The sequence below is a fragment of the Saccharopolyspora sp. NPDC000995 genome, assembly GCF_053599315.1.
On sequence record NZ_JBSFLZ010000045.1, the window covers coordinates 1 to 44,939 of the forward strand.

Below are 44,939 nucleotides of genomic sequence, written 5' to 3' on the forward strand. Positions count from 1 at the left end.
CGAACGTAACGAGAAGGAGCCCTTCCAGGATCACCACCCAGCGAAATCGCTGATCACACACGTCCACCAGCTCACTCCAAAAGAGCCACACCCAAATGATTCCGCAACACCTGCGAGGTCGGCCAGTCTCCGCCGCCGCATTTTCGTGCGTCCAGCGTCGGTTTGTTGCTGCGGTTTACCGGGTTCGCCAGTAACTGTCTCTTGTGGACATGCTGGGGGCGAGGGGTGCAGGTTCGGACCTCGACCTTGGTGGAGACCCGCTGAACGGAATGGAAGATTCAGTGGGCCTCTTCGCGCGGCTTCGGCGTCAGGACTTCCCCCGCGTGTTGCGGAAGTGCGTGTTGGCCTCGTCGACGTCGACGAGCGGCGCGGGGTAGCCGAGCCGGTCGCGTTCGGCCGGATCCATGCGCCGGGGGTCCTGCAGGGCGGCCGTCGAGAGGCTGGCGAGTTCCGGCACGTACCGGCGGATGTACTCGCCGCTCGGGTCGTACCGCTCGGCCTGGCGCATCGGGTTCAGCACCCGGTTGGGTCGGGTGTCGGCTCCGGTGCCAGCGACCCACTGCCAGTTCATGTCGTTGTTGGCGACGTCCCCGTCGACGAGCAGGTCGAAGAAGTGCTGCGCGCCGAGCCGCCAGTCGAGGTGGAGGGTTTTGGTGAGGAAGCTGGCGGTGATCAGCCGCGCCCGGTTGTGCATCCAGCCCTCTCGGCTGAGCTGGCGCATCCCGGCGTCGACGATGGGTATGCCGGTGCGTCCGTCCCGCCAAGCCCGGAACGCCTCCGGGTCGTCGCGCCACCGGTCGCCCCGGGACCGGTAGTCGAGGTGGCTGCACCCCGGCCGCGCGGCCAGCATCTGGTGGTGGAAATCCCGCCAGGCGAGCTGGCGGACGAAGGCGCGTTCGGGTTCGCTGCGGCCGGCGCACGCGAGGATTTCCACCGGCGACAGGCAGCCGAAGTGCAGGTAGGGCGACAGCCGTGACGTCGCGTCCCCCGCGAGGTCGTCGTGCCCCTCGTCGTAATCGGCAACGCCCTGTTCGAACCACTGCAGCATCCGCTGCCGAGCCGTGGTCTCCCCGCCGCGCGGCAGGTCGGGGGACAGCTCGCCCGGGCAGAGGTCCTCGCGGGCCGGCATCGGCCCGGTCCGCACGCCATCGGGCATCCGCAGCGCCCCCGGTGCCGCAGCGGTGCGCCGCGGCGGCGTTTCCGCCCAGTGCCGGAAGTACGGGGTGAACACCGCGAAGTGGTCCTTACCGGCTGGCGTGACGTGGCCCGGCGGGTGTGCGGTGACCACGGCTTCGTGGACGTGCAGCGTGCAGCCGCGGTCGGTCAGGGCGAGCCGCAGCCCGTTCTCCCGGGACCGCGCGTAGGCGCTGACGTCTGCGGCGACGTGCACCTCCGTCGCACCCACCTCGTCGACCAGCCGAGCGACCTCGACGGCCGGGGTGCCGTGCCGGACGACGAGGCCGCCGCCGGCCTCACCCAGCGATCTCCGGAGGTCCCGCAGGCAACCCAGCAGGAACGCGATCCGGTTCGGCCGGGCGAAGGGCAACTGGAGCAACGTTTCGTCGAACACGAAAAGGGGAGCCACGCGATCGGCCCGCGCGGCGTGGTGCAGGACAGGGTTGTCGTGCACCCGCAGGTCGCGGGTGAAAAGGCAGATCGCCGTACGCAATGGCATCGACCTCGTCCGTCTACACCGGAACCTGACCGACGCTACCAGTCGGCCGGACCGCGGATGGGCCGGGCAGGCACGACTTGCGGCAGGACCAGCGGTCCCTAGTGTTGGCGGGATGGCGGCTGGTGCATCGAAGTTGTGCCTGGTGACCGGGGCGACCGGCTACGTCGGCGGTCGGCTCGTACCGCGCCTGCTCGCCGATGGCCACCGCGTGCGCTGCCTGGTCCGCTCGCCGGAGAAGCTCCGTGACGTGCCGTGGCGAGACCAGGTGGAGGTGGCGCGCGGGGACCTGCTCGACGCCGACGCGGTGCGCGCCGCCTGCGACGGCGTCGATGTCCTGTTCTACCTCGTGCATTCCTTGCAGCAGAAGGGATTCAGCGATCTGGACCGGCGTTCGGCGTCCATCGCGGCTCGGGCGGCCGAGCGGGCCGGGATTTCGCGGATCGTGTACCTGGGTGGTGTGCATCCCGCTTCCGGAGAGCTTTCCGAGCACCTCCACTCGCGTGCCGAGGTCGGTGAGATCCTGCTGGGCAGCGGGGTGCCCACCGTGGTGCTGCAGGCGGCGGTGATCATCGGCTCCGGCTCCGCGAGCTTCGAGATGCTGCGCTACCTCACCGAGCGCCTGCCGGTTATGGTCACGCCGCGCTGGGTGCGCAACCGGGTTCAGCCGATCGCCGTGCGGGACGTGCTGCACTACCTGGCCGCCGCCATCGACCTGCCGGCCGACGTCAACCGGAGCTTCGACATCGGTGGCCCGGACGTGCTGACCTATGCGGACATGATGAACACATATGCCGCGGTGGCCGGGTTACCGCGGCGGGTGATGCTGCCGGTCAAGGTCCTCTCGCCCAAGCTCAGCTCCCATTGGATCAACATCGTCACGCCGGTGCCGCGCAGCATTGGCGCGCCGCTCATCCAATCGCTGGTCAACGAGGCGGTCTGCTCCGACCAGGACGTCGGAGACTACCTCCCGCCGCCCGAGGGCGGATTGACCTGCTTCCGGGACGCCGTCGCGATGGCGTTGCGCAAGATTCAGCGCGGCGAGGTCGAGACGCGGTGGGCGGACGCCTCACCGACCGGTGCCCCGTGGGAGGCGCTTCCAACCGACCCATCGTGGTCCGGCGGCACGGTCTACCGGGACGTGCGCGAGGGTGCGTCGAAGTCGTCCCCGGAGGACGTCTGGCGGGTCGTCGAGGGCATCGGCGGTCGCAACGGTTGGTATTCGTTCCCGCTCGCGTGGGCGGTGCGGGGGTGGATGGACCGACTGGCCGGTGGGGTCGGCCTGCGCCGCGGTCGGCGGGATCCGCGACGACTGCGCACCGGAGACGCGCTGGACTGGTGGCGCGTCGAGAAGATAGAAGAGGGCCGTTTTCTCCGGCTGCGCGCCGAGATGAAGGTGCCCGGACGGGCGTGGTTGGAGCTGTCCGTCGAACCCGCGCACGGCGGCGCGAGCTACCGGCAGTGCGCGATCTTCATCCCGAGAGGGCTGCTCGGACACATGTACTGGTGGGGTGTCGCGCCGTTCCACGGCTTGGTCTTCGGTGGCATGGTGCGCAGAATCCTCGGCGCAGTCTCGCGCGGTGAGCACGATCGACGCTGCTGATGATCCGGTTGCCGGACTGGCCGCCGATTCGACGGGCCGAAGTCAGCGACATCCCGCACCCTCCACGCATGTACGACGAAGAAGTGTTTGGACTGCACAACCAGATCGTCCACGAACTCAGCCTGGCGTGCTGGCTGGTCGGCAACTGCCTGGAGCATGAGCAGTGCTGGTCTTCCCCGGAGGCGCGAGGGCACATCTTGCGGTGCTGCGCAGCGGTGGTGGCCTGCGTTGGACACCTCGCGGACCGGATTTGCGACCAAGATCCGACGGTGGCGGCCGAGGTGCGGCGCCTGGCGGCGCTGCTGGAACACCACGGCGAGCAACTCGACCGTCCCGAGTGAGCATAATGGCGCCCGCCGTTCGGGGGCGCGCGTCGGTGCTGGCGTGCGTGGCCGAAAGCGTCGCCGAAATGGTGCTTGACCTGGGGCAGCTCCCACGGCTGCGAGCAGGTGGCCGTAGTCCTGCTGACCCATTGGCTGCCCGATCCGGACAACGCGCCCAGCGCGGATGATCTCGTCACGGGCCTTCGCGCGATCACCGAGCAGGCGGCGAGCACAGCTGACGGACGGGCCGGGTTGACCGGCCGACTTCGACGAACCGCCGATGGCAGTGGGTACGCTCAGCGCGGTGGCGACCGGGACGCGCTTGCGTCCCGTGGCCAACGCTTGCCCCGATCGTCCAGGAGGTGTGCGATGTCCGAGTGGCGGCCGTTGCGACTCGCCAAGCGAGTCCGGGAGGCGACGAACCCGGATGATCGGGCACGGGCTCCGGAGCGGTCGATGGATCCGCTCGTGGCCGAAGAGGTGCCGTTGGCGGATCGGCCGTTGGTGGACACCGCGATCTACCGGGATGGGCGCCGGGTGGCGACGCCCTCCAGCCTCGCAGAGACGTACCGGCACCTGCCCGGCGCGGCCGGCACCATGGCCTGGATCGGGCTCTACCGGCCCGCGGAGGAAGAACTGCTGGCCGCGGCCGAGGAATTCGACCTGCACAAGCTCTCGGTGGAGGACGCGATCGTCGCCCACCAGCGTCCCAAGATCGAGCGCTACGGCGAAACGCTGTTCGTGGTGCTGCGGGCCGCCCGCTACCTGGACGAGTCCGAGGAAGTCAGCTTCAGCGAACTGCACCTGTTCATCGGCCCGAACTTCGTCCTCACGGTCCGCCACGGCCAGGCCCCGGACCTGGCGGCGGTGCGCCACCGGATGGAGGCCGACCCGGACCTGCTGGGCCGGGGGCCGGAAGCGGTGCTCTACGCGGTGCTGGACAACGTCGTCGACGGGTACGCGCCGGTTATCGCCGGGCTGCAGAACGACATCGACGAGATCGAGACCGAGGTCTTCGGCGCCGATCCGCACGTGTCGCGGCGGATCTACGAGCTCTCACGCGAGGTCATCGAGTTCCAGCGGGCCACCGGTCCGCTGCTGGGGATCCTGCGCAGCCTCGAGGCGGGTTTCGAGAAGTACGGCATCGACGAGGAGCTCCAGCGGTACCTGCGGGACGTCACCGACCACGCCACCACCGTCGCCGAACGGGTCGACGGGTTCCGGCAGATGCTGGACAACATCCTCACAGTCAATGCCACGCTGGTCACCCAGGCCCAGAACGAAGAGATGAAGAAGATGACCGAGGCCAGCTACGCGCAGAACGAGGAGATCAAGAAGATCTCCGCCTGGGCCGCGATCCTGTTCGCCCCCACTCTGATCGGCACGGTTTACGGAATGAACTTCGACGCCATGCCCGAACTGCACTGGGGGCTCGGCTATCCTTTCGCCCTCGTCCTCATGGCCGCCGTGTGCCTCGGCCTGTACGCCATCTTCAAACGCCGCGGCTGGCTCTGACCACCGCGGGTGACGGCTCGTCCGTCAGACGATCGGCGCTGCTGCACTTGTTTTGTCCTGCGGCTTCAAGGTTTTCCATAATTTCGTTGTTTCTGACCTGGCGCTAGAGCAACGTCCACAGCAGCAGCGTCAGGGCGAGGCCGACCACGGAGATGATCGTCTCCATCACCGACCAGGACTTGATGGTCTGGCCGATGGTCATGCCGAAGTACTCCTTGACCAGCCAGAAGCCGGCGTCGTTGACGCGGGAGAAGAACAGCGAGCCGGCACCGATGGCCAGCACGACCAGAGCCAGGTGCGTCGGCTGCAGGTCGGCGGCGAACGGGGCCACGATGCCCGACGCCGTAACGGTTGCGACCGTGGCCGATCCGGTCGCAAGCCGCACCATCACAGCCACCAGCCAGCCCAGCGCGAGCGTGGATAGGCTCAACGCCACGGCGGCCTTCCCGATCGCGATGCCTGCGCCGCCGTCCACGAGCACCTGCTTGAAGCCCCGCCGGAGTCCGCGAGCAGCTTGCCGAGCATCGCACCGAGCACGATCAGCACGCCGACGCTGCGGAGCACGTCGCCGACGCCTTTCTCGAACGAGAGGGCGGCCTTGCCCAGTCCGATGCCGGACCCGATCCCGACGAAGAGGGAACCGATGGTCAGCGAGAGGAAGCCGTGCACCTTCGCCGCGACGATCAGCAGTACCACGATGGCGATCCCGATCGCCGCCACCACGAGCGTCTGGGTGTCGTGACCGGTCCACGGCTCGTGGATCACGTCAGCTGCGGCGAAAGTGGCCGAGTCGAACATGCCGCGCTCCTACACGCCACCGCAATGGCAGGTCCAGCACGAACCCCACTCCACTCCACTACGGCGTCGTCTTACCGCGCGGTTCGACCGGGGGCGTTCACGCCCGCACCAGTTGGTCGCGTTTGTGCATGATCTCGTCGAACAACTTCCGGAACGAGGCGGCGAACTTTTCCACTCCTTCGCGTTCCAGCACGGCGGTCACGTCGTCGTAGTCGACACCAGCGGCGGCGAACCGGTCGAAGGTGCGGCGGGCTTCGTCCACATCGCGCTCCAGCGTGTCGGCGACGTGCCCGTGGTCCTGGAAGTCCTGCAGCGTCTCCCTCGTCATGGTGTTCACCGTCTGGGCACCGATGAGCTCTTCGACGTAAAGAACGTCGCTGTACTGCGGGTTCTTGGTCGAAGTGGAGGCCCAGAGACAGCGCTGCGGGCTCGCGCCGGCCGCAGCGAGTTCCGCCCAGTCGGCACCGGTGAACACCTCCTCGTAGGTCTGGTAAGCGAGTTTGGCGTTCGCGATCGCGAGGGTGCCTTTGATCTCGTCGTGCCCACCGATCGCGTCTAGCCGACGGTCGGCTTCGGTATCCACCCGCGAGACGAAGAACGACGCCACGGACGCGACCGACCGCAGGTCGCCGCCGTTGTCGCGGAGTCGCCGCAACCCCCGCAAGTAGGCCTGGGCGGCGCTGCGGTGCCGTTCCAAGGCGAACAGCAGCGTCACGTTGACCGGGATCCCGCTGGCGATCGTTTCCTCGATCGCAGGCAGGCCGGCCTGCGTACCGGGGATCTTCACGAACAGATTCGGGCGATCGATCATCCGGTGCAGGCGAGCGGCTTCGTCGATGGTGGCCTGCGTGTCGTTCGCCAGTTGCGGATCGACTTCCAAGGAGACCCATCCGTCCCGGGTGCCCCCGCTGCGGTCGAAGACCGGGCGGAGCGCGTCGCAGGCGGACCGGATGTCCTCACGCGCGATGGCCAGGAAGACCTCCTTGGGGTCGGTCTCGGTGGCCAGCACCTCGCGGAGCTGATCGTCGTAGTAGTCGCCTTCCGCGATGGCGCCCTGGAAGATCGTGGGATTTGACGTCACCCCAGCCAATCCCCGCTCCACGAGCTCGGCCAAGTCACCGTCGCGGACGAACTGCCGGGACAAGTAGTCGACCCACGGGCTCTGTCCATGCTCTGCCAAGGCGTGCAGTGGTGTCCTCATGGCATCTCCTGTCCGAGTCATATACAGAGACCTACCCGGAAGATCCGCCGAAAACACATGATCCGCCCCCAGCCGGGGAGCGAAGTCGAAATGGCTGGTCAGGGCCTGTTTTCAGCGGTTCGCGTGCGGCACGTCTCGGTCACGGCGTGGTCGACGACATCCCTGATGTCGAAGTGGCGGCCGTACACCGAACGCTGACGGCTCGCGGCGCTGCCGCGCGCCCGCAAGGTGTGCAAGAGCTGGGTGATCAACTCGAGATCGCCGTTGTCTTCGAGCACCGGGCGCAGGTGTTCGACCAGACCGGTCAGATGTTGCCAAGCGGGGATCAGCCGGCCGGTGGTGGCGTCCAGGGCATCTCCCTCGAGCCCGTCCCGAGCGGCGCGCCAGCACGCGGCCCACAGCATTTGGTCATCGACGTGTTCGGGGCCGCGCAGCCGGTCCTCCGGTGCGAGCGCGGCGGTCACCGATGCGCGGGTTAGCCCGGCGAGCAGCACGGCCTCGTCCACGGTCGCGGCGGCGTCGGCGACCCGAACCTCCAGGGTCGGCACGTGTGCGGAAGGTCGCGCATACCAGTAGATCATGCCGGGGTCGATCACCATGCCGGATGCCAGGAGGCAGTCGAGGATGCCGCGGTAATGCGCCACCGAGGTGAAGTGGGGTGCTGGGCGCGCTGTCGGCAACCGGGACCACAAGGCGAAACGCCAGCTCGCGAAGCCGGTGTCGACGCCGCGGTAGAACGGCGAATTCGTGGTGACCAGCAGCAGGGCCGGCAGCCACGGGCGCAGCCAATTGCTCGCACGCAGCGTCGACTCCAGATCGGGAGTGCCCACGTGCACGTGGCACCCGCACACCCCTTGCCCCTCGACGATCGGGCCGTACTCGGCGTATATCCGCCGGTATCGGGGCGTGTCGGTGACCGGCGGTGGTCCCGGTTGCCCGGTCGGTGCCGCCCCGATGGCGACCAGTCGCCAGCCGTGCTCGGCGGCGGCGGTGGCGAGCTCCATCCGCAGCTGGATCAACGTCCGGCGCAGTTCGTGGAGGTCGTGACACACCGAGCTCGCCGCCTCGATCTGGGCGGGAGCCAACTCGGGGTGCACCTCACCCTGGTCGCCGCCGTACCAGACGCGCGAAACAGCCACCCCGCTGCCCGCAGGCTGCAAGGTCTCCGGGTCCACGAGGAGGAACTCCTCCTCGACTCCCAGGGTGGGCGGGGTTGGCCGATCGCCTGGCCTGACCATTTCCGCTTCCCGCTGGCAGGACGTGCTCGACAGGATCGGTCACGTGGGGGGTGAAAAGGCCTTAGCCGATGTTTTACCCGCTCGCGGACCGGTCCAACCGTGGCGCTCGGCCCGGCGCCGAGCAACGGTCGCGGTGCCCCATCGAATCAAGCTCGCACGTCGGCCGCGGTGCGGAATCCGGTGTTGCCACTGGAACTGTCCGGCGTGTTCGCGGTACGTGCGGCGACTCGGTAGCGGTTGCAGTAGGAATCGTGGCACAGGTACGAACCGCCGCGCAGGGACCGGCTCTGCTCGCCTGGGTCGAACCAGTCGGCGCACCATTCCCACACGTTGCCGGAGACATTGTGCAGCCCGAAGCCGTTCGGCTGGTATGCGTCGACGGGGGCGGTGCCGAGGTGCCCGTCATCCCCGCTGTTGTGCACGGGGAACCGGCCTTGCCAGATGTTGCACCGGTGTTCCCCGTTCGGGGTCAGTTCGTCGCCCCAGGGGTAGCGGGCCTGGTCGAGGTCACCACGGGCCGCGTATTCCCATTCGGCTTCCGTCGGCAGCCGCCGTCCGGCCCACGCGCAGTAGGCGGCGGCATCGTGCCAGGACACGTGCACGACGGGGTGGTCCCAGCGGTCCCCGACGTCGCTGTCCGGTCCCTCCGGGCATCGCCAGAACGCACCCTGCACCGCACACCACCACGGTGTCTGGTCCGGGCGCGGCGAAGCCCCGCGGATGCGCCCGGGGAGGAACTTCGCGAACACGTAGCTCCAGCCGAAGCGTTCGGCGTCCGTGCGGTAGCCCGTGGTGTCGACGAACGCGGCGAAGCGAGCGTTGGACACGCAGTGCACGTCGATCGCGAACGGCGCGACGGTGACGGGACGTACTGGGCCTTCCCGGTCCTCCAGGATGCGGTCGGGATCGTCCGTGCCCATGCGGAACGTGCAGCCGGGGAGCTTGACCAGCGGTCCTTCGTCGTGCCCGTGCCCGGGGACGATCCGGTCGGGAAGGGTATCGCCCGCACTCGCGGGCGGACAGCAACCGGACAACCGCGTGGACCTCCACTTCGGTCGCGTGGCGGATCGCGATGTTCCTCGCCAAGTCGTCATGCCAGGGTTTCACATGACGGGTTTCGGCCACGAAGTCACGTGACCGCGTTGTGGTCGCTGCTGTTCAGAACCGCTTCGAGAGCGTCGCGTTGTGCGTTTCGGCGGGCCATCGCGACAAAATCGTGATCGAGCTGTACTGAACTGCCACATCGCCGGTTCGAGATCCCAGCGGCGTTGTGCGTTCAACCGGTGCGCGGCGGTAGGCGGTGGAGCACGACGTTTCCGATCTGCTCGCCGGATATCGCAGCGGTCAGGTACGTGCAGTGCGGCTGACGGCGGCGATCGGTGGGCGAACCGGGGTTGAGCAGTCGGAGACCGCGGGGCGTGGTGGTGTCCCACGGGATGTGGCTGTGCCCGAACACGAGCACGTCGGTGTCCGGAAACCACCGGTCGCACCTGGTCTCCCGTCCCTGCCCGGGGCCGGTCTCGTGGATCACCGCGAGCCGGACCCCGTCCAGCTCGGCGCGGGCGATTTCGGGAAGCCGGTTCCGCAGTTCTGGACCGTCGTTGTTGCCGTACACCCCGATCGTCCGCGCGCTACGCGCCGCCAGCTCGTCCAGCAGCGCGACATCGACCCAGTCACCGGCGTGGATGACGACGTCGGCGGCTGACACTGCGTCCCAGACCTCGCCCGGCAGGGCCTTGGCGCGTTTCGGGAGGTGAGTGTCGGCGATCAGCAGCAGGTGCATGCCCCGAGTGTCGACGAGCCCAGTGCCGCCGCGCCACAGCTCGAACGGTCGCATGGTGGCCGTCGGCGCAGTCGGGGGCCAGCCGCCGACGGACTTCGGCACGAAGATGATGGCCGCGTTCCAGAAGTCGATGTTGTTCGCGACCTTCAGCGCTGACACTTTGACCGAACTCGATCGACGTGCTGTGAGGGCTCAGCAGTTCGCTGCCGCAAGTCGCGGCGAGCCGCATGCGGTGGTGCATGAGCTGTTGCCGTAGAAGGAAGCCGTGCCGGCGCACCAGAAGATGGATGCTGGCGAGGTGTTCGGCAGGATCGTGCTGACACCGTAGCCCTCGCAGTTCATGCAGCCGAAACCCCCGAATCATCGAGGCCTGGCGTGTCGACTTGCCCCGCGACGCACCACTGCGCAGCGCCAACCCGAGGGATCGGCAACGATCGCCGACGTTGCCTCTCACCGTCTCTTGTGGCGGTTGCGGTGCTCGCTGCGCGGTGGATGGTGGCGGTGGTCAGCGGGTGTGGACCGATACCGCGTAGTCGCCGTCGGCGAAGGGGGCTTGTTCCCAAGTGGCGAACCGGTCGGTCAGCGTGAGCCCGGCCGCTGCGGCGTGCGCGTCGTAGTGGGTGATCCGGTAGCCGCGGTCGAGTCTGAAGCCGGCGATGAGCCTTCCGCCGGGGCGCACGTGGCGGGCCACGCCCGCCACGAGTGCCTCCTGGGTGCCGACCGGGGTGAACAGCGGGACGTTGCCGGCCATCACGACCACGTCGAAGGTCCGCCCGAGGTCGAGTTCGGCAAGGTTGGCCTGGGTCCAGGGGATTTCCGGGGCCAACTGCCGGGCGGTGGCCAGCATCGAACTGTCGAGGTCGGCTCCGAAGACCTCGATGTTGTGCCGGGCCAGTTCGATGGCCACGCGGCCCGTTCCGCAGCCGGCGTCGAGGACGTTCGCGGGTGAGTAGGAGCGGACGAAGTCGGCTTCGCCGTGCACGTTCGCCCCGGAAGCCGCCAGTGCGTCGAAGTTTCGCTGGTAGTCGTCGCCGTCCCACGCGGTGGGACCGCTCGGGACGGTGGCGCGTCCGGTTCCTTCAGTCATGGCTCGATCATCGCAAGCCGCGTCCGGGACGGGAGCGGATGCCCGTGGTGGGTCAGCTTCCCCGGCGGTTTTCGTCCGTGCACATACCTCGCCAAAGCAGGTCAATGAGCTTGGCGGTCTGGCCCTGCCAGTCGCCGCTGGGGTCGAGGTAGAACAGGCCGCCCAGTCCGCGCAGGACCGTTTCCGGATCCTGGTCGGCGCGGACGGTTCCGGCCTCGACGTTGGCCTCCAGCAGCATGGCGACCGCGCCGACCATCGCTTCGTGGGCGTTGGCGGGCAGTTCGCCGTGCGACAACCTGGCGACGCCGAGGGCCCTGGCCAGGCCTCGCTTGGTCATCATGTAGTGCGTCAGGTGGTCGGTGACCCAGATCTGGAACGCCTGTTCCGGGGAGTGCTGCTCGAGCAGGGGCGGCACGATGTCGACGAGGTGCCGCAATTCGCGCTGGTAGACCGCCAGGATGAGCGTTTCGGGAGCGGGGAAGTGCCGGTATACGGTGCCGACGCCCACGCCGGCCTGCTTCGCGATGGCGTTGAACGAGATCTCGCCCGAGCCGGCCAGCGACTTCGCCGCCGCGGTGAGGATGCGCTCGTGGTTGCGCCGGGTGTCCGCGCGTCGGGGACTTACCGCGCCCGTCGTCATCGTCCCTCCCGGTTGGCTGTCGCGTCTTCCCCGGAATGTAATGCACCGACCGCGCTCGACCTGGGGCAACTTCGGGCGAGCGCTCTCGTTGCAGAGCGGATAAGAATCCGCTAGCGTTGGATCCGAGAACTGAAGCGGATAATTATCCTGTTCAGTGATGGTATCGGCGCAGTCCCCACCACGACAACCCACGCCGCCATGCTCGTCCGATCCGGGCGATCTGCGGGAAAGAGATCCAGTGGACATCTCACTCGAAATCAATGGCAGGACGGAACAGCTGACCGTCGACCCCGGCGTGACGCTGCTGGACGCCTTGCGGGAACACCTCGGCGTCACCGGCCCAAAGAAGGGCTGCGACCGGGGGCAGTGCGGCGCCTGCACCGTGCACGTCGACGGCAGGCCCGTGCTTTCGTGCCTCACCCTGGCCGCCACCGTGAAGCGGGCGGTGACCACGGTGGAGGGCCTGTCCGACGGGGATCGGCTGCACCCGGTCCAGCAAGCGTTCGTCGACCAGGACGCCCTGCAGTGCGGGTTCTGCACGTCCGGGCAGGTCATGTCGGCCGTAGCCGCGGTGGAGCAGGGCGTCGAGGACGTCCGCGAGTTCATGTCCGGCAACATCTGCCGCTGCGCGGCCTACCCGAACATCGTCGCGGCAGTCGAACAAGCGAGGCAGGCTGATGCGTCCCTTTGAACTCACGGCACCGCCGACCATCGAAGCCGCGCTCGCTTCACCCGGCACGTTCCTGGCCGGCGGGACCACTCTCGTCGACCTGATGAAGCTCAACGTCCTCACGCCGCAACAAGTCTTGGACATCAACGGGTTGCCGCTGCGCGGCATCGACACCAGCGACGGGTTGCGGATCGGCGCGTTGGAGCGGATGAGCGACGTCGCCGAGCACGCCGGTGTGTACCCGGCGATCTCCCGCGCCCTGCTGCAGAGCGCTTCCCAGCAGTTGCGGAACATGGCCAGCATCGGCGGGAACCTGCTGCAGCGCACCCGCTGCACGTACTTCCGCGACGTCGCCACGCCCTGCAACCGCAGGAATCCCGGCAGCGGTTGCCCCGCGATCTCGGGGGCGAACCGGATGCACGCCGTGCTGGGCACCAGCGACTCGTGCGTGGCGACGCACGCCAGCGACCTGGCGGTCGCGCTGGTCGCGCTCGATGCGGAGCTCCGGCTGGTCAGCGCCACCGGGGGCCGCACGGTCAAGCTGGCCGACTGCTACCGCCTGCCGGGGGAAACGCCCGAGGTGGAGACCGATCTGCGCCCCGGCGAACTGATCGGCGAGGTCCTGGTGCCGCGGCTGGACTGGGCGGCGCGTTCCACCTATGTCAAGGTGCGGGACCGGCAGTCCTACGAGTTCGCGCTGTGCTCCGCCGCGGTCGCGCTGGACGTCCAGGACTCCCGCATCGTCGACGCCCGGGTGGCGGCCGGTGGCGTGGCGACCGTGCCTTGGCGGCTGCCCGCGGTCGAGGATGCCCTGCGCGGTGCACCCGCCACCCTGGCGTCCTTCGAGGACGCGGCGTCCGTGGCGGCCGACGGTGCTCGGCCGTTGGCCGGGAACGGTTTCAAGGTGTCCTTGCTGAAGCGGACCGTCGTCCGCGCACTGCTCGAACTGACCGAAGGGAGCCGCCTGTGACCAGTCGGCTGGACGGCCCGCTGAAAGTCACCGGCCAGGCCAAGTACGGAGCGGACAACAACTTCCCCGGCATGGTGTACGGGTACGTCGTGCTCAGCACGATCGCGCACGGCGAGATCGAGGCCGTGGACGTCACCGCTGCGAAGAGCGCTCCAGGCGTGCTCGGCGTGTACACGCCGTTCGACCCGCTGGAACTGCGCAAACCGAGCTCCCCGTTCTTCGGCGAAACCTGGGTTCCGCTGCAGGACCGGGAGGTCACCTACTACGGCCAGCCGATTGGCTTCGTGGTGGCCGAGACCTTCGAGCAGGCCAGGGATGCGGCGCTGCTCATCGAGGTCACCTACCACGCCCGGCCTGCGCTGACCTCGCTGCAGGACGGCCTGGCTTCGGCCGAACCCGCACCCTCCAACGAGGACATCACGGTCCTCGCGGAAGACGTCGAGTCCATTGAGGACGCTCTGGGTGCGAGCCCGGTGGTCGTCGAGGCCACCTACAGCACCGCGACCCAGAACCACGCCGCGATGGAGCCGCACTCCGCGGTCGCGGTGTGGGATTCCGGCGGCCTGACCATCTACAGCGGGAACCAGGCCTCCGACCTGCAGGCGGCAGAACTGGCCATTGCGCTGGGCCTGGAGGGCTCGTCGGTCCGCGCGCTGAACCCCTTCGTGGGCGGGGCTTTCGGCGGCAAGGCCCGCACCTCCGCACCGGCGTTCCTTGCGGCAGCTGCGGCCAAAGCCCTCGGTCGGCCGGTCAAGGCCGCGCTCACCAGGGAGCAGGTCTTCACCGCGACGGCTACCCGCGCCGCGACGGTGCAGAAGATCTCCCTCGGCGCGGCTGCCGACGGCACGCTGATCGCGCTGCGCCACGACTCGTGGTGCAGCACACCGGCGGACCGGTCCTTCGTGGAGCCGACCTCGCACGGCACCTCGCGGGAGTGGTACGCCACCCAGAACCTGTCGATCAGCCAGCACATCGTGCCGCTGAACATCCCGCCGACCACGTTCATGCGGGCGCCGGGGGAGGCACCCGGGTCCTTCGCGTTGGAGAGCGCGATCGACGAACTGGCGGTCGCGCTGGACATGGATCCGATCGAGCTGCGCCTGCGGAACAACTCGCTCGCGCCGCCCGGCAAGGATCTTCAGTGGTCCAGCAAGCACCTCGACGAGTGCTTCCAGATCGGCGCGGAGCGGTTCGGCTGGGCGAACCGCTCGCCGCGCGGCCGCGCCGACGGCGACTGGCTCGTGGGCATGGGGGTGGCCACCGCCATGTTCCCGGCCCTGCGGTTCCCCGCCACCGTCGAGATCACCCTGCGCGACGACGACACGGCCGTGGTGGCGACCAGCGGTTCGGACCCCGGGACCGGCCTGCTGACCGTGCTGGCCCTGGTGGGTGCGGAATCGCTGGCCATCCCGGCGGACCGGATCACGCCGAAGCTCGGCGACTCGGCGTTGCCCTCCGGTGGCATGTCCGGGGGGTCGACGGGTACGGCTAGCGCGGGTTCGGCCGTCATGATCGCCGCCACCGAGGTGATCGACGCGCTGCTCGCGCTGACGTCGTCACCGGGCGCACCGTTGGAGGGCGCGGAGCTCTCCTACGAGGACGGGCGGGTGCTGGCCGAAGACGGCCGGGCGATGACGTTCGGCGAGGTGCTGCGGGCGGTGGGCCGCTCGTCGATCTCCGCAACCGGTTCTTCGGCGCCCGGCGAGGAGCTGACGAAGCACTCGTTCAGCTCCTTCGGCGCACAGTTCTGCGAGGTCCGCGTGCACAAGTGGACGCGCGAGGCCAGGCTGTCGCGGATCCTCGGCGTGTTCGACTGCGGCCGGATCATCAACGAGAAGGCGGCTCGCAGCCAGGCCATTGGCGGGATGATCTGGGGCGTGTCGGCCGCGCTGCACGAGGCCCTGGAGATCGAGGAGAGCGGTCGGCTGGCCAACGCCGACTTCGCCGGCTACCTGGTCCCGGTGAACGCTGACATCCCCGATGTCGACGTCCACTTCGTGAAGTACCCGGACACGCTGCACAACGCCGTCGGCGCGAAGGGACTGGGCGAGATCGGCACGGTCGGCATGGCAGCGGCCGTCGCCAACGCCATCTACAACGCCGCGGGCGTCCGGGTCCGCCACATCCCGATCACGATCGAGGACCTGCTGGACTAGGAGACGCCTGTGAGTACTGCCGAGCCCCGAGACGGCCTCGGCAGTACTCGCGGGCTGAGCCAGCAGGCGGCTCAGCCGACCGGTTCCTCGTGCTGCCCACTGGTGGTCCGCTCGGCGACGCCTGTCGTTCCCGTGCGCAGCTCCGCTTCCAGCCGCTCTGCCTCCTCGCCGCCGATCGCCTCGCCGCGGGCGACGAGCCCGGCGACGTCTGAGAGCGGATCTGCTTCAAGACCAGGGCGAGGACGAAGGCGATGCCGATGAACGGCAATGCGGCGCCGAACCAGTTCCCGTTCCGCTCCGGCCACATAGACGAGCGCTCCGCACGATTCGCTCTTACACAGCATTCGTAATCGAGTTACCAGGCCAGCTCCGCACCACAACGGCGGCGAAGGCGGAGGTGCCGCCGTCCCTGGTGATCATGCGCGGTTCCTGTCTTCGGGGATTCATCGTGTATGGCTGAGAATGGTGGCACGTTTACGTATCGACGGTCGAGCGTTGTTGGCTCACGGCGGCTTGGCTTCTCGCGGGGTTCTTCGCTGACCCTGTCGGGTATCGCTGCTGCGCCTTCCTGCGCTTCGGCTGCGGTGGGGGTGGAAGTGAGCCATTGTGGGCCTATATCAGATTGCGGGGAGTGCTTCTCGTTGAACTCTGCGTTTTCAGCTGTCTAGTAGATCTGGTGATGCTTCGAGGAATCTAGGATGTTCATCCGGGCATGCTCTCTGCCCGGGATTCCCCTGTGGAGCGCGAGTGTCGTCGTGACCGGAAGTCGGGAAATATTGTTGTCCTGTTGGTTCGCCGGTCTTGATCAGCGCGGTGCCTGGTAGCGCGCGTGAATCTGACACGCGGTGAAGCAGATGTGGTTGCGGGTAACCATGCTGCGTTTGATGGGGGATTCGATGCTTCAGGAGTGCATCTGATGGTTAGGAACCACAGGCTGATCATCCGCTTCGCCACGGTCTTCGACCTGGCGACCCCACCAGTGGTGAGCACACCGATCCAACTCGAACTGCGGTACGAAACGCGCGATCCGTACGCGATGGAGATGATCTTCAATCCCGGTCGGACAAGCCAAGCTCACTGGATGATCGCGCGCGACCTCCTCTCCGCCGGGCTGGTAAGCCGCAGCGGGGACGGCAACGTGCGCATCAGCCCTCGACCTGACAACCCTGAGCTCGTGGTGATCGCGCTGACCGCCCCGTCGGGACAGGGCGTCTTCGAAACGAGGGCTGATGTGCTGGCGCGATTCTTGAACGACACCTATGCCATCATTGCATCCGGCGATGAGCACCGGTGGCTGAGCGTCGATGATGCGTTGAGCAGATTGCTCCTCAACGATCAGCGAAAGGACCGAAGTCCCGCCGAGTACGATTGAGCTATATTCCCCGATTATATGGATAAGTGTGCGTTTCTCGAAGTAGTAGCGAAAGTCTTACGACCAGGTGCTGTCTTCTTCTGCGTGCAGGACGTGTTCCTGCGTAAACCAGATCGCAAGCACATCTTCGACGACTACTGTCGCACAGACATTGCCGCCCGGCGCTGGTTCTCCGGCTCGGCGGCGAGATCGACGCCGGTATCGCGGTGCGGATCGACGACGGCCTCATCACAGCCATCCCTGCAGAATGGACTGGTCTGGGGAGGAATGCACCTTCACGGCCACGCCACCAACATCGATCCTTGCCGCCTCGTCGATTGATTGCACTTCCTCAGGCGGCGCGATGTCTCCCCAGGTGGACTCGGCGCCAGCGAACACGGAACTGCGTCGACACTCGAAGTCGTGTTTTTACTGGTCAGCGCGCGTTGTCGCGGTCATCTCGACCGTGTTCGGGCGTTCTCGTCGCCTGGTGCGGCAGAATGCACATGTGGACTCCGTGCGCACCGCAACCGATTACCGGGTCACCGACCTCGTCGCGTACTTCGCCGGACGGTGGGAGCTGGACCGGAAGATCGTCGATTCCGCAGGTTCGGGTTTGGCGGTGTTCACCGGCGTTGCGGGTTTCACCCCTGACGACGACGCGCTCGTCTACCAGGAGCGTGGAACGCTGGTAATGGGGGAGCACCGGGGACCGGCGACACGGGTCCTTCATTTCCGGGTGCGTGGGCCGGGGCAGGCCGACGTGCATTTCGACCACGGCGGCTTCTTCCACGATCTCGATCTGCGCCACGGCCGGTGGTCGGTCCGCCATCCCTGCCGCAATGATCGTTATCTGGGCGAGTTCGTCATCCACGGCCCGGATGTCTGGTGGCTGGTGTGGACAGTCGTTGGCCCGGCCAAGAGCTATACGTCCACCACTGAGTTCCGTCGCATGTCGGTCGAGGACGAAGCCTGAGCTCGGTCGGTCACCGGTCGAGCGGTCAATGCGTGGAGGTCGGCTGAGCCGGCGAGGACGCCGCGGTGCTCGACACCGAGAACCGCGCCGCTGTGTGCTTCACGGCGACCGGTCAGCAGTGGCAGGGGTTAATCGACGCGGTGAACAGCGGCCGGTTCGACCGCCGAAACAGGCGAACGAGAGCGGCGCCCGACCGGAGTGGGGGTCGGTGGCGCGGGTGCGGGAGGCGATGACCGGTCAGCCCTCGTCTAACCATCGACGCACGACCCCGGAGTCTGCTCGTAGGCCCTGCGAATCGGCTTCTGCGGCGACAGGCCCCAAGAGCGCGGGTACTTGCCAGCAGCGAGCAGGCATCAACGATGCCGTGCCGTACCCGTCGGCCACGGTCTTGCTTGTCCACACCAGACCGGTAAGCCCGAACGCGGCCTGAGTCATTCCAGCATGAACCATTGCGACCACCCTGCGCTGCAAATCCTCCTGCGCCCAGCCAGCAACCTCCGCGCGTCCCGCACACCAGCGATCATGTCAGACCACAGAAGATCACACCTTTGAGTTCCCGATCGGGTAGGTGGTCTCCGGCGTGTGCTTCCGGGACGCTTCCACCTCCTAATTTGCCTCGACGCGTTATAGACCATGCCGTAGCCGGGGTCAGTCAGTCGTAGCCACGGACAATGTGGCTCTCATCGAACGTGACGACGGCCGGAGTGACTGTTTGCTTGCGGCAGGCGGGCGAGGCTAGCTCGACCGGCTCGTGGTCGCTGGCCACGCGCTGCCGTGGGTCTGCTGTGAGAAGGGGAGCGGTAGAAAGATCCATTGTGGTGGCTCCTTTCAGCGCCGGGATGTATTCGCCACCCGGGAAGCGCGAATGGGCGCGGTAGCACCTCGAGAAGGCGAATGGTCAGGTTTCCCGCGCCATCCGCCGCATTCGCGGACCTCCCCGACACGAAGGGGAATGTATGTGGCATGGATCACATAGTAGGCGTATGTGGTTGCCTCACGACACGGTTTATGTACGTATGGCCCTCCGTCTAGGGTGAACAAGGGCATCGTGCGTTGGTCAGTCGCGCCACTGATGCCCGGCAGCAGGCGATGGCCGGGAGTTCGCGTGTGGGGGCTTCGTTGTCGCCCCGCCGCTTACGGCCGACCGGGATCGCGCCGCCGACACAATGCCGCCGCTGCCCCCTTGGACGATGCGATGGTCACCGCGCCGACTGGCCGTTCGGGTGAGAACCGCGCGATGAGAGCTACCTCGGTTCGCGTCGATGTGTCGCCGTAGGACTGGGGCGGCTGGTTGCGCTACGGCGAGCAACGCATCATCTTCGACGGCACCGACCGCCCCTTGACGCGCTTGCTCCCCACGGAAAATCCGGGGGTCTGCGCACCACGTCCCTCGACATGACGCAGGACCGCGAGGCACCGCGCGCCTCGCGGTCCAACTGGGGTGCACTCACCGGGATATCCCTGTGATCACCAAACCCGGGTGTCAACCATCTCCGTCAGTCTTATATCGACAGCTTCGCACCCAGCTCTTACCGGGCCATGCGTGTCGGGCGAGGACGAGTCTTGGACACTGGCCCGGACTACGTCTGCGACAGTGCCAAACCTCCGATCGACGCAGTCAGTCACCACGTCCAAGCTCGAGAGGGCACCCCACCTACTCACAACCGAACCACTACCCGGAAATTTTGGTAGATCGAGCCTCAGCGCGACGCGCTTGCCGTCGTTCGGACTTGTCCGTTCCGCGAAGTAGGAATGCTCGGATCCACAGGAGAGCTTCGCTGGTTACTGCAGTAGTAAGCATCGCGCATCAGCTTCTGCATGTCGTCGAGCACAGGAGCACGCGGATTGGTCGGAGCACATTGGTCCTCATAGGCGTTCATCGCTTGCGTCGGCAAAGCGGCAAGGAAGGACGTTTCCTCGACGCCGATTTCGGCGAAGGAGGGCGGGATACCGACGGCGTCTCTGAGCCGCTCGATGGCAACCGCATACGATTCAACCCCTTGCTCCGGCGTTCGCGATGGCAGGCCGAGGACGCGGGCAATGTCCTGGAAACGTTGCGGGGCTTGGTAGTTCTCGTACTTCGGCCAACCGGTGAGCTTCGTCGGGCTTTGCCCGTTGTAGCGAATGACGTGCGGCAGCAGGATCGCGTTGGTGCTGCCGTGGGGCAGGCTGAACGTGGCCCCGATGGTATGCGACATGGCGTGCACGATACCCAGGAAGGCATTGGAAAGAGCCATTCCTGCTAGCGTGCTGGCGTTGTGCACCTTCTCGCGCGCAATGAAGACGTCGCCGCCGCTTCGAACGGAAGTTTCAAGGTTCTCGAAGAGAAGCTTGATCGCCTGGATGCACAGTCCGTCCGTGAAGTCGTTGGCATATGTTGATACGTAGGCCTCGGTGGCGTGGGTGAGCGCGTCCATGCCCGCACTTGCTGCCAAGCCCTTCGGCATTTCGGTCACCAAGGTGGGGTCGATTATCGCGACGCTCGGGGTCAGGGCGTAATCGCCGATCGGGAATTTGCGTCCCGACTCGGGGTCGGTGACCACTGCGAACGGTGTTACCTCTGAGCCGCTGCCCGACGTGGTGGGGATGCAGACCAAGCGAGCGTCGCGGCCGAGTGGCGGAAAACGGTAGGCGCGCTTGCGGATGTCGTTGAAGCGAGTTTTCGCGTGATCGAGGTCGGTGTCGGGGTGTTCGTACAACAGCCACATCAGCTTGGCGGCGTCCATCGACGAGCCGCCCCCAATGGCGATGATCGTGTCTGGTCTGAAGTCCCTCATCATTTCGGCACCGCGGCGAATTGTCGCAACGGTCGGCTCAGGTTCGACGTAGTCGATCAACCTCACGTCCACGGGTTCGCAGCGGCGTCGGAGGACATCGACGACTTTGCCGGGATAGCCGAGACGGGCGATGGTCCGGCCGGAGACGATCACCGCTTTGTGCACGTCGGCCATGTCTGCCAGGTATCGCAGGCTATGCGGCTCGAAGTAGATCTTCGGTGGGACCTTGAACCATTGGATGTTGTTCGTGCGTCGACCGGTGCGCTGGATGTTCAGCAGGTGGACCGCACCGATGTTGTCGGCGATGGAGTTGCCACCCCAGCTACCGCAGCCGAGTGTCAGCGATGGACGGAATGCGTTGTACAAGTCTCCCATCGCGCCTTGTGCTGCCGGAGCGTTCCAGACGATCCGGGCCGCCTTCAGCGTGTTGCGGTAGCGACTGACGAGATCCTGATCAGCGGTGTGGATGACGGCAGTGTGCCCCCTGCCCCACAAATCGAGGGCCCGTTGCGCCTTCCCGATCGCCTGATCAGCGGTATCGGCGGGAAGTACGGCAAGGATTGGACAGGATTTCTCGCGGACCAACGGTTCGGCAGCGTCCACGTCGGACACTTCGACGAGGATCGCCGAGGTGTTCTCGGGAACGGTGAAACCGGCCTGGGAGGCCAGCCATGCCGGTGACTTGCCAACCGCCAGCAGCGAGCGACGGGCCGTGGGCGCGTCGTCGGCACCAGCCTCCGTACCGAACAGGAGCCGTTCAAGCGCCCGTTTTTGGTCTGGGGTAGCAAGGTGCGCGTGTAGCTGCTGCAGCTCGCTCAGCGTCTCGTCGTACCGGGAGGACTCGACGATGAGCACCTGCTCGGCCGAGCAAGCCGTGCCGTTGTCAAACGTGACGGACAGGAGGACGTCGTTGGCGGCACGCTTGAGGTTGGCGTCAGCCGAGATAAAGGCAGGTACGTTCCCGGCGCCGACGCCGATTGCCGGCTTACCAGAGCTATAGGCGGCTGCGACCGTCTCGTTGCTACCGGTTGCGAGGACGACGGATACACCCGGGTGACGCATCAGCGCCTGATTCGCGGCGCGGGTGGGGCTATCGATCCATTGGATGCAGTCGCCCGGCGCGCCGGCCGCCACCGCGGCGTCGCGGACGGTTCGGGCCGCTTCGGCGCCGCAGCGGGGAGCCATGTGGTGGAAGGCGAAGATGATCGGGTTTCGTGTCTTGAGTGCGATGAGGGACTTGAAGATGACCGTGGAGGTGGGGTTGGTAACAGGCGTGATGGCCGCTACGACGCCCACTGGACTGGCCGTCTGGGTCATGCCGGTGAGTTCATCGTGGGCGATGGTCCCCACTGTTTTCAGCCCGGCGAGGTCGTTGGCGATATGTTCGGCCGCGTAGATGTTCTTGGTCGACTTGTCCTCCATCCTGCCACGACCGGTTTCCTGGACCGCCAGTGCAGCGAGCGCGAGATGCTTGTCCAATGCGGCGAGCGCGGCCTGCTGCACGATGTGATCGACTTCTTGCTGGGAGAGTTGCTCGAAGGTCTGGAGTGCATCCAGCCCGCGCGCCACGAGGTGGTCGACTTCGCCTGGTTCCGGAGCAGATTGGGCGTCGACGTTGCCGGCGGCAACCTCGGGGCTAGCTCGGACGTCGGTGACCGGGGCAGTGGCGGTGAGGCGAGGTGCCAGGCTCGCGGCGAGCTCACCCAGTGTGTCGTGCTCGTAAAGCTCCTCAACCTGCAGTTCGGGAACGTACTTGCCGAGTCCGACCACTGCCTCCACCATGGTCATCGAGGACAGGCGGAGCCCTGGTACATGGGTGTCGGCGTTGAGGCTTTGCTGGGGTAGGTTAGCGACTTCAGCGAGAACATGCACGATCGTCCGCAGTGCATCGTTGTCGACCTCGGCCTGAGTTGCCTGCGATGCGGGAGGGGCCGTGGCATTGGTCGACGCGCCTCGGTCAACGAGGTAGTCGGCCGCGTTTTCTGGCTCAAGCAGGGTTTCCGCGATTGTTTTCAGAGCTTTCAATCGCGTTGCGCCAATCGTCTGCGGTATCGACGATGTGGAACTCGCCGCGGGAGTGGCCTGATCCATCGTGGCAGGATCGAAGTGAACCTTGCTGGCTTCGACCGCGCTGAGGGTGACGTCAAATGTACCGTCGTCGGCCAGTGCATCGGGCGCGTTGAGTGAGCCCAGGAAATTTCGGGCCGGGAGGTTCCGGTCAGTACGTTTGCACGGAATTCGCACGGTTTCGCAACCTGATTTGATGGCAAGCTCACCGAGATCGGCCAACATGCGGTGCTCGACCCCGCGGCCGAGTGCCCTGCAGCTAAGCAGGAAGGTGTCGACTACTAGCTCGTCCGCGTCCTGCTGGTAGATCGTGGTACCGACGGTACCGTAATCACCGAAGCGGTCTTTGGCGCGCACCACCAGGCAACCCGCCCATTCGTCTTTGAGGAGCACTTGCAACTGCGACTCCTGGCGACGTTGGACGCTGGCATTGAATTGGTTGGTGCGTTGGGTGAGCTGGGCAACTCGCCGAAGGTCGGCATCAGCTGCCGGGGCTATGTCCACCTGCAACTGCAGGTTGGTCATGAACTCCGCGAAGTTCATCGTGCGCTGGAGCTGAGAGCGCTCTTGCTGACTGACATAAGAGCGGGTGCGCGCGCGGTCCTCGTCGGTGGTCTCCAGGCGGTCGAACGCCCAGACCCGTGCCGGGAAGTCAAGCAGTAAGTCGGGCTCGGCGGGTACGGTCAACGCAAGAACCCCAGGGCAATTGGCTTGTACCTCCGCCACTTCGAGTGGGTTGTCGTCCAGGAACACCACGCTGTCGAGCCCCAACCCGAACCCTTCGGCGAGCTGGATGAGACCGGCCGACTTCGGTTCCCACGAGACGGCTTGCCCGGCCAGCATTTCCGGACGCAGCGGCATATCGGTCCGGGTGGCGAACACTTCCTCGATAAGAGCGGGATCGTTCTTGCTCACCAGGCAAACGAGGACGCCATTGCGCGAGAGGTCCGCTGCCCAATGCTGGAGCCGGTAGTGCCCATCGCGCATCCGCAAACCCTGCGGCCCGTCTTCCCCTGCGACGCCATCCCACAAAGTGTTGTCGCAGTCAAGCGCGAGCACCTTGAACGGCGGTGCAGCAACAGCGTGCAGCGTCCGCACGAGACCAGTAGCAAGGGCGGTGTACCCCTCACTGGTGTAGGGCATGTGCGCAATACGAAGCCGTGCCGGGTCGTGCACATTACCTGGCGCTGGAGACAGTCCACCATGCCAAGTGGCGCAGTCGAGTACGTGCACGCCGCGCAACCCGTCCAGCAGCTCCGCGAGCCGGGCATGACGTTTTTCATCCAGATCCGCGTGCGGTTCTGGGCTCGGGCATACCTGGATGAGCAAGGTGGCCAGGTTGGTGCCGCGTTCGGCCCAAGCCCGGACTGTAGCCGCGAACTCCTCAATCGTTTTGTCGATTCCGGCCTCATCCCAGTCAGCGAAGCGCACCAACAGCGCTGCCGCCGTCGCCCCGCTAAGCGCGCTATCGACCGCGAGGAGCTGCTGGAAAATCTGACCATACGGGGAGAGCTTCACTTCCCACTCGAGTCCGAGGCGCTGCAACCAGGCGTCAAGGGGCGGCTGCAGCGGATCGGTGGTGAAGGTGGCGGCCACCGCAAGCCGCGAAGAATTCTTGCCGGATTTCTGCGACTCTGAAGGGAGATCGGTCGGCTGGACGAAATCGTCCAGCACGGTCGCCGTACCCGCCGTAGCAGGCTTCAAGAGCGCATTGACGATGCCGGCCGTGACCGGTTCGACGCGCATCCCGGGGAGAACCCCGCTCGCGTAAGCTGTGGCCAGCCGCGGCGGGCGCGCGATCACAGCTTTGGTACTGGACTTGTTCGTGATCGCTTTTTGGACCATTGCCTCGGCCGCCTGCTTGGCAACGGCGTAGTGCTCCAACCCGGTGGGGCATGACGTGACATACTCGCTGGAGATCAAAATGATCTGTCCAGCACGCTGTTCGACCAGTTCGCCCAACCTCTCCAGAGGCGTGTGCACTAGCTGAAGAGCGCTTTCCTGCCACGCTTGCGCGGCGTCACCAGCCATGCCCGGTTGCACCGTCGGGAAAGCGTTGAGCACGAGCACGTCCAGGCCCCCGTGCCTGGCCCGGATGCGATCGGCCAGTTCTGCCAGCTGATCGGCATTGGACGCGTCTGCCTGCACCAAGTGGACTCGTTGGGCGTCGGCACCTAGCGCGTCGCGGACTTGCTCGGCTTCGGCTCCACAATCGCGATAGAGGGCGTAGACCTCGGCACCCTGTAACGCCATCCCTTGAACCAGGCTCGCTCCCAGCCCCCGGCTGCCGCCCACCACCATGGCGACCTGGTTGTCCAGAGCCCGCACTTGGGGGATGAGCTCGGTTAGCTGCGCTGGGTCGAGCTCTGCGGGCAGCTGCCGCACCAATACCGAAAGCTGCACCTGCCCGACCCCGCCCAGGGCCCCTGCGAGTTTCACCAGTCCAAACCGTCGGTCCACCGCGGTGACCTCGACACGACCAACGCCTTGCGCCAGATTCGGCGCGCCGTCCGGCAACACCGACAATCCGGTGATCATCGCTTCCCGTCCCGGGAGATGCATGCCTGCTACGTAACTGGCCCAGGACAGCAACGTCACGTACTGGCCGATGCTTTCGCCCGCATCTGCCCCGTAACCGCGCAGCGTTGCGTGAAGTTCTCCGACGTCGCCGCCAAAGGGGATCTCCAAAGTCAATCCCTCGGAGATCTCGTCGATGGTCCACTGTGTTGGCCCGTCACCCAAGCTCTTCACGTCGGAGACGTTCGAGTGCTCTCGATCAACACGCTCGTCACCGACGTTCTCCAGGTCAATCTGGACCGCCAGGTTCTCCGCAGCCCAGACCTCGAACCGAGTCGCAGCCTCAGGCATCGTCACGGTGTACTCGGTGCCGGGCAGGACAGGGCCGTGAAAACGAGCCCGGAGCCAACGGTCGTTGGCCAGCTGAGCCGACTCGATCCACGTACCTAGCGCGTGCATCACCACCAAAGCGCCGTGCGCGATAGGCTGCGGAAAACTCGTGCACCTGCGGACATACTTGACGTCCGTGTGGAGCGGGTTGACGTCTCCACTTGCCTCCGCAAAGGCCCTCACTTGTTCATCGCTTACTCGAAGAACCCGCTGACCGATACCGATTGACACTCCCATAGTTCCCCTCGTTTTGGTGATTGAGGTTCCTCCTAGCTCGGAGGCTTCCTAGCTTGGTCTGATTAGGCTTGACGGGAGTCACCCGTGCCAGCACCGATGAAGTACCCGACGAGCTGCGTTGAGCGCGCGGTGCGTCTGTATCGGGAGTCGAATCCCAAGTCCGGTCGACGTGTGCAAAGATGCCTAGCTGGCCGCCACTGCGTTCCCTGAACCACGAGCGTCTGTGCCTCAGGCGCCGGGCAAACCAAAGATCACTGCCGTCCGATTAGTTCCAGGCTTTGGGTTAGGCTTTGAGCGCCGGTTATCTGTCCGGTATACCTTGGTGAGGGATGGATACCGAGAAAGTCTCCTGCGCAGTATTGTATTGAGAGCTGCCAGGATAACGCTCTGAGAAATGTGCATTATTGGTCGCCGCTTGGCGTGCAATTAATGGGATCGCGAGGAAACCTTGTAGGGAAGCCGGAGGTTTGGCGAAGGTGCTTTCCGTTCTTCACCTCCAGTAACTTCTTCGGTGTGCTGAAATCGGTCTACCCCAGGTGCGTGCTTGAAATATTGATTCTGCCGCCAACCGGGGCAAAATGCGCCTGGTCGCGATCGTGAGGCGAATTCTGTCGCTCTTTCCGTCAGAGATGATACAGTTTGCTCATGATTCTGCCCGAATGGTCACTAATTCATGACCATTGGGACAGTTTGGCCGGACTCGGATCGTCAAAGCCGGTTTGGTATGTTCGCGGCCGCTACAATGGAACCATTTGGTGCGGTCGGCGGTGATGCGTTGCGGAGCGCGGGTGATCTGGGTGATGCCGACCAGGTCTGGCAGGGCGAGTGCGGGGTTGCGCAAAGTGGCCATGGCCTGGGCGCCGGTTCCGGAGTAAGCGTTCTGGCTGTGGGCGGTGTCGTGAACCCAGTGCGTTTTGTTCTCTATTTCCCTTGGATGGGTGCGGCCTTCGGGGCGGGTTTGGTTGCCGGTCAGGTTGGTTGCGCCGTGTGCACTTCCTTGCTGATCCGGCTGCTGAGGCGGTCGAATGTGTCGCGGCGGATGCGGAGTACTTGTCCGGTACCGGGAATACATCAAGCGGAGCGGCGCGACCTCGGCCCTCTTGGTCCCCTACCAGCTGAACTCGGTGGTCGACCACGCCTTGGATTGCCTAGGCGGTCTCGAACTGCTCTGGACCGGCGGTGACGTCGTGGCGGGAGCAACGATCGAGCGGTTGTTGAACCGCTTCCCTGATCTCCGCTTGGCCAACGGATGGGGCCTCACCGAGACTACCGTCATCTCGACGTGGCACCTGATCACAACGCCGTACCAGGCGGAGAGCAGCGTTGCCGTGGGCCGGGCCATGGGCCAGTGCCGGGTTTACGTGCTCGACGACGACCTGCGCCCGGTGCCCCCTGGGACCACCGGCGAGGCCTACGTCGCGGGCCGGCACCTATCCACCGCGCGCTGGCCGATTGCCCGGTGGCACGAGGAACCGCAGCCGCGGTGAACCAGCTGCCATCGCTGGTATCACCGCAGCGCAGCGCCATCAGGTGTGTTGTCCTGTGGCCGTGGTGGGAGAGCTTTCGAGTTCAAAGGCGGGTGTAGGACTCGATGTCCTGCTGGAACTCCGAGATCGCACCGGGTGTCAGGGTCGGCCTGGTATCCGAGATTGCCTGGAGGTAGTCCTCGGTGGTCGCGGTTTCCCCGTCCGAGTCGAGAACGTCCCGCTCGAAAGCGAACTGGGCGCCCTTGCGGGCGGCGAACTCGATGTCGGCGGGCGTGAACAGTTCGCTGCGCTGGACCAGGAGGTCGAGGTCGACCGAGTCGCGTGCGGGACCGAGGTAGCGGGACCAGATGGCGCGGCGGGCCGGTGGGTCCGGTGGGCCGACCGGGATGAGGTAGTCGAAGCGCCCGGGACGCAGGAACGCCGGATCGAGGGAGCCGACCGAGTTCGTGGCGCAGACCAGCAGTCGGTTGTCGTGCTCGCGGAAACTGGGGATCAGCTTGAGCAGTTCGTTGGTGACGCCGTGGGCTGGGCCCGCCGCGGGTGTGGAGCGCGTGCCCGCGATCTCCTCGACCTCGTCGATGAACAGTACAAGGTCGTCGAGTTCCTCCAGCTCGGCGAAGGTCCCGCGCAGGGATACGGCGAGGCCGCCGGGCGACGACGTCGCCAGCCGGGACGGGAACAGTTCCACGAACGGCCATGTGAGCCGGGAAGCGATGGCCTTGGCGAAGCTGGTCTTGCCAGTGCCCGGCGGACCGAACAGCACCACCGCCTTGGGCGGGAGCACGCCGTGGCGCTCGGCGCGCTCAGGGTGCGAGAGCGGCAGGACGATGCGGCGTTCGATGATGTCTTTCTCGCGTTCCATGCCGGCCAGCGCCTCCCACAGTCCGGCGGGCAGCAGACGGCCTCCGAGATCATCGAGCACGCTGAACTCGTCCGGGGCGAGCTGCTGTACCTTCTCGAAGTACGTCAGACCGGTTCGCGGTCGGTAGCCGGAGTTGTGCATCGCTTTGAACCCGGCGTCACATTCGGGGACGAGGCTGCAGATGCGATGCACTCCCGTCGAACGCAGCTTCTTCTCCAGCTCGGCGAGCAGAGCGCTCCCGATGCCGCGGTTGCGCCACCGCGAGTCCAGGGCGAACAGCGCCAGCCACGCGCGTTCGCCCTGCACGTGGGCCACGGCCATGCCGACGACATTGCGGTCGACCGCGGCGACCAGCGCCGGGTGGCCGCCTCTGGCCATGGCGACCACCTCGGCTGCCGAGAAGACCGGCTCCACTTCTTCGCGGCTCTGGTCCCAGATGTGGATGGCCTGGTCCAGGTCGTCGTCGTGGAAGTCGCGAACGCGCCACGCTGGCATCGAAATCCTCCCGGGGTCCAGTGGCCGGGGAGTCCAGCCGGGCGACGATGCTAGGGGCACCGACGTTGCAGCCGCGTTGCAGATGTGCGATCAGCGTAAACTATGGTCTGTTGTGCCCACAGCGCTGATCGCTCGCTCGCGGACTTCCGCGACGGGCCCGCTCGCGTCGATTCGCACCAGCAGACCTAGTTCTCGGAAGAAGCCGAGGAGTGGGCGGGTTTCCTGCGCGTAGAGGTCCAATCGGCGGCGGATCGCCTCCTCGCGGTCGTCGTCGCGCTGGGCCAGCGCGCTGCCGCACGCATCGCATGAGCCTTCCACGCGGGGCGGATCGAACTCGAGGTGCCAACTGCGATCGCATTCCCGGCACGTTCGCCGACCCGCGAGGCGACGCACGATTTCGTCCTCGCCGACGTGCATTTCCAGGACCCCGTCGATGTCGGTTCCCGATCGCCGGAGGAGCTGTTGCAGGAACACGGCCTGCTCGAGGGTGCGGGGGAAGCCGTCGAGTAGGAAGCCACCGGCGGCGTCGTCTTCCGCGAGACGGTCGCGCACCATCTCCAGGGTGATCTCGTCGGGAACCAGCTCGCCCCGGACCATGAAGGTTTGAGCCCACTCGCCGAGCACGGTTCGGTCACCGACGTGGCGGCGGAAGAGGTCTCCGGTGGAGATGTGGGCAACGCCGAGGTGGTTTGCCAGGGTGTGTGCTTGGGTTCCCTTGCCCGCCCCGGGCGGTCCGACGAGGATCACGCGTCGGGGTATGTCCTGCTTCGCCTCCGCGGTCGTGCGGCTGGTTTCGGTCCACGTCATCTTCGTCTCGCCCTTCACAACGCCCGGCAACAGTGGCCGCATCTTGGTGCTGTCGCCGTTGCGGTCGCGTTGCCACAGGAGGCCGGGTATCAAAGCTCTTCGGCTAAAACGCGTTGCATTCGCGCGGTCACCACGTGTCGGCGTGGGTCGTGGCGCGGGAGCCGGTGCGCCAGTTGACCCAGCACTTCGAGGTCGTCCGCGGGCTGATGGCAGAACAGTCCCCACAGCCCTTCGACGTAACCGCGGTCGAGGACCGCGCCGCGGAGAGAGGCGAACAGTTCGTCCCGTTCGTCGCGAATCGCCGGTGCCTCGCTGGCTTCCAGAAGAGGCCCGCGATAGGACTCCGCGGCCGCCTTGATGTCTCCCGCACGCAGCGCTCGGCGAACCGACAGGAAGTCGGCGTCGATCTCCGCGTTGAGGCGGTAGGGCTTGGTGCTGATCACGTGCTCTCCGAGGTGCGCGCGGAGCCGATGGATCTCCGCGCGAGCTGTCACCGGATTGCCGCGGTCTCCGTAGAGCTCGCAGGAAAGCCGGTCTGCCGTGAGCCCGCTGGGGTGCATCGCGAGGAGGGCGAGGATCTCGGCGTGCCGAAGGGTGAGCGGTAGGTCCCGACCGTTGAGGACGGCGCCGGGGCCTGAAGTGTCTAAAAAGGACAGCGACAGCACTGCTCGCGGCTGCGCCCGCGAGCCAGATGTGCCGGGTAGCCGCAGCAGGAAGCCCTCGGCGAGGCGTTCCAGGACGGCTTCCCGCCCGTCGTCGAGCAGGACGCGGCCGTGGCCGTCGCTGACGTCGATCCGCTCAGGCAGGCACAGACCCTGCCCCGGCTCGATCGCCAGCACTCGTCCGGTAGGCGTGAGCAACGCGCCGCACTCGCCGCGCAAACCCCGCAGGTGCGGCATGTTCTTTGCCCGCAGGCGTTCGTCACGGGCGGCCATCTGCGCGCGAAGGTGGCTTTCGGCCAGTTGGGCGGCGGCAGTGACCAGGGCGCCCATCGCCGGGTGGACGGTGCGCAGCGGTCCGCTGATGTCCACCGAGCCGAGGATCTCACCGGTATCCGGGTCGCGGATGGGACTGGCCGCGCACGTCCAGTTGTGATACGTGCGAACCAGGTGCTCGGCGGAGTAGATCTGCACCGGTTTGCCGACGGCGAGCGTGGTGCCCATCGCGTTGGTGCCGATGGCGTCCTCCGACCACCGGGTTCCTTCCGCCAGCCGCACCCGGTCGGCGCGCCGCGCGACGCCGGCGTTGCCCTCGCGCCACAGGATCAAGCCATCCCGGTCGGTCACGATCATGACGTGCATCGCCTCGTCGGCGACGCGGAGCACGGTTTCCCGAAGCACCGGGATCGCGGCGGCCAGTGGGTGGATCGAGCGGATGTCGCGCACCTCGTCGCGTTCCCAGACCACGGGTGCTTCGCGCGCATCGGGGTCGACGTCCGCGGCGAGGGAGCGCTGCCAGGAATCCGAGACCAGCGGTCGGGGAGACCTCGGCGAGCGATCTCCGCGCAGCATGGCGTCCCACACCCGCTCCAGCAGCGATGCGTACTCGATCGGATCCGCTAGCAATTCCGCGGTCACGTACTCGTCATTGAGGGTCACCCTGCCTCCTGGCCACGACGCGATCGGTCCCACATCCGGCGACACGGGCGATAGCCATGATGACTACAAACGACCAGAGCCGACAAGACCACGGTGCGTGCAGCCGTCGAATACTGACCGTTGGGACAGGTCGGAACCGGAGTTAACGTCGTGGCAACGTCGTTGCAACGTGTGATCCAGCACGCTTCTGCGTCATCTTCCCCGTTTCTGTGCAGGAGGCAGCACATGACGAAGTACGCAGCGCCGGGAACACCTGGCAGCGTCGTCGCGTACGAGGCGCGCTACGACCACTTCATCGGCGGTGAGTACGTGCCGCCGGCCAAGGGCGGCTACTTCGCGAATCAGACACCGGTGACCGGCGAGACCTTCACCGAGATCGCCCGCGGCACCGCCGAGGACGTGGAACGGGCGCTGGACGCCGCGCACGGAGCCGCGCCGGGCTGGGCCAAGACCTCGGTCGCCGAACGCGCGAGCCTGCTGAACCGGATCGCCGACCGGATGGAGGCGAATCTCGAGCAGCTGGCGGTGGCCGAGACGTGGGAGAACGGCAAGCCGGTCCGGGAGTCGCTGGCCGCCGACATCCCGCTCGCGATCGACCACTTCCGCTACTTCGCGGGCGCGATCCGGGCGCAGGAGGGTGGTATCGGCGAGATCGACGGCGACAACGTCGCGTACCATTTCCACGAACCACTGGGAGTGGTCGGGCAGATCATCCCGTGGAACTTCCCCCTGCTAATGGCCACCTGGAAGCTGGCTCCGGCGCTGGCCGCCGGCAACGCGGTGGTGCTCAAGCCGGCCGAGCAGACGCCAGCATCCATCCACGTGCTGCTTGGTCTGATCGCCGACCTCCTGCCGCCCGGTGTGGTCAACGTGGTCAACGGTTTCGGCGTCGAGGCGGGCAAGCCTTTGGCGTCCAGCAATCGGATCGCCAAGATCGCCTTTACCGGGGAGACCACGACCGGTCGGCTGATCATGCAGTACGCCAGCGAGAACATCATCCCGGTCACGCTGGAACTGGGCGGCAAGAGCCCGAACATCTTCTTCGGCGACGTCGCCGATACCCGCGATGCCTTCTACGACAAGGCGCTGGAGGGATTCGCGATGTTCGCGCTCAACCAGGGCGAGGTGTGCACCTGCCCATCCCGCGCGCTGATCCAAAGCAGCATCTACGAGGGTTTCCTGGGTGACGCAGTGGAGCGCACCAAGGCGATCAAGCAGGGGCATCCGCTGGACATAGAGACGATGATCGGTGCGCAGGCGAGCAACGACCAGTTCGAGAAGATCCTTTCCTACATCGACATCGGCAAGGCGGAGGGCGCGAAGGTCCTCACCGGCGGGGAGAAAGCCGACCTCGGCGGGGAGCTCTCCGGCGGCTACTACGTCCAGCCGACGGTCTTCGAGGGCGACAACAAGATGCGCATCTTCCAAGAGGAGATCTTCGGACCTGTGGTGTCGGTGGCTCGGTTCGACGACTACGACGACGCGCTGAAGATCGCCAACGACACGCTCTACGGGCTGGGCGCCGGGGTGTGGTCGCGCGACGGCAACACCGCCTACCGCGCCGGACGTGACATCCAGGCCGGTCGGGTGTGGGTGAACAACTACCACGCCTATCCCGCACACGCGGCGTTCGGCGGGTACAAGCAGTCCGGTATCGGGCGGGAGAACCACAAGATGATGCTCGACCACTACCAGCAGACGAAGAACCTGCTGGTCAGCTACTCGCCGAACAAGCTCGGGTTCTTCTAAAGCGACGGCCATGGGCTACTCCCGCGTGGCGCTCACCTCGGGGGCGGCGGAACTGCTGCGCCGCCTCCGGGACGAGCACGGGCCGCTGATGTTCCACCAGTCCGGTGGCTGCTGCGACGGCAGCGCGCCGATGTGCTATCCGGCGGGCGAATTCCGCACCGGGAACTCCGATGTCCACCTAGGCGACCTCGACGTGGACGGGGTCGCCGAGGCGATCCCGGTCTGGATGTCCGCAGCGCAGTTCGAGTACTGGAAGCACACCCACCTGACCATCGACGTGGTGCCGGGACGCGGCAGCGGATTCTCCTTGGAAGCCCCGGAAGGAGTGCGCTTCCTGATCCGCTCTCGGCTGTTGACCAACGACGAACTAACCGCTTTCGGCCTCGTCTGAACGAACTGTCCTCGGTGGTCGGGTAGCCCGCCACCGAGGACGCGCGTACCCCGCGAATCTCGAAGGAGCACGATGACCACCGATCGGACCAAGCGGGTGGAGGACCTGCTGGCCGTCCCATCGTTCGACCCGCCCGCGGAGTTCAGCGAGCAAGCGCTCGTCGCCGACGACTCGCTGTACCGGTGGGCGGCCGTTGACCGGCTCGGTTTCTGGGCGGAGCAGGCGCGCACCCTGCACTGGGACCAACCCTTCACCGCGGTGCTCGACGACTCGGATCCGCCCTTCTACCGCTGGTTCGACGACGGGCGACTCAACGTCTCCTACAACTGCCTGGACCGGCATGTGGAAGCCGGACTCGGCAGCCGGGTCGCCTTCTTCTGGCACGGCGAGGAAGGCGACGAGCGTGCCCTGACCTACGCCCAGCTCCTGCGTGACGTGCAGCGTTTCGCCAACGCGCTCAAGGACTTCGGCGTGCGCAAGGGCGATGTCGTGGGCATCTACCTCCCGATGGTTCCGGAGGTCGTGGTCGCGATGCTCGCCTGTGCCCGCATCGGCGCAGTGCACAACGTCGTGTTCGGCGGGTACTCGCCGGAGGCAGTGCGGGACCGGATGCAGGTCTGCGGGGCCAAGGTGCTGGTCACCTCCGACGGGGCGCGCCGCAAGGGACGGGTCAATGCGGTCAAGGACAACCTCGACGGTGTGCTCGACGAGATCCAGTCGTTGGAGAAGGTTGTGGTGGTTCGCGCGACGCGCACGGCTGCGACGATGTGTCCGGGCCGCGACGTCTGGTTCCACGAGGTATGCGCCGCCGCGGATCCGGCGTGCCCCGCCGAACCCGTGGAGGCCGAACACCCTCTGTTCATCCTCTACTCCTCCGGCTCGACGGGGAAGCCGAAGGGCATCCTGCACACCACGGGCGGCTACCTCACCGGCGTTTCCTACACGCACCGCCTGGTGTTCGACCTGCGTCCCGACACCGACGTGTACTGGTGCACCGCCGACGTCGGGTGGATCACCGGCCACAGCTACGTGATCTACGGACCCCTCGCCAACGGGGTCACGAGCGTGCTGTTCGAGGGCGCGCCCGACTACCCGCACAAGGGCATCTGGTGGGAGCTCGTCGAGCGGTACCGGGTGACCACCTTCTACACCGCTCCCACCGCAATCCGCGCGTGCATGAGGTGGGGCGCCGACCATCCGGCCCGCCACGACCTGAGCTCGCTGCGGCTGTTGGGCAGCGTGGGCGAGCCGATCAACCCGAAGGCCTGGATCTGGTACCACGTGGTGATTGGGAGCGAGCGCTGCCCGATCGTGGACACCTGGTGGCAGACCGAGACCGGCTCGATCATGATGGCGCCGCTGCCGGGCACCACCAGCGCCAAGCCGGGGTCGGCGACCAGGCCGCTACCCGGCGTGTGCGCCGACCTCGTGCCCTCCTCCGCGGCCGGGGACGACGGCAGCGGCCTGCTGGTCCTGACCGAGCCGTGGCCGAGCATGCTGCGTACGCTGTACGGCGACGACGAGCGGTACGTCAAGACGTATTTCCCAAGCGGCCCGCGCACCTACCTCGCCGGCGACGCAGCACGCCGGGACGAGGACGGCTACTACTGGGTGCTGGGCCGGGTGGACGACGTCATCAACGTCTCCGGGCACCGGCTTTCCACCGCTGAGGTCGAATCGGCGCTCGTCGCCCACGACGACGTCGCCGAGGCGGCTGTGGTGGCGCGGCCGGACGAGCTGACCGGGCAGGCGATCGTCGCTTTCGTGACGTTGCGCAGCGGTGTCGAGACGAGCGACGAGATCGAAGCCGACCTCCGCGAACACGTGGCGGCCCGGATCGGCAAGCTCGCCCGCCCTGCGAAGATCGTCTGGGCCGACGAGCTGCCCAAGACGCGCAGCGGGAAGATCATGCGGCGGCTGTTGCGTGACGTGACTGAGGGGCGCGAGTTGGGGGATGTCACCACGCTCGGAGATCCCGGGGTGCTGGATGGACTGCGTTCCCAGCTCGTCGACCCGAGCGAGGACGAGTGAGCTCACCCGCCCGCCATGGGTGGAACTGACCGATCGGACAGGTTCCGCTCGCCCGGTCGGACGGTAGCGCTGGGCCACCGGCACCCTAGCCTGACAGTGTGGTAAGCGTCACTCATGGGGCTACGATGGTGCTGAGATCGGAGCGCAGCCGTCGGCGGGGAACCGGAGATTATCGAGTCCGCGTGCAGCCGAGCATTTGCGGAACAGCCCTGCCATGGTGCTTGGAGGATGCCCCCATGACCGTGCGAAGCCGCATGCCCCGTCTCCCGCACCAAGAAGCAGGCGAAGCGCCCGGGGCCGAGTTGCTCCAGGGCCCGCAAGCCGGGGGCGAGCGAATGCGAGCGGACACCACGAACCGGTTGGCCAAGTTCCACGTCCCAGAGATCGTGTTCGGGCCCGGCGCCCTGGCCGAACTCGGGCACTGCGCCCGGAGGCTCGGCGCTCGGCGACCCTTTCTCGTGACCGACCCAGGGCTCACCGAGGCCTGCTGGGTGGCCGAGGCGGTCGGTCACCTCAGGCGGGTGGGGCTGTCCGCGGTCGTTTGGGACGCCGTGACACCGAACCCGAAGGACCACGAGGTCGAGGCCGCGTACGAGCGCTACGTCGAGAGCGGCAGCGACGTGATCATCGGGGTCGGCGGGGGCTCGGTGATCGACGCGGCCAAGGGAGTCGCGATCCTCTCCGGCAACGGCGGCCGCATCCTCGACTACGAGGGCGTGGACCAGGTCGTGCATCCGATCCCGCCGCTGGTGATGGCCCCGTCCACCTCCGGAACCGGTGCGGACGTCTCGCAGTTCGCCATCATCACCGACACCGCCGCGGCCACGAAGATCACCATCCTCAGCCGGACGCTGGTACCGGACATCTCCCTGGTGGACCCGCGACTGCTGATCACGATGCCGGACTGGCTGAACGCGGCCACCGGGCTGGACGCCCTCACGCACGCGATCGAGTCGTTCGTCTCGCTGGCGCACAATACGCTCACCGATCAGCATTCCCTGCACGCGGCGCACCTGATCGTCGAGAACCTCGCGCGCACGATGTTCCGGCCGACCGAGGCTGCGCCGCGGGTGGCGATGGCGCAGGGAGCGCTGGAGGCCGGAATGGCCTTCACCAACGCCATCCTCGGCGCCACCCACGCGATGAGCCACCAGGTGGGCGGCCTGCTGGACGCGCCGCACGGCGTGATCAACGGGGTGCTGTTGCCTCACGTGATCCGGTTCAATGCGGAGACCGACGCTGAGCGCTACGTTCCGCTGGCGGCGGCGGTCGGCATCGAGATCGCGGGCGTTCCGGCCCGCGAAGTGGCGTGCGAACTGGCCGACCGGGTCCGCGAACTGGCCGACATAGTCGGTGTTCCCCGGGGCCTGAGTTCGCTCGGCGTGACCGGTGCGGACGTTCCGCTGCTCGCCCGCAACACCCTGAAGGACGCCTGCCTGACGACCAATCCGCGACATGCCCGCGAAGTCGACATCGACCGGCTGTTCCGGGCAGCATTGTGAGTCCTGGCCAGCACAGCGAGGTAAACGGTGGCAGCGCGCAAGGAATCCGGTAACGGCACCAATAGTCACACCGACCTCGGTGCGCTCACCGGGCTGCGCTCGGGCAAGCGGTCGTTCTACCCGGAGTACGTCCGCTCGGCCGAACGGCTGGAGTACGCGGTGCAGGCGCTCGACCGGATTTCCCGCGCACTGGTGCGGACCGTCGAGGGCCCGCGCACCCTCGTCGAGGCGGTGGTCCGGGCGGCCGCGGAGCACCTGCAGGCGGACTGGCTGCTCCTCGCGATCGCCGACGGCGCGCTGCGCGCTGCGCGGCCGAGGTTCCTGATGCTGTGCAACGGAGAGCTGATCGACGACGAGGCCGGATTGCCGGCCGAGGTCGGTGAGCACCTCGACGGGGTGCGGTCGCGTCCGTGGGAGGTCGAGTGGGAGCCCAGCGGACCCGGATGGGTCCGGGCTCCGATGACCCTGGACGGTGAGCCGGTTGGCGGGATCGTGGGCTGGCCGGGCAGCGAGGTGTCCGTCGCCGACACCGACCTGGCCATCCTGCGGGTCCTGGCCAATCAGGCGGCGGTCGCGTTGCACAACTCGTTCCTCTTCCACGCCGCCGTACAACTTCGCGGTCGTACCGAGCAGCTTTCCGAGGCCGCCGCGAAGCAAGCACGCGACCTGGCCGCCCGCAATGCCGAACTCCAGGAAACCCAGCGGCGCCTAGTCGAGGCGATGCAGCGCCAGGCGCTCGACGACGAGCGGCACCGCATCGCGCGGGAACTGCACGACACGGTCACCCAGTACGTGCTCAGCGCCGGTATGACGATTGAGGTGTGCCGGTCCGAGCTGGAGGCCATGGGGCCGGACGCGGTCCGCGTCGCGGAACGGTTGGCGCCGGCCAGGGGACTCACTCAGCAGGCCGTCGAGCGGCTCCGCGCGGCGATCTATGCCCTCCACCACAGCGCTGAGGAACCGCCGGGCTCGTTGCCCGTCCTGCTGCAACAACTGTCCACAGTGCACCTGCCCAGCGACCTGAAGGTGGAAGTGCGCGTGGAGGGCGCCCCAGCGCCGCTGCCGCCCGAGGCGGAGAACTCGATTCTCCGGCTGACCGGCGAAGCGTTGTTCAACACGGTCGCGCACGCGCACGCGTCCCGATCGCTGGTGCATTTGGTCTACAAGGCCGATCACCTGCGGCTCACCGTGTCCGACGACGGGACCGGCGATCCCGCGCAGTTGCGGCGGTCGCTGCACCTGTCTTCAGCAGCGGACCTCGCCGGGCGCCATCGGGGACTGGTCAACATGGCTGCCCGGGCACGGGAACTCGGCGGGACCCTGTCGATCCGGCGGTCCCGGATGGGCGGAATCTCGTTGCAATTGCGCGTTCCGCTGCCGTCGCCGACGTCTTCGGAGGTGACGATGTGACCAGGACCTGGAAGGAAGTCCCGATGCAGCGCGACAAATCGACTGGTGCGCCGGAACACGTTCGGATCGTGCTGGTCGACGACCACGCGATCGTCCGGCACGGCCTGCGGTCGGTCCTGGAACGCGAGGACGACCTGCAGGTCGTGGGGGAGGCGGCCACGGCGACGGAGGCGCTTGCGGTCGTCGAGCGGACGCGGCCGAACATCGTGTTGCTGGACCTCAAGTTGTCTACTGGGGACAACATGGAGGGCCTGGCCCTGTGCGGGGAGCTCACCCGGCAGCACCCGGATCTAGGCGTGCTGATCCTCACGACGTTCTTGGACGGCGGCCTGGTGGTCGACGCGATCCACCGCGGTGCCCGCGGTTACGTCGTCAAGGACGTGGACACCACGGAGCTGGTCCGTTCGATTCGAGCGGTGGCGCGTCGGGAGAGCTCGTTCGACTCGCGATCCGCTGCGGCCATGGTGCAGTCGATGAACGCACCGACGAGCGAGCCCCCGCTCACCGAACGGGAACTCAACGTGCTCCGAGAACTGGCGCGCGGCCTGAGCAACCGCGACATCGGGAGCAAGCTGTTCATCTCGGAAACCACGGTCAAGTTCCACGTGCGCAACATCATGCGCAAGCTCGCAGCCGCCACCCGCGCCGAAGCCGTCTACGAAGCCAGCAAGAGGAAACTGATCTGACTGTCCACGGGCGGGTGAGAGCTGTTCGACGACCGCATGACAAATCTGAAATCGCTGGTGTAGAGCAGGAATCCGACGGCGTTGCCAGCATCAAGGATTCCGCTTTCGGCCGTGGCTGGGGAGAACTGTGTCCGGTGGTTTCGGACGAAAGTGCCCTTTTCTACGCGGCTTGGCGCTGACCTGGGAAAACTCTGGTCACGGGTGGTGTGACCAGTGCTTTGGTCCTACGCAGTATAGACGTTGCTGAGCTGCTGTTTGTGCGTAGTGGAACGGTTTTCGGCCCACGTTTGCCCCACGCCGTTGATCACGGTTTGCCCCACGTCCATCCCGGCGAGGGGCAACCGCCCGGCCCCTCGTCGGGCGGTGGCCCCTCACACGGTGCGACGGGGCGCCGATCCTTGCGGTTCGCGTATATGCCGGATAGCCACCAGCCGAGTGATCACCAGTCGTGCGGGGCGCAACGCTCCTCCATCCGTGCGCCCACTTACTCGTCACCTGATCGGGATCTCGCTAGCCTGGGGGCACCTCTTCGCGGAGGGACGCCCCCGGTCGACGGGCCGGGGGTCTCGCGAAGAGGACACGACTCCGCGAGCCGGAGTGTCCGTCGACCTCGTGCGCAAGCTGGAACAGGGCACGAGGAACACGGCAAGCGTCGCCAGCCTGCACCGCCTCGCCCGCGCACTTGACGTCACCCTCGCTGACCTCATGGGGCGGGCGTCGCTGCCGGAGCACGACCAGGCGGAAGGGGTTACTGCTCTCCGGTTCGCCGTGAGCGGTGTCGATGACCTGCTCGGCGGGTCGGCCGTCGCGGTCGAGCCGATGCCGCACCGGGAGGCGACGCGGACCCTCACGTACTTATGGGGTACGTACTGGGCGGGCAAGTATGACCAGCTCACCGCGTTGTTGCCGCCCGCGTTGCACTCGCTGCGAGCCACATTCGAGGCAAGCGACGGCGCACAGCGACCGCAGGCGGCGGAACTCCTGGCGCGGGGGTACTGGGTCGCCGGATGCGCGCTCGTGCACCTGCGCCAGTCCGACGCCGCGTTCCTGGCGGTCCGCCAAGCGGTCGACGCTGCCGACCAGAGCAATGATCCGCTGCTCGCCGCGACCCTGCGCGGGTCGGTGTCCTGGCAGTTGCTCGTCTCCGGCCGCTACGCCGAGTCCGAAGCGCTGGCGGTGCGGACCGCCGAGACGATCGCGCCACACGGAGACGTGAGCCTGCCTGACCTGTCCGCGTATGGCTCCCTCGTGCTCACCGCCGCGACCGCTGCCGCCCGCGCCAAGAACGGCAGTCGCGCCCGTGATCTCGTCTCCGAGAGCGCGGAGGTTGCCGACCGGATGGGATGCGACCGCGACGACTACCAGACGGCGTTCGGCCCTTCTCAGGTCGCGATGCAGACCGTCGACGTGGGCGTGCAGACCGGCGAGTACGGGCACGCGCTGAAGGCGGCCCGGACGATGCCGAACGAGGCCGCCGCGTTGCCGCTGGCGTCCCGCGCCCGGCACCTCACGGACCGGGCGCTCGCACACACGCGACTTGGCCAGCATGACCAGGCGGCGAACCTCGTGGTGACCGCTGAACAGATGGCTCCGGACTGGGCCAAGCACCAAAATCTGATCAAGTCGGTGACGCGGGATCTGCTGCACACCCCGGTTTCCCGCGCAACCCGCTTCCGTGGACTCGCGCAGCGACTCGGAGTCCGCTAGTCCGATCGTGCAGTAGGACACCGCGTCCTACCTCACTCCTGATCACCCGCCATACGTTTCAGGTATGGCGGGTGATCTTCTTTCTGGCATCAATCCCTTGGCGCACAAGGCAAAAACCGTGTCCGATACCTGGACCGACCATGCCGGAACCGTGCACGAACGGCGTCCAGGATCACGCAACGAGACGCGGTGCGGGCTGACGATCGGCCCGCCGAATCCGACGTCGTGCGCTCGTGCGTGTCAGGAGTGCGTCGAGGAAAACCTCCGCGAGTACGTGCTCACGCACGATTGCGCGGCGAGCGGATGCGGCATGTCAGACCCCGGTCAGGTGGGCGGCGGTAATCCCCGAACCCTGTCCACCTGGCCGGTTTCCATCCCAGCGGGACGGTAGGCCCCCAGCAGCCGTCGCGCTTCATGCCGGTCAGGGAGTGGTGCCCGCCCGCACTCCCTGACCGGGTCCCAAACCCATTCACAACGAAGGGAATTCGTGTGTCCATTGCAGAGCAGGCAATGCAGTTACAGGCTCTGTCCGAGCAGGTTCCGGTGCACGGCGCACAGGAGCTACAGGGGCAGCTTGAGGGGATTCAGCAGCAGGTCGCGGGCATTCTCGGTGACACATCGAGCGCTCAAGAGCTGCACGGCCAGATCGGCGCGGTGTCCAATGAGATCAGCCAGCTCACGGCCGGTCTTGAGCAACTGCGTCTGATGATCGTGGAGAAGGCGACCTACCACGCGCAAGGATGACCGGCGAGGCGATCGGCGACCGTGCCCAGCAGTTGACCACGGTCGCCGATGCTGTGCCGGTGCAGGCGGCGGGCAACCTGTGCGACGAGATCGAGCGGGTTCGCGATCAGCTCGCGGAGATCACCGGGGCGGAGTCCGACATCATCGGGCAGACGCAACAGGTCGTCACAGCGACCACGGACGTGATCCGGGCTCTCGTCGCACTCCGCACGAAGATCACAGAGGTCGCCGAGCATCAGCAGGGAGGCGGCGCAGGCGGCCCGCCAAGCAGCGGCGGCAACCCCACGCCGCCGTCCGCACCGGCATCGGCCAAACCGGAACAGGTGACGCCGAAGACCGTCGCAGAGGAGGAGGGCGGAGTCCGGAGCTTCCCGTCGTTCACCGCTGCGAAGCGGGCACTCGGGAGACGACCGGGACACGAGCTGCATCACATCGTTGAGCAGTCGCAGAGCAAGGATCATCGCAGCGGTTTCTCCGCCGAGAGGATCAACACCACGGACAATTTGATCTTCCTGCCGGTTGAGGTGCATCGCAGGATCACCAGGTTCTACGCAAGCAAGCCTCTCGGCGGGGATAGCACACGACGCGATAGCCTGAACGGCACGCCATGGGACCACCAATACCGGCGTGGTATGCGAGCCGTCAGACGGGCGCTACGAGGCGAGGATCAAGATGACCGAACACAGCCCGATCAGTGAAGCTCAGGAACGGTTCCGGCAAGCCGTGTCGGCACACTGGTCCGCCATCCGGAACGGCACCACCCAAGAGGCGGACAAGCACACCGACGCCGCGAATGCGCAGGTTGCCGCGTGGGACCAGCAAGGCACCACAGGCGAGGTGCTGTTGCCGCTACTCGCCGAGGACCAGACTCCGGCGGTCCGCTGCGCGGCAGCTACATACTTGGTGGACCGCAACCACGCGACGGAAGCGCTCCCGGTGCTTGAAGCGCTCGCGGAGAACGATGACATCGGACTCGTCGCCGAGGATGCCGACGATGCGCTGTTGCGGTGGCAGCGTAAGAACGCCGAGTAGGCCAACCAGTAACGAAGCGTTGCGTACCGCCCCGACACCCCACGGTGCCGGGGCGGTCGCATATGCCCCACAGGATCGCCGACGATCAGAGCTTGCCGAGTAGGTTCCGAGGATCATCCTCCGGGTCGACCACGCTCAGCGTCCGGGCGCGGCGCTGACGACCACGGTCGGCTGCCTCATCGGCACGTTCCAACTACCAGCGCAACCGCTGACGGTAATCAACCGGGGAGGAAGCAAGTTCGTGGAGCACGGCTACGTGTGGGGTGCGAATCGGAAGTCCGATCATGGTGGTGGCGGTCATCGGGCGTCCGCCTTTCTTCGCAGTCGCGCGAGTTTCGCTGGGCAGGACGAGCACTGCGTTGGCGCGGGACGCTGCGGGTGTTGTGGGAACAAGCTGGTGAGGGGAACACCGCACAGGGCGCGGGTCGCTCCGCTCTGGATGGTGTGGGCGATGTTGTTCAGGCTGATCAGCGTCCGGAAAGACAGGGAGCTCACTGCTGGCTCACCGCGCCGGCGGTGGGCTGCTGTAGGTCCTGGTCGGCGACCATCCATGCGGGGCCGTGGGCGTCGTGCTCGTGTTGGCCGACCACTGCGGGGTCCGGGCCGGTGAACAGGATCGTTTGGCGGAGCACCGCCACGTGGTGGCGTAGTCGGGCGTGAACGTTCGACGCGGCATCGCAGCCTCACAGGGGCGGGTCGGAGGGTCTTGGTTGGAACACAAGGTGATCGCGCGGCCAGCACCGCCAGCAGTCCCCGGGCTCGCGGTACCGGCATCGGGAAGTGCGATCACACGCCCGCACCGGGTGGTCTGGGCGTCGGTGCGGTAGTGACGAACTCCCGTCCAGTCCACCCACGTCCAGGCTGAGGCGGTCACGGCTGGGTCACCGCCGGCTGAATCTCGGGCCCGGACAGCACTTGACCACTAGAGACCGTCTCCCCAGGTACCAGCCGCACCGTGATCCTTCCGCTCGAAAGTGGTTACTTTTAGCGTTCGCGTGGTTACGAAACTAGAGGGGTTCGTGTGCGTGGAGTGACAGGGAAGTGACAGTGAGCGCTAGCGGTGTCGTGCGACGATCACGGGGACGTACGCTGTTGCTGCCGTAGTTCCACAGGTCAGGAGGCCAACATGCCCCCGCTGCATCGGGCTTGACGATCGGCGAACGCGTAGCGATGGCACGCAAGGTTGCGGGCCTCGATCAACACGCACTGGCCCAACGAGCCAGCTACAGCACCAGCATGGTCCGGGCAGTCGAGCAAGGCCGCGAACCGGCGTCGCCCGCCTTCGTGGCAGCGGTCGCCAAAGCGCTAAATATCGAGATCCAAGAACTCTATGGGCAGCCGTATCGTGATCATCCTTGATGACGATGGCGGCGTTCCTGGACTTGCAGAACTAAGAACATTGTTCGCTGAGGGAGCTTACATCCAGGCGGTAGAGCCGGGGCCCGTTGACGAGATCCGCAATGAACTAGAACTCGTGCGCCAAATGCGGCAGGACGACAAAGCACGTCAAGCGATTGCGCGCACACCTATCTTGCTCCGGCAGATTCGCGGGATGGAAGAAAGCGCCACCTCGGGCGAGGACCGCGAAGAAGCGCTCCGACTGCTGGCGCAAGCGTTCGCGAACATTGGGCTGATGGTGTACGGCTTCGGCTGGATGACACTGGCGACTCAGGCTGTCGATCGAATGGAGACCGCCGCAGAGAACGCTGGTGCCCTGGATTTGCTGGCTCGTGCGGCGAATTATCGTTCTCTGCTCTTGCTGTCCTACGCTGCGTATGACGTAGGCGAATCTTTGGTCGATCGGTCACTTAACCTGTTGGATCAAGGGCCGGATACTGAGTCAATTCTCGCGGTCCGGGGCTCCGCACACCTGCGTGGCGCGATTCTGTGTGCGCGTAACAACAATGAAAGCAGGGCACGTGAGCACATCGTCGAAGCTCGGGCGATCGGCGCGAAGATCGGTCGTACACCCTCCGCCTATGACACGAGTTTCGGCCCTGGCAACGTAGAAATACATGATGTCGCGGTCTCACTAGAGGTCGGAGACCCTGGGCGTGCGGCTCGCGATGGCTCGGCATTGCGGATTCCAGCGGATGTGCACTCGACGCGAGCCGGTCACCACTGGCAAGACGTGGCGCGCGCCTGGGTTCTTTCCGGCGAGCACTCTAAGGCACTCAAGGCGTTGAACGCAGCCCGACGGGTGGCTCCGCAGCAGACGCGCTATCACCCGCAGGTGCACGAGACTGCGCGAGCTATCGCGCTCACCGAGCGGCGGAAGTCAGACAGTATCGCGAATTTCACGGCGTGGCTCGGCCTTAAGATCTAGGGTCTGTTTCAGATGTCAGAGCCACTCGTTGATAGACGCGATGACCACCGTGGCCTCGTAACGGACAGCGAGTTTGTCGTACCGGGTGGCCACGGCCCGGTTCCGCTTGAGCCGGTTGATTCCGCATTCCACGGCATGACG

35 protein-coding genes and 3 pseudogenes are annotated in these 44,939 nt (G+C 66.5%); 21 read left to right on the forward strand and 17 right to left on the reverse strand.

Annotated elements, in window-relative coordinates:
- Positions 1–307: 307 nt before the first annotated feature.
- Complete coding sequence (locus tag ACWDKQ_RS16860; RefSeq protein WP_450139669.1) at positions 308–1,675, reverse strand: cryptochrome/photolyase family protein; 1,368 nt, start codon at positions 1,673–1,675, stop codon at positions 308–310.
- Between the two features lie 112 nt (positions 1,676–1,787).
- Here ACWDKQ_RS16860 and ACWDKQ_RS16865 point away from each other — a divergent pair, with 112 nt between their 5' ends.
- The 3 genes from ACWDKQ_RS16865 (at position 1,788) to corA (ending at position 5,113) form a co-directional block, all read left to right on the forward strand.
- Complete coding sequence (locus ACWDKQ_RS16865; RefSeq protein WP_450139670.1) at positions 1,788–3,275, forward strand: SDR family oxidoreductase; 1,488 nt, start codon at positions 1,788–1,790, stop codon at positions 3,273–3,275.
- Positions 3,275–3,616, forward strand: a complete 342-nt coding sequence (locus tag ACWDKQ_RS16870; protein WP_450139671.1) for a hypothetical protein — start codon at positions 3,275–3,277, stop codon at positions 3,614–3,616. Before ACWDKQ_RS16865 ends, ACWDKQ_RS16870 begins: the two co-directional genes overlap by 1 nt.
- Positions 3,617–3,967: 351 nt before the next feature.
- A complete protein-coding gene (gene corA / locus ACWDKQ_RS16875) occupies positions 3,968–5,113 on the forward strand; it encodes a magnesium/cobalt transporter CorA (protein WP_450139672.1) in 1,146 nt (381 codons plus the stop codon).
- A 103-nt stretch (positions 5,114–5,216) separates the two neighbouring features.
- Here the strand turns inward: corA and ACWDKQ_RS16880 are convergent.
- From ACWDKQ_RS16880 to ACWDKQ_RS16915, 8 genes and pseudogenes are all read right to left on the reverse strand, one after another.
- Positions 5,217–5,618, reverse strand: a pseudogene (locus tag ACWDKQ_RS16880) (GntT/GntP/DsdX family permease); the annotation flags it as partial.
- Positions 5,540–5,911, reverse strand: a complete 372-nt coding sequence (locus ACWDKQ_RS16885) for a GntT/GntP/DsdX family permease (RefSeq protein ID WP_450139673.1) — start codon at positions 5,909–5,911, stop codon at positions 5,540–5,542. The pseudogene ACWDKQ_RS16880 and the gene ACWDKQ_RS16885, both read right to left, overlap by 79 nt.
- 97 nt (positions 5,912–6,008) lie before the next feature.
- Positions 6,009–7,112, reverse strand: coding sequence for a transaldolase (gene tal / locus ACWDKQ_RS16890; protein ID WP_450139674.1), 1,104 nt, complete (start codon positions 7,110–7,112; stop codon positions 6,009–6,011).
- A gap of 98 nt (positions 7,113–7,210) precedes the next feature.
- Positions 7,211–8,350 (reverse strand): carboxylate-amine ligase, encoded by a 1,140-nt coding sequence (locus ACWDKQ_RS16895; protein WP_450139675.1) that lies wholly within the window; start codon positions 8,348–8,350, stop codon positions 7,211–7,213.
- A 146-nt stretch (positions 8,351–8,496) separates the two neighbouring features.
- Positions 8,497–9,384, reverse strand: coding sequence for a formylglycine-generating enzyme family protein (locus ACWDKQ_RS16900; RefSeq protein WP_450139676.1), 888 nt, complete (start codon positions 9,382–9,384; stop codon positions 8,497–8,499).
- A gap of 242 nt (positions 9,385–9,626) precedes the next feature.
- Positions 9,627–10,133 carry a metallophosphoesterase family protein gene (locus ACWDKQ_RS16905; protein ID WP_450139699.1) on the reverse strand — a complete coding sequence of 169 codons (507 nt, stop codon included), beginning with the start codon at positions 10,131–10,133 and terminating at the stop codon, positions 9,627–9,629.
- A gap of 505 nt (positions 10,134–10,638) precedes the next feature.
- Positions 10,639–11,220 (reverse strand): class I SAM-dependent methyltransferase, encoded by a 582-nt coding sequence (locus ACWDKQ_RS16910; protein WP_450139677.1) that lies wholly within the window; start codon positions 11,218–11,220, stop codon positions 10,639–10,641.
- Between the two features lie 52 nt (positions 11,221–11,272).
- Positions 11,273–11,860, reverse strand: coding sequence for a TetR/AcrR family transcriptional regulator (locus ACWDKQ_RS16915; protein ID WP_450139678.1), 588 nt, complete (start codon positions 11,858–11,860; stop codon positions 11,273–11,275).
- A 238-nt stretch (positions 11,861–12,098) separates the two neighbouring features.
- Between ACWDKQ_RS16915 and ACWDKQ_RS16920 the strand changes: the two genes are divergently transcribed.
- Genes ACWDKQ_RS16920 through ACWDKQ_RS16930 form a run of 3 tightly spaced genes read left to right on the forward strand, consistent with a single transcriptional unit; the run spans position 12,099 to position 15,656 of the window.
- Entirely contained in the window at positions 12,099–12,551 is a 453-nt protein-coding gene (locus tag ACWDKQ_RS16920) for a (2Fe-2S)-binding protein (RefSeq protein WP_101376830.1), read from the forward strand.
- A complete protein-coding gene (locus ACWDKQ_RS16925; protein ID WP_450139679.1) occupies positions 12,538–13,500 on the forward strand; it encodes an FAD binding domain-containing protein in 963 nt (320 codons plus the stop codon). The genes ACWDKQ_RS16920 and ACWDKQ_RS16925 overlap by 14 nt, the downstream gene beginning before the upstream one ends.
- Positions 13,497–15,656, forward strand: a complete 2,160-nt coding sequence (locus ACWDKQ_RS16930; protein ID WP_450139680.1) for a xanthine dehydrogenase family protein molybdopterin-binding subunit — start codon at positions 13,497–13,499, stop codon at positions 15,654–15,656. Before ACWDKQ_RS16925 ends, ACWDKQ_RS16930 begins: the two co-directional genes overlap by 4 nt.
- Before the next feature lie 71 nt (positions 15,657–15,727).
- Here the strand turns inward: ACWDKQ_RS16930 and ACWDKQ_RS16935 are convergent, their stop codons facing one another.
- Positions 15,728–15,961, reverse strand: a complete 234-nt coding sequence (locus tag ACWDKQ_RS16935) for a hypothetical protein (protein ID WP_450139681.1) — start codon at positions 15,959–15,961, stop codon at positions 15,728–15,730.
- A 524-nt stretch (positions 15,962–16,485) separates the two neighbouring features.
- Here ACWDKQ_RS16935 and ACWDKQ_RS16940 point away from each other — a divergent pair.
- Positions 16,486–17,028, forward strand: a complete 543-nt coding sequence (locus tag ACWDKQ_RS16940; protein ID WP_450139682.1) for an SsgA family sporulation/cell division regulator — start codon at positions 16,486–16,488, stop codon at positions 17,026–17,028.
- Between the two features lie 496 nt (positions 17,029–17,524).
- Positions 17,525–17,983 carry a DUF6314 family protein gene (locus ACWDKQ_RS16945; protein WP_450139683.1) on the forward strand — a complete coding sequence of 153 codons (459 nt, stop codon included), beginning with the start codon at positions 17,525–17,527 and terminating at the stop codon, positions 17,981–17,983.
- A gap of 240 nt (positions 17,984–18,223) precedes the next feature.
- Here ACWDKQ_RS16945 and ACWDKQ_RS16950 read toward each other — a convergent pair.
- The 3 genes and pseudogenes from ACWDKQ_RS16950 to ACWDKQ_RS16960 all read right to left on the reverse strand — a co-directional run.
- Positions 18,224–18,303, reverse strand: a pseudogene (locus ACWDKQ_RS16950) (winged helix-turn-helix domain-containing protein); the annotation flags it as partial.
- A gap of 1,380 nt (positions 18,304–19,683) precedes the next feature.
- Positions 19,684–25,695 (reverse strand): bifunctional acetaldehyde-CoA/alcohol dehydrogenase, encoded by a 6,012-nt coding sequence (adhE, locus tag ACWDKQ_RS16955; RefSeq protein ID WP_450139700.1) that lies wholly within the window; start codon positions 25,693–25,695, stop codon positions 19,684–19,686.
- A 9-nt stretch (positions 25,696–25,704) separates the two neighbouring features.
- A pseudogene (locus ACWDKQ_RS16960) lies at positions 25,705–25,971 on the reverse strand (MaoC family dehydratase); the annotation flags it as partial.
- A 1,025-nt stretch (positions 25,972–26,996) separates the two neighbouring features.
- On the opposite strand from ACWDKQ_RS16960, the gene ACWDKQ_RS16965 reads away from it, so the two are divergent.
- A complete protein-coding gene (locus tag ACWDKQ_RS16965; RefSeq protein WP_450139684.1) occupies positions 26,997–27,458 on the forward strand; it encodes an AMP-binding protein in 462 nt (153 codons plus the stop codon).
- 82 nt (positions 27,459–27,540) lie between these two features.
- Here ACWDKQ_RS16965 and ACWDKQ_RS16970 read toward each other — a convergent pair whose 3' ends face one another.
- The 3 genes from ACWDKQ_RS16970 to ACWDKQ_RS16980 all read right to left on the reverse strand — a co-directional run bounded on the left by ACWDKQ_RS16970 (position 27,541) and on the right by ACWDKQ_RS16980 (position 31,133).
- Complete coding sequence (locus tag ACWDKQ_RS16970) at positions 27,541–28,815, reverse strand: ATP-binding protein (protein WP_450139685.1); 1,275 nt, start codon at positions 28,813–28,815, stop codon at positions 27,541–27,543.
- Positions 28,816–28,905: 90 nt separating this feature from the next.
- A complete protein-coding gene (locus ACWDKQ_RS16975) occupies positions 28,906–29,622 on the reverse strand; it encodes an adenylate kinase (RefSeq protein WP_450139686.1) in 717 nt (238 codons plus the stop codon).
- 89 nt (positions 29,623–29,711) lie between these two features.
- Entirely contained in the window at positions 29,712–31,133 is a 1,422-nt protein-coding gene (locus tag ACWDKQ_RS16980) for a GAF domain-containing protein (RefSeq protein ID WP_450139701.1), read from the reverse strand.
- 312 nt (positions 31,134–31,445) lie between these two features.
- On the opposite strand from ACWDKQ_RS16980, the gene adh reads away from it, so the two are divergent.
- From adh to ACWDKQ_RS17030, 10 genes are all read left to right on the forward strand, one after another.
- Positions 31,446–32,969, forward strand: coding sequence for an aldehyde dehydrogenase (gene adh / locus ACWDKQ_RS16985; RefSeq protein ID WP_450139687.1), 1,524 nt, complete (start codon positions 31,446–31,448; stop codon positions 32,967–32,969).
- A gap of 10 nt (positions 32,970–32,979) precedes the next feature.
- A complete protein-coding gene (locus ACWDKQ_RS16990) occupies positions 32,980–33,360 on the forward strand; it encodes a DUF779 domain-containing protein (protein WP_450139688.1) in 381 nt (126 codons plus the stop codon).
- A 72-nt stretch (positions 33,361–33,432) separates the two neighbouring features.
- On the forward strand, positions 33,433–35,391 hold the full coding sequence (acs, locus tag ACWDKQ_RS16995; RefSeq protein ID WP_450139689.1) for an acetate--CoA ligase: 1,959 nt from the start codon (positions 33,433–33,435) through the stop codon (positions 35,389–35,391).
- 236 nt (positions 35,392–35,627) lie between these two features.
- Positions 35,628–36,893: an iron-containing alcohol dehydrogenase gene (locus ACWDKQ_RS17000; protein WP_450139690.1), complete on the forward strand. Its 1,266-nt coding sequence runs from the start codon at positions 35,628–35,630 to the stop codon at positions 36,891–36,893.
- 27 nt (positions 36,894–36,920) lie between these two features.
- On the forward strand, positions 36,921–38,303 hold the full coding sequence (locus tag ACWDKQ_RS17005) for a MadS family sensor histidine kinase (RefSeq protein ID WP_450139691.1): 1,383 nt from the start codon (positions 36,921–36,923) through the stop codon (positions 38,301–38,303).
- Positions 38,304–38,326: 23 nt separating this feature from the next.
- Positions 38,327–38,989, forward strand: coding sequence for a MadR family response regulator transcription factor (locus ACWDKQ_RS17010; RefSeq protein ID WP_450139702.1), 663 nt, complete (start codon positions 38,327–38,329; stop codon positions 38,987–38,989).
- Between the two features lie 597 nt (positions 38,990–39,586).
- Entirely contained in the window at positions 39,587–40,696 is a 1,110-nt protein-coding gene (locus ACWDKQ_RS17015; RefSeq protein ID WP_450139692.1) for a helix-turn-helix domain-containing protein, read from the forward strand.
- A 489-nt stretch (positions 40,697–41,185) separates the two neighbouring features.
- Positions 41,186–41,440: a hypothetical protein gene (locus ACWDKQ_RS17020; RefSeq protein ID WP_450139693.1), complete on the forward strand. Its 255-nt coding sequence runs from the start codon at positions 41,186–41,188 to the stop codon at positions 41,438–41,440.
- Positions 41,437–42,138 carry a hypothetical protein gene (locus ACWDKQ_RS17025; protein WP_450139694.1) on the forward strand — a complete coding sequence of 234 codons (702 nt, stop codon included), beginning with the start codon at positions 41,437–41,439 and terminating at the stop codon, positions 42,136–42,138. Before ACWDKQ_RS17020 ends, ACWDKQ_RS17025 begins: the two co-directional genes overlap by 4 nt.
- Positions 42,113–42,472, forward strand: a complete 360-nt coding sequence (locus ACWDKQ_RS17030) for a hypothetical protein (protein ID WP_450139695.1) — start codon at positions 42,113–42,115, stop codon at positions 42,470–42,472. Before ACWDKQ_RS17025 ends, ACWDKQ_RS17030 begins: the two co-directional genes overlap by 26 nt.
- Positions 42,473–42,963: 491 nt before the next feature.
- Here ACWDKQ_RS17030 and ACWDKQ_RS17035 read toward each other — a convergent pair whose 3' ends face one another.
- Entirely contained in the window at positions 42,964–43,104 is a 141-nt protein-coding gene (locus tag ACWDKQ_RS17035; RefSeq protein ID WP_450139696.1) for a hypothetical protein, read from the reverse strand.
- A 538-nt stretch (positions 43,105–43,642) separates the two neighbouring features.
- On the opposite strand from ACWDKQ_RS17035, the gene ACWDKQ_RS17040 reads away from it, so the two are divergent.
- On the forward strand, positions 43,643–43,831 hold the full coding sequence (locus ACWDKQ_RS17040; protein ID WP_450139697.1) for a helix-turn-helix domain-containing protein: 189 nt from the start codon (positions 43,643–43,645) through the stop codon (positions 43,829–43,831).
- Positions 43,818–44,798, forward strand: a complete 981-nt coding sequence (locus tag ACWDKQ_RS17045; RefSeq protein WP_450139698.1) for a helix-turn-helix domain-containing protein — start codon at positions 43,818–43,820, stop codon at positions 44,796–44,798. Before ACWDKQ_RS17040 ends, ACWDKQ_RS17045 begins: the two co-directional genes overlap by 14 nt.
- Positions 44,799–44,939: the final 141 nt, after the last annotated feature.

Bases quoted from the DNA above. Each gene is read 5' to 3' on its own strand.
- ACWDKQ_RS16860 (WP_450139669.1), bottom strand. From the start codon at position 1,675: ATGCCATTGCGTACGGCGATCTGCCTTTTCACCCGCGACCTGCGGGTG.
- ACWDKQ_RS16865 (WP_450139670.1), top strand. From the start codon at position 1,788: ATGGCGGCTGGTGCATCGAAGTTGTGCCTGGTGACCGGGGCGACCGGC.
- ACWDKQ_RS16870 (WP_450139671.1), top strand. From the start codon at position 3,275: ATGATCCGGTTGCCGGACTGGCCGCCGATTCGACGGGCCGAAGTCAGC.
- corA (WP_450139672.1), top strand. From the start codon at position 3,968: ATGTCCGAGTGGCGGCCGTTGCGACTCGCCAAGCGAGTCCGGGAGGCG.
- ACWDKQ_RS16885 (WP_450139673.1), bottom strand. From the start codon at position 5,911: ATGTTCGACTCGGCCACTTTCGCCGCAGCTGACGTGATCCACGAGCCG.
- tal (WP_450139674.1), bottom strand. From the start codon at position 7,112: ATGAGGACACCACTGCACGCCTTGGCAGAGCATGGACAGAGCCCGTGG.
- ACWDKQ_RS16895 (WP_450139675.1), bottom strand. From the start codon at position 8,350: ATGGTCAGGCCAGGCGATCGGCCAACCCCGCCCACCCTGGGAGTCGAG.
- ACWDKQ_RS16905 (WP_450139699.1), bottom strand. From the start codon at position 10,133: ATGCACCTGCTGCTGATCGCCGACACTCACCTCCCGAAACGCGCCAAG.
- ACWDKQ_RS16910 (WP_450139677.1), bottom strand. From the start codon at position 11,220: ATGACTGAAGGAACCGGACGCGCCACCGTCCCGAGCGGTCCCACCGCG.
- ACWDKQ_RS16915 (WP_450139678.1), bottom strand. From the start codon at position 11,860: ATGACGACGGGCGCGGTAAGTCCCCGACGCGCGGACACCCGGCGCAAC.
- ACWDKQ_RS16925 (WP_450139679.1), top strand. From the start codon at position 12,538: ATGCGTCCCTTTGAACTCACGGCACCGCCGACCATCGAAGCCGCGCTC.
- adhE (WP_450139700.1), bottom strand. From the start codon at position 25,695: ATGCCTGAGGCTGCGACTCGGTTCGAGGTCTGGGCTGCGGAGAACCTG.
- ACWDKQ_RS16965 (WP_450139684.1), top strand. From the start codon at position 26,997: ATGTGTCGCGGCGGATGCGGAGTACTTGTCCGGTACCGGGAATACATC.
- ACWDKQ_RS16970 (WP_450139685.1), bottom strand. From the start codon at position 28,815: ATGCCAGCGTGGCGCGTTCGCGACTTCCACGACGACGACCTGGACCAG.
- ACWDKQ_RS16975 (WP_450139686.1), bottom strand. From the start codon at position 29,622: ATGACGTGGACCGAAACCAGCCGCACGACCGCGGAGGCGAAGCAGGAC.
- ACWDKQ_RS16980 (WP_450139701.1), bottom strand. From the start codon at position 31,133: ATGCTGCGCGGAGATCGCTCGCCGAGGTCTCCCCGACCGCTGGTCTCG.
- adh (WP_450139687.1), top strand. From the start codon at position 31,446: ATGACGAAGTACGCAGCGCCGGGAACACCTGGCAGCGTCGTCGCGTAC.
- ACWDKQ_RS16990 (WP_450139688.1), top strand. From the start codon at position 32,980: ATGGGCTACTCCCGCGTGGCGCTCACCTCGGGGGCGGCGGAACTGCTG.
- acs (WP_450139689.1), top strand. From the start codon at position 33,433: ATGACCACCGATCGGACCAAGCGGGTGGAGGACCTGCTGGCCGTCCCA.
- ACWDKQ_RS17000 (WP_450139690.1), top strand. From the start codon at position 35,628: ATGACCGTGCGAAGCCGCATGCCCCGTCTCCCGCACCAAGAAGCAGGC.
- ACWDKQ_RS17010 (WP_450139702.1), top strand. From the start codon at position 38,327: ATGCAGCGCGACAAATCGACTGGTGCGCCGGAACACGTTCGGATCGTG.
- ACWDKQ_RS17025 (WP_450139694.1), top strand. From the start codon at position 41,437: ATGACCGGCGAGGCGATCGGCGACCGTGCCCAGCAGTTGACCACGGTC.
- ACWDKQ_RS17030 (WP_450139695.1), top strand. From the start codon at position 42,113: ATGACCGAACACAGCCCGATCAGTGAAGCTCAGGAACGGTTCCGGCAA.
- ACWDKQ_RS17040 (WP_450139697.1), top strand. From the start codon at position 43,643: ATGGCACGCAAGGTTGCGGGCCTCGATCAACACGCACTGGCCCAACGA.